Annotated in this window: 50 protein-coding genes (2 of these 50 only partly in view); 34 read left to right on the top strand and 16 right to left on the bottom strand. The window is 62.5% G+C overall.

Annotated features, from left to right (window positions below):
- On the top strand, positions 1-137 hold the final stretch of the coding sequence (locus ACZ5WW_RS22690; protein ID WP_377163196.1) for an SMP-30/gluconolactonase/LRE family protein. 1,615 nt of this gene lie to the left of the window's left edge; 137 of the gene's 1,752 nt are visible here — the last part of the coding sequence; the start codon falls outside the window, past its left edge; the stop codon is at positions 135-137.
- A gap of 273 nt (positions 138-410) precedes the next feature.
- Here ACZ5WW_RS22690 and ACZ5WW_RS22685 read toward each other — a convergent pair whose 3' ends face one another.
- The gene (locus ACZ5WW_RS22685) at positions 411-1,565 is read right to left on the bottom strand and encodes a 3-dehydroquinate synthase (RefSeq protein WP_377163194.1); all 1,155 of its coding nucleotides are present in this window, start codon (positions 1,563-1,565) and stop codon (positions 411-413) included.
- 302 nt (positions 1,566-1,867) lie between these two features.
- On the opposite strand from ACZ5WW_RS22685, the gene ACZ5WW_RS22680 reads away from it, so the two are divergent.
- From ACZ5WW_RS22680 to ACZ5WW_RS22655, 6 genes are all read left to right on the top strand, one after another.
- Positions 1,868-3,331 carry a sensor histidine kinase gene (locus tag ACZ5WW_RS22680; RefSeq protein ID WP_377163192.1) on the top strand — a complete coding sequence of 488 codons (1,464 nt, stop codon included), beginning with the start codon at positions 1,868-1,870 and terminating at the stop codon, positions 3,329-3,331.
- Positions 3,328-4,014: a response regulator gene (locus ACZ5WW_RS22675; protein ID WP_377163190.1), complete on the top strand. Its 687-nt coding sequence runs from the start codon at positions 3,328-3,330 to the stop codon at positions 4,012-4,014. Before ACZ5WW_RS22680 ends, ACZ5WW_RS22675 begins: the two co-directional genes overlap by 4 nt.
- 1,124 nt (positions 4,015-5,138) lie before the next feature.
- Complete coding sequence (locus tag ACZ5WW_RS22670) at positions 5,139-5,369, top strand: hypothetical protein (RefSeq protein ID WP_377163188.1); 231 nt, start codon at positions 5,139-5,141, stop codon at positions 5,367-5,369.
- A 43-nt stretch (positions 5,370-5,412) separates the two neighbouring features.
- Complete coding sequence (locus tag ACZ5WW_RS22665; protein ID WP_377163186.1) at positions 5,413-5,877, top strand: response regulator; 465 nt, start codon at positions 5,413-5,415, stop codon at positions 5,875-5,877.
- 897 nt (positions 5,878-6,774) lie between these two features.
- Entirely contained in the window at positions 6,775-8,841 is a 2,067-nt protein-coding gene (locus ACZ5WW_RS22660; RefSeq protein WP_377163184.1) for an ABC transporter ATP-binding protein, read from the top strand.
- A 14-nt stretch (positions 8,842-8,855) separates the two neighbouring features.
- Positions 8,856-9,614: a tetratricopeptide repeat protein gene (locus ACZ5WW_RS22655; RefSeq protein ID WP_377163182.1), complete on the top strand. Its 759-nt coding sequence runs from the start codon at positions 8,856-8,858 to the stop codon at positions 9,612-9,614.
- A gap of 172 nt (positions 9,615-9,786) precedes the next feature.
- Here the strand turns inward: ACZ5WW_RS22655 and ACZ5WW_RS22650 are convergent, their stop codons facing one another.
- The 4 genes from ACZ5WW_RS22650 to zwf all read right to left on the bottom strand — a co-directional run bounded on the left by ACZ5WW_RS22650 (position 9,787) and on the right by zwf (position 14,483).
- Entirely contained in the window at positions 9,787-10,518 is a 732-nt protein-coding gene (locus ACZ5WW_RS22650; RefSeq protein ID WP_377163180.1) for a transposase, read from the bottom strand.
- A gap of 215 nt (positions 10,519-10,733) precedes the next feature.
- The gene (locus tag ACZ5WW_RS22645; RefSeq protein WP_377163178.1) at positions 10,734-11,663 is read right to left on the bottom strand and encodes a UbiA family prenyltransferase; all 930 of its coding nucleotides are present in this window, start codon (positions 11,661-11,663) and stop codon (positions 10,734-10,736) included.
- Between the two features lie 252 nt (positions 11,664-11,915).
- On the bottom strand, positions 11,916-12,923 hold the full coding sequence (locus ACZ5WW_RS22640) for a glucose-6-phosphate dehydrogenase assembly protein OpcA (protein WP_377163176.1): 1,008 nt from the start codon (positions 12,921-12,923) through the stop codon (positions 11,916-11,918).
- 18 nt (positions 12,924-12,941) lie between these two features.
- Positions 12,942-14,483, bottom strand: a complete 1,542-nt coding sequence (gene zwf, locus ACZ5WW_RS22635; RefSeq protein WP_377163174.1) for a glucose-6-phosphate dehydrogenase — start codon at positions 14,481-14,483, stop codon at positions 12,942-12,944.
- Between the two features lie 256 nt (positions 14,484-14,739).
- On the opposite strand from zwf, the gene ACZ5WW_RS22630 reads away from it, so the two are divergent.
- From ACZ5WW_RS22630 to msrB, 3 genes are all read left to right on the top strand, one after another.
- Complete coding sequence (locus tag ACZ5WW_RS22630; RefSeq protein WP_184340005.1) at positions 14,740-15,420, top strand: RNA polymerase sigma factor; 681 nt, start codon at positions 14,740-14,742, stop codon at positions 15,418-15,420.
- A 62-nt stretch (positions 15,421-15,482) separates the two neighbouring features.
- Positions 15,483-18,017: a protein kinase domain-containing protein gene (locus tag ACZ5WW_RS22625; protein WP_377163171.1), complete on the top strand. Its 2,535-nt coding sequence runs from the start codon at positions 15,483-15,485 to the stop codon at positions 18,015-18,017.
- Positions 18,018-18,086: 69 nt separating this feature from the next.
- Complete coding sequence (gene msrB / locus ACZ5WW_RS22620; protein WP_377163169.1) at positions 18,087-18,680, top strand: peptide-methionine (R)-S-oxide reductase MsrB; 594 nt, start codon at positions 18,087-18,089, stop codon at positions 18,678-18,680.
- A 239-nt stretch (positions 18,681-18,919) separates the two neighbouring features.
- On the opposite strand, the gene ACZ5WW_RS22615 is transcribed toward msrB, so the two are convergent.
- Positions 18,920-19,447 (bottom strand): hypothetical protein, encoded by a 528-nt coding sequence (locus tag ACZ5WW_RS22615; protein WP_377163167.1) that lies wholly within the window; start codon positions 19,445-19,447, stop codon positions 18,920-18,922.
- A gap of 86 nt (positions 19,448-19,533) precedes the next feature.
- Here ACZ5WW_RS22615 and ACZ5WW_RS22610 point away from each other — a divergent pair, with 86 nt between their 5' ends.
- From ACZ5WW_RS22610 to ACZ5WW_RS22585, 6 genes are all read left to right on the top strand, one after another.
- A complete protein-coding gene (locus ACZ5WW_RS22610; protein WP_377163165.1) occupies positions 19,534-20,223 on the top strand; it encodes an RNA polymerase sigma factor in 690 nt (229 codons plus the stop codon).
- A 189-nt stretch (positions 20,224-20,412) separates the two neighbouring features.
- Positions 20,413-20,784, top strand: coding sequence for a four helix bundle protein (locus ACZ5WW_RS22605; protein WP_377163163.1), 372 nt, complete (start codon positions 20,413-20,415; stop codon positions 20,782-20,784).
- Positions 20,785-20,924: 140 nt separating this feature from the next.
- Positions 20,925-24,407 (top strand): PVC-type heme-binding CxxCH protein, encoded by a 3,483-nt coding sequence (locus ACZ5WW_RS22600; RefSeq protein WP_377163161.1) that lies wholly within the window; start codon positions 20,925-20,927, stop codon positions 24,405-24,407.
- Positions 24,408-24,720: 313 nt separating this feature from the next.
- Entirely contained in the window at positions 24,721-25,641 is a 921-nt protein-coding gene (locus ACZ5WW_RS22595) for an alpha/beta hydrolase (protein ID WP_377163159.1), read from the top strand.
- Between the two features lie 35 nt (positions 25,642-25,676).
- Positions 25,677-26,810 (top strand): aminotransferase class V-fold PLP-dependent enzyme, encoded by a 1,134-nt coding sequence (locus ACZ5WW_RS22590; protein ID WP_377163157.1) that lies wholly within the window; start codon positions 25,677-25,679, stop codon positions 26,808-26,810.
- Between the two features lie 120 nt (positions 26,811-26,930).
- A complete protein-coding gene (locus tag ACZ5WW_RS22585) occupies positions 26,931-29,522 on the top strand; it encodes a VWA domain-containing protein (RefSeq protein WP_377163155.1) in 2,592 nt (863 codons plus the stop codon).
- A 251-nt stretch (positions 29,523-29,773) separates the two neighbouring features.
- On the opposite strand, the gene ACZ5WW_RS22580 is transcribed toward ACZ5WW_RS22585, so the two are convergent.
- The 3 genes from ACZ5WW_RS22580 to gpmI are packed head-to-tail and all read right to left on the bottom strand — an operon-like array spanning position 29,774 to position 32,043.
- Positions 29,774-30,091 (bottom strand): low molecular weight protein tyrosine phosphatase family protein, encoded by a 318-nt coding sequence (locus ACZ5WW_RS22580; protein WP_377163153.1) that lies wholly within the window; start codon positions 30,089-30,091, stop codon positions 29,774-29,776.
- Positions 30,091-30,483, bottom strand: a complete 393-nt coding sequence (locus ACZ5WW_RS22575; protein WP_377163151.1) for a hypothetical protein — start codon at positions 30,481-30,483, stop codon at positions 30,091-30,093. Before ACZ5WW_RS22575 ends, ACZ5WW_RS22580 begins: the two co-directional genes overlap by 1 nt.
- 9 nt (positions 30,484-30,492) lie before the next feature.
- A complete protein-coding gene (gene gpmI, locus ACZ5WW_RS22570; RefSeq protein WP_377163149.1) occupies positions 30,493-32,043 on the bottom strand; it encodes a 2,3-bisphosphoglycerate-independent phosphoglycerate mutase in 1,551 nt (516 codons plus the stop codon).
- 211 nt (positions 32,044-32,254) lie between these two features.
- Between gpmI and ACZ5WW_RS22565 the strand changes: the two genes are divergently transcribed.
- On the top strand, positions 32,255-33,700 hold the full coding sequence (locus tag ACZ5WW_RS22565; RefSeq protein ID WP_377163147.1) for an N-acetylmuramoyl-L-alanine amidase: 1,446 nt from the start codon (positions 32,255-32,257) through the stop codon (positions 33,698-33,700).
- Between the two features lie 185 nt (positions 33,701-33,885).
- Here the strand turns inward: ACZ5WW_RS22565 and ACZ5WW_RS22560 are convergent, their stop codons facing one another.
- Positions 33,886-34,437, bottom strand: a complete 552-nt coding sequence (locus tag ACZ5WW_RS22560) for a D-glycero-alpha-D-manno-heptose-1,7-bisphosphate 7-phosphatase (RefSeq protein ID WP_377163145.1) — start codon at positions 34,435-34,437, stop codon at positions 33,886-33,888.
- Between the two features lie 68 nt (positions 34,438-34,505).
- Positions 34,506-35,570 carry a bifunctional diaminohydroxyphosphoribosylaminopyrimidine deaminase/5-amino-6-(5-phosphoribosylamino)uracil reductase RibD gene (ribD, locus tag ACZ5WW_RS22555; protein WP_377163143.1) on the bottom strand — a complete coding sequence of 355 codons (1,065 nt, stop codon included), beginning with the start codon at positions 35,568-35,570 and terminating at the stop codon, positions 34,506-34,508.
- 133 nt (positions 35,571-35,703) lie between these two features.
- On the opposite strand from ribD, the gene ACZ5WW_RS22550 reads away from it, so the two are divergent.
- The 3 genes from ACZ5WW_RS22550 (at position 35,704) to ACZ5WW_RS22540 (ending at position 38,459) form a co-directional block, all read left to right on the top strand.
- Positions 35,704-36,699 (top strand): type II secretion system F family protein, encoded by a 996-nt coding sequence (locus ACZ5WW_RS22550; protein ID WP_377163141.1) that lies wholly within the window; start codon positions 35,704-35,706, stop codon positions 36,697-36,699.
- A 134-nt stretch (positions 36,700-36,833) separates the two neighbouring features.
- Positions 36,834-37,946, top strand: coding sequence for a recombinase RecA (gene recA / locus ACZ5WW_RS22545; RefSeq protein ID WP_377163139.1), 1,113 nt, complete (start codon positions 36,834-36,836; stop codon positions 37,944-37,946).
- Between the two features lie 111 nt (positions 37,947-38,057).
- Positions 38,058-38,459, top strand: coding sequence for a hypothetical protein (locus ACZ5WW_RS22540; RefSeq protein ID WP_377163137.1), 402 nt, complete (start codon positions 38,058-38,060; stop codon positions 38,457-38,459).
- A 145-nt stretch (positions 38,460-38,604) separates the two neighbouring features.
- Here ACZ5WW_RS22540 and ACZ5WW_RS22535 read toward each other — a convergent pair whose 3' ends face one another.
- Complete coding sequence (locus ACZ5WW_RS22535; protein ID WP_377163135.1) at positions 38,605-39,882, bottom strand: PQQ-binding-like beta-propeller repeat protein; 1,278 nt, start codon at positions 39,880-39,882, stop codon at positions 38,605-38,607.
- A gap of 104 nt (positions 39,883-39,986) precedes the next feature.
- Between ACZ5WW_RS22535 and ACZ5WW_RS22530 the strand changes: the two genes are divergently transcribed.
- Positions 39,987-40,208 (top strand): hypothetical protein, encoded by a 222-nt coding sequence (locus ACZ5WW_RS22530; RefSeq protein ID WP_377163134.1) that lies wholly within the window; start codon positions 39,987-39,989, stop codon positions 40,206-40,208.
- A 477-nt stretch (positions 40,209-40,685) separates the two neighbouring features.
- On the opposite strand, the gene ACZ5WW_RS22525 is transcribed toward ACZ5WW_RS22530, so the two are convergent.
- Complete coding sequence (locus tag ACZ5WW_RS22525) at positions 40,686-42,728, bottom strand: carbon starvation CstA family protein (protein WP_377163132.1); 2,043 nt, start codon at positions 42,726-42,728, stop codon at positions 40,686-40,688.
- Between the two features lie 112 nt (positions 42,729-42,840).
- Positions 42,841-43,785, bottom strand: a complete 945-nt coding sequence (locus tag ACZ5WW_RS22520; RefSeq protein ID WP_377163130.1) for a ThuA domain-containing protein — start codon at positions 43,783-43,785, stop codon at positions 42,841-42,843.
- Between the two features lie 113 nt (positions 43,786-43,898).
- Between ACZ5WW_RS22520 and ACZ5WW_RS22515 the strand changes: the two genes are divergently transcribed.
- The 7 genes from ACZ5WW_RS22515 (at position 43,899) to ilvN (ending at position 48,819) form a co-directional block, all read left to right on the top strand.
- Positions 43,899-44,390, top strand: coding sequence for a peptidoglycan endopeptidase (locus ACZ5WW_RS22515; RefSeq protein WP_377163128.1), 492 nt, complete (start codon positions 43,899-43,901; stop codon positions 44,388-44,390).
- The gene (locus ACZ5WW_RS22510; RefSeq protein WP_377163126.1) at positions 44,387-44,857 is read left to right on the top strand and encodes an RNA pyrophosphohydrolase; all 471 of its coding nucleotides are present in this window, start codon (positions 44,387-44,389) and stop codon (positions 44,855-44,857) included. The genes ACZ5WW_RS22515 and ACZ5WW_RS22510 overlap by 4 nt, the downstream gene beginning before the upstream one ends.
- Before the next feature lie 94 nt (positions 44,858-44,951).
- Complete coding sequence (locus ACZ5WW_RS22505) at positions 44,952-45,194, top strand: hypothetical protein (RefSeq protein WP_377163124.1); 243 nt, start codon at positions 44,952-44,954, stop codon at positions 45,192-45,194.
- Between the two features lie 26 nt (positions 45,195-45,220).
- A complete protein-coding gene (locus ACZ5WW_RS22500; RefSeq protein WP_377163122.1) occupies positions 45,221-45,388 on the top strand; it encodes a hypothetical protein in 168 nt (55 codons plus the stop codon).
- A gap of 294 nt (positions 45,389-45,682) precedes the next feature.
- Positions 45,683-47,410 (top strand): biosynthetic-type acetolactate synthase large subunit, encoded by a 1,728-nt coding sequence (gene ilvB / locus ACZ5WW_RS22495; RefSeq protein ID WP_377163120.1) that lies wholly within the window; start codon positions 45,683-45,685, stop codon positions 47,408-47,410.
- Positions 47,411-47,452: 42 nt separating this feature from the next.
- Entirely contained in the window at positions 47,453-48,277 is an 825-nt protein-coding gene (locus ACZ5WW_RS22490) for a DNA-methyltransferase (RefSeq protein ID WP_377163118.1), read from the top strand.
- Positions 48,274-48,819 (top strand): acetolactate synthase small subunit, encoded by a 546-nt coding sequence (gene ilvN, locus ACZ5WW_RS22485; protein WP_377163116.1) that lies wholly within the window; start codon positions 48,274-48,276, stop codon positions 48,817-48,819. Before ACZ5WW_RS22490 ends, ilvN begins: the two co-directional genes overlap by 4 nt.
- Before the next feature lie 230 nt (positions 48,820-49,049).
- Here the strand turns inward: ilvN and ACZ5WW_RS22480 are convergent, their stop codons facing one another.
- Complete coding sequence (locus ACZ5WW_RS22480) at positions 49,050-49,619, bottom strand: hypothetical protein (RefSeq protein WP_377163114.1); 570 nt, start codon at positions 49,617-49,619, stop codon at positions 49,050-49,052.
- 206 nt (positions 49,620-49,825) lie between these two features.
- On the opposite strand from ACZ5WW_RS22480, the gene ACZ5WW_RS22475 reads away from it, so the two are divergent.
- The 6 genes from ACZ5WW_RS22475 to ACZ5WW_RS22450 all read left to right on the top strand — a co-directional run bounded on the left by ACZ5WW_RS22475 (position 49,826) and on the right by ACZ5WW_RS22450 (position 57,094).
- Positions 49,826-51,130, top strand: coding sequence for a glycosyltransferase family 4 protein (locus ACZ5WW_RS22475; RefSeq protein WP_377163112.1), 1,305 nt, complete (start codon positions 49,826-49,828; stop codon positions 51,128-51,130).
- Positions 51,131-51,164: 34 nt separating this feature from the next.
- Complete coding sequence (locus ACZ5WW_RS22470) at positions 51,165-51,578, top strand: Minf_1886 family protein (RefSeq protein ID WP_377163110.1); 414 nt, start codon at positions 51,165-51,167, stop codon at positions 51,576-51,578.
- Positions 51,575-54,142, top strand: a complete 2,568-nt coding sequence (locus tag ACZ5WW_RS22465; protein WP_377163108.1) for a M16 family metallopeptidase — start codon at positions 51,575-51,577, stop codon at positions 54,140-54,142. Before ACZ5WW_RS22470 ends, ACZ5WW_RS22465 begins: the two co-directional genes overlap by 4 nt.
- Positions 54,143-54,273: 131 nt before the next feature.
- Positions 54,274-54,705 (top strand): hypothetical protein, encoded by a 432-nt coding sequence (locus ACZ5WW_RS22460; RefSeq protein ID WP_377163106.1) that lies wholly within the window; start codon positions 54,274-54,276, stop codon positions 54,703-54,705.
- Between the two features lie 631 nt (positions 54,706-55,336).
- Positions 55,337-56,323, top strand: coding sequence for an acyltransferase family protein (locus ACZ5WW_RS22455; RefSeq protein ID WP_377163104.1), 987 nt, complete (start codon positions 55,337-55,339; stop codon positions 56,321-56,323).
- A gap of 183 nt (positions 56,324-56,506) precedes the next feature.
- Entirely contained in the window at positions 56,507-57,094 is a 588-nt protein-coding gene (locus ACZ5WW_RS22450; protein WP_377163102.1) for a peptidylprolyl isomerase, read from the top strand.
- A gap of 69 nt (positions 57,095-57,163) precedes the next feature.
- Here the strand turns inward: ACZ5WW_RS22450 and ACZ5WW_RS22445 are convergent, their stop codons facing one another.
- Positions 57,164-57,180: the end of a PIG-L deacetylase family protein gene (locus tag ACZ5WW_RS22445; RefSeq protein ID WP_377163100.1), read on the bottom strand. Its footprint extends 832 nt past the window's final position; 17 of the gene's 849 nt are visible here — the last part of the coding sequence; the start codon falls outside the window, past its right edge; the stop codon is at positions 57,164-57,166.

Here is a 57,180-nt window from a genome sequence, read left to right as displayed (position 1 = left end):
CCAACGTGGTCTTTGGCGGAGCGAACTTCGACGAGCTCTACGCCTGCAACGGCGACAAGGTCTTCAAACGCAAGACGCAGGTGAAGGGCGTACGCTCTACGGACGCCACGATCAAGCCGGAGAAGCCGAGGCTGTAGGCTGGCAGTAGCGCGGGCATCGCCCATTCTACTACGGACGCCTGGGGTAGCGCGGGCAATCCTGCCCGCAGTGAGCGCCTTCTTCACGGGCAGGATTGCCCGTGCTACTTCGCGTGCGAATGGCTGGCCGTAGTGCGGACGCTTGGGCAGGTTGCGTGGGCACTGATCGACAGGCAGGAACCGGAGCGCAGCGGGTCGAAGACCGCCGAAGGCAAATAGCCAGCCGCAGGCTGCCCGCAGGGCGAACGCAGTGAGGCAATGCCTGTCGTACCTTTACGCAGCGCGCTTCTGCAGCTCCACCACGGCGTTGAGGATCTTCACGCGGTTCATTTCGTGGACTTCCAGCTTGGTGCCGATCTCGGGGACGAGGGTCACGGTGAGTTCGCCGCCGAGGTGTTCGCGGAATTCTTCGAGGCCTTCGAGGATGGCGGGCTCGCCGGAGCGGCCGGTGTTCATCAAATAAGGGGAGGTGGTGGCGAAGCCGATGCGCTCGATGAGGCTGAGCACGCGCTCGCAGGTGGCTTCATCCAGGATGCCCTGCATGCGGGAGTACACGAGGTCCACGGCCATGCCGATGGCGACGGCTTCGCCATGGGCCACGGTGAATTTGGAGATCTGCTCGAGCTTGTGCGCGGCCCAATGACCAAAGTCCAGCGGGCGGGCGGAGCCGAGCTCAAAGGGATCGCCGCCGGTGGCGATGTGCTCCACGTGCAGCTCGGCGCTGCGCTGGATGACCTGCTCCAGCGCCTCCTGCTTGAGGGCGGCGAGGTCTGGGGCCATGGCTTCGATCTGCTCGAAGAAGGCGCGATCACGGATGAGCGCGACCTTGATGGCTTCGATGATGCCGTTGCGCCGGCCGCGTGCGGGCAGGGACTCCAGGAAGGCGAAGTCGTTCACCACGGCGTAGGGCACGGCAAAGCTGCCGACCCAGTTCTTTTTGCCAAAGTAGTTCACGCCGTTTTTCACGCCCACGCCGCCGTCTCCCTGGCTGAGCGTGGTGGTGGGAAAGCGCACGTGGCGGATGCCCCGGTGCGCGGTGCTGGCGGCAAAGCACACGAGGTCCAGCGCGGCACCGCCGCCGATGACGAAGACGTAGCTGTGGCGGTCCAGCGCGGCTTCATTGATGGCGTCCCAGCAGCACTCCACCAGGCGAAAGTCGTTTTTGCAGGGCTCGCCGCCGGGGATGACGATGGGGTCGTCCACCAGGGTGAAGGTGTCCGCATACACGTGGCCGTAGGCCATGATGTCGTCGATGAGGTCGCGGTTCGCGGTGGCGACGGCTTCGTCCACAAACACGAGCACGCGGGGCAGCTTGTGCGGCGGATCGAGGCGGAGGAGATCGCGGATGGCGTGGTTCCGGGGCGCAAAGACTTCTCTCGTGAACAAGATGCGATGCGTGTGCTCTAGCCTGATTTTTTTCTCCAGCATTAACGGGGGGACGGGGGGCGTATTCTTTGCCTCCGACCGGGGTTGAGGTCAAAGGGAAAGGGGAGTACGGCGGCGGAATGCGGTTTCTTCCCCCGCAGCCCCCATTCCGGCCAAGAATGGCGCATTTTTGCCCAACCCCGGCGGGGTGCAGCCCCCCTGTACGGGCACCAGCGGAAAATAGCCTGCTGGGGTGATTGAGAAGGGCACCCCCGGAGGGGCAACATGCGTGCGGCCATGAACTCCCCCCCACCGCCCCCGCCTCTGCGCCAGCGCCAGGACAACCCCCAACGTGGCTGCATGTGATGGATGCCGCCCCGCCGCCCAGCCTGCCCGGCGCCCGAGATGCGTGGACGCCCCACGCCACCGCCACCGCCGCCGTGGCCTTCCCCCCGCCGCTGCGCTTTCTGATCCCCGCCCTGCTGCTGGTGCTGGGGCTGGTGTCTGCCCTGCTGGACTATGAGCTGGACCTGGCCAACGACATGGCGCGCAATTTCAGTGACGTGACCTCCCAGGCGGAGGCGGCCGGCGCGCGCCTCACGCCGGTGGCGCAGCAGCACCTCCAGCAGGGGGAGATCAAGGCGCTGAGCGAGAGCCTCTCTGACTGGAAGCACGACCCCTGGCTGCGCGTGGCTGCCGTGGTGGACGAGTCTGGCAAGATCCTGGCCAGCTCCACGGCGCAGTGGGAGGGCGTGTCTGCGGAGGAGACGCCCGCCGCCAGCGCCTGGAAACGTGCCCGGGAAAAGGCGGGCAAGACCCTGGAGTCCGCCACGCTGGACGGCGGGGACTTCATCGTGCTGGCGGCCTTCCCCATCGAGCTCGCCACCCGGGGCAAGCACTGGCTGCTGCTGGTGTATGACCGCGCCGATGCCGTGGCGCATGCGCATGAGGACGCGCGCACGCGCATGGCGTGGTCCGCCTCCGTCATCGCCCTCATGTGCCTCTGCCTCTGGGCCACGCTGCACTTTGGGGTGGCGCGGCGGCTGGAGCGGCTGGCGCGCTCTGTGCGCGAGTTTGGCGAGGGGCGCAGCATCAGCATCGAGCCCGTGCATGGCGGGGACGAGGTGCATGAGCTCTCCCAGGCTTTCATCAAGATGACCCAGCGCCTGGCAGACCGCGAGCGCGAGCGGGTGGAGCTGGAGCGCGCGGTGATCGACTCCGCCGAAAACGAGCGCCGCAGGATCGGGCACGAGCTGCACGACGGCATCGGCCAGCAGCTCACGGCGGTGATGATGGCGATGAACGGCCTGCATGAGGAGCTGCAGGCCAAGTCCCCTGCCCTGGCGGAGCACGCCCAGCATGCCAGCCAGAGCCTGCGCGAGACGCTGGCGGAGGTGCGCGGGCTCTCCCACGGGCTGGCGCCGGTGCCGCTGTGGGAGCAGGGGCTGGAGCACGCGCTGCAGGCGCTGGCAGACGTGACCACGCGCAGCTCCGGTGTGCGCTGTGTGTTTGAGTGCCCGGAGCCCGTCGCGGAGATCAGCGAGGCGGTGGCGTGCAATCTTTACCGGATCGCGCAGGAGGCGGTGAACAACGCGCTGAAGCACGCCGACTCCGCCGAGATCCGCATCGGCCTGGAGCGCCGTGAGGGCTGCCTGGTGCTGGAGATCGACGACGACGGCTGCGGCCTCCCGGAAGCGCCCTCCGAAGGCGGCGGCATCGGCTTCCGCATCATGCAGCACCGCACGGAGATGATGGGCGGCAAGATGGAGCACGGCACTCCCCCCGCAGGCGGCACGCGCATCGCAGTACACATTCCCCACACCCCATGACAACCACCGACACCCCCACCCAAACCTACCGCCTCGTGCTCGTGGACGACCACCCGGCCGTGATCAATGGCTACCGTTTCCTGCTGCAGGCCTACCCGCACTTTGAGATCTGCGGCACGGCGGCCAATGAGGCGGAGGCGCTCGCGCTCGTCACGAATGAGAAGCCGGACGTGCTCATCACCGACCTCAACATGCCCGGGCGCGGCGGGCTGGAGCTGATCAAGGACCTCGCGGCGCTGCATCCCGGGCTCAAGATCATCGTCAGCTCCATGCATGATGAGATGCTCTGCGCCGCGCGCGCGCTGCGTGCCGGAGCCAGCGGCTACGTGGGCAAGGACAGCCCCGGCAATGCGCTGCTGGACGCCATCCACAAGGTGCTGGACGGCGGCGTGTACGTGAGCGAGCGCCTGGCCGCGCACCTCGCTGCGTCCTTTGCCACGCCACGGCCACGCGGCTCCAGCGAGTCTCCGCTGACGAAGCTGAGCGACCGCGAGTTTCAGGTGTTTGAGCTCTTTGGCCAGGGGCAGACGGCCAAGGAGATCGCCGCGCAGCTGCACCTGAGCCCCAAGACCGTCTCCGTGCACCGCGACCACATCAAGGAGAAGATGGGCTTTGTGACGAGCGCGGAAATGATCCGCCAGGCCGTGCGCTGGGTGGAGACGCAGCGGGACGTGCTGAAGTGAAGCGGCGCAGATGCCGCGCAGTGGGAGCCGGAGCGCCGTGCCCGTAGGATGGGTGTGGCGCAAGCCCGCCCGTCCATCAGCGTGTGGCAAACGCAATGGTTTGCGAACGTCCGCACAGCGCATGGGCAGGAAGCCAGGAAGCTAGGACGCCAGGGCGTGCCGCAGCCAGTGGGGCGCAATACCACGCACAGCTGAAAACGGGGCTCAGGGGTGAAAGCCAGCATTCCATGCGGCCAGCCAGCGCTCCGGAGGAGTGGGATCGTCCCGATCCCACACGTTCCCGCATCGCCCAGCGCCCTCGCAGATCCACGAACACGCTGCAGGTGCGGGGATCAAGATGATCCCCCTCCGTCGCTGCGGCGAAGGCTCCGGAGGAGTGGGATCGTCCCGATCCCACACGCTCCCGCATCCCCCCTGCGCCCTCGCAGATCCACGAACACGCTGCAGGTGGGGGGATCAAGATGATCCCCCTCCGTCGCTGCGGCGAAGCCTCCGGCGGAGTGGGATCGTCCCGATCCCACACGCTCCCGCATCCCCCCTGCGCCCTCGCAGATCCACGAACACGCTGCAGGTGGGGGGATCAAGATGATCCCCCTCCGTCGCTGCGGCGAAGCCTCCGGCGGAGTGGGATCGTCCCGATCCCACACGTTCCCGCATCGCCCTGCGCCCTCGCACATCCACGAACACGCTGCAGGTGGGGGGATCAAGATGATCCCCCTCCGTCGGATCGTGCCTCCACCTTCAGACCCGTTTTCATCGCATCATGGTATAAGGGCACCCTCGCAGTCGGGCGGTTTGGCGGAGAGCGCGGTGGAGGATGAACACGCCCCTGACGCCAAACACACCCAACCTACGGCCGGAGCGCCGCGCAGCGTTTTATTTGCGTGCCATAAAGTGCTACTCCATACCATACCGAAGTTTTTTCACGGACGCGGCACGGCGTGCGCCAGCCCTCTGTGCCCCGCGAGCTTCACTCCCGCCCGGCGCCACAGGCAGCCTCAGACGGCGCTACAGGGCTAGGCCCGTGGCCTAAGCGCAAACGGCGCCAGCGACGATGGCCGGATGTCTGGCCACCCGCATGGTGGGCGTGTTGTCCCTCCAACCAACCGGCACATTCAGCAACCATGAAATCGTCGTCGTACTTCCCCCCCCAGAGCTGGGCTCCAGGCTGCACCGCCGCCCACGCGAGTTTTTCGGATCTCCGCCTGCACCTTGAGGACACGGCGAATCCCTTTGATGAGATGCTCCGCGGCACGCCGCAGCCACCGGAGCCAGCGGCGGACTGCTTTCACCCGCCTGTCAAAGCGAAGGTTTTGTTCCAATTCTTTGATGGCCTGCCCATGGCAGAGTCGTGAGACTTCAGACGCGCGCCACCCCCAACCCCCAACGCCGCCTGAAATGAAAAAACCAGACCGAATCGTCATCGTGGACAGCAATCCGGCCAGCGCTGCGGACCTGCGCGCTGAGCTGGCAGACCAGCCAGACCTGACCCTGGCAGCAGCCGTGACCTGCGCCTCCTGCTCCTTTGCCGCCATCACCGCCCAGAGGCCGGACCTCGTCCTCATCAGCCTGAGCATGCCGGGGCACCGGGTGCTGCAGCTGGTGAAAGACCTCCAGGTGCTGCATGCGGGCCTGAAGTTTCTCATCGTCTCCAGCCAGGACGCAGGGCTGGAAACCGGCCAGGTGCTGCGGGCGGGCGCCCACGGCTGCGTGCTGGAAAGCAGCAGCCCCGCCGCCAAGCTGGACGCCGTGCGCCAGGTGCTGGCCGGCGGCCACTGCTTTCACCCCCAGCCGAGGCCCGGCCTCACGGCAGGCACCAGGTGGTCTCCCGTGGACTGGGTGGCCGCCTCGGCAGCGCTGTGAGGCCACCCATCCGGCAGCGCGCCGGGTGTAGGTTGGGTGTGTTTGGCGAATGCAGCGCCCTCTCCCGCATTCAAGCCCCCTCCGCCAAACCTCCCGACTGCGAGGACGTTCGCACGCCATTGCGTTTGCCGTGCGCTGATGGGCGTTCGCATGCCTTTGTGCGTCGCCACATGCTGAGGGACGGGCGGGCTTTCGCCACACCCATGCTACGATGGGGCAGGCGCTCAGGCCGTAGGTTGGGTGTGTTTGGCGAGTGGTACTTTCCGATGCTCCACCGCCCCCTCCGCCAAACCGCCCGACTGCGAGGGCGTTCGCAGGCCATTGCGTTTGCCGTGCGCTGAGGGACGTTCGCATGCCTTTGTGCGTCGCCACATGCTGAGGGACGGGCGGGCTTTCGCCACACCCATGCTACGATGGGGCAGGCGCTCAGGCCGTAGGTTGGGTGTGTTTGGCGAGTGGTACTTTCCGATGCTCCACCGCGCTCTCCGCCAAACCGCCCGACTGCGAGGGCGTTCGCAGGCCATTGCGTTTGCCGTGCGCTGAGGGACGTTCGCATGCCTTTGTGCGTCGCCACACGCTGTGGGACGGTCGGGCTTACGCCACACCCATCCTACGATGGGGCAGGCGCTCAGGCCGTAGGTTGGGTGTGTTTGGCGAGTGGTACTTTCCGATGCTCCACCGCGCTCTCCGCCAAACCGCCCGACTGCGAGGACGTTCGCAGGCCATTGCGTTTGCCGTGCGCTGAGGGACGTTCGCATGCCTTTGTGCGTCGCCACACGCTGAGGGACGGGCGGGCTTGCGCCACGCCCATCCTGCATTTTCATGCCCGTGTTTTCAGTTGCCGGTGCGGAATACTGGTTGCGCAGACGGGCCGCTCTTCATTGTATCTCCGTGTCCATGAAGAAGGATGTCCTGCAGCACCTCTGGAGACTCGTCTCGCCTCACCGTGGCAGGCTTCTGGTCGTCGCCTTCATCACCCTGCTGAGCACCGGCGCCGCCCTGGTGGAGCCCCTGATCTACCGCGAGGCCATCAACGACATCGCCGGGCTCTTCGTCAAACACGCCAATGACAAGGCCAGGGCAGCCGCAGGCGAGGAGCTGGAGACCAGCGACAGCCCGGTGGAGGATTTCCTGCGGCAGAAGATCCGCTCCGCGCAGCACCCGGACACCCACCACCTGCCGCCCCCCACCAAAAAGACGCACGAGAAAAAGCCCCACACCCAGGAGCACGTGGCGGAGCGCACCCCGGGAGAGGCCATCCACACGCTGCTCTACGCAGTGCTGCTCATGCTGGGTGTGAATGTGCTCAGCTACATCCTCTGGCTGTATGCCGAAAACAAAAAGGCGCAGCTCGACTGCGACATCGAGCAGGAGTTCATCCAGGGCGCCTTTGCCCATGTGCTGCGGCTGCCGCTGGGCTTTTTCGGCAAGCGTGCCCCGGCGGCCATCGCCAAGCAGATCGACCAGAGCGAGGAGGTGAGCGCCATCGTGGGCGCGTTTTCGCAGCAGATCCTGCCGGAGGTCATCAGCCTCGTCGGCATCATGGCCATCATGTTTTATCAGAACACCACGCTGGCCCTCATCTCGGTGTCGCTGATCCCCGTTTACCTCGTCATCGCCTGGCGCTCCTCCCAGAAGCTCGAGACCGGCCTCAACACCTACTACGAGCGCTGGGAGGATGTGAGCGCCCGCATCAACACCGCGCTCGAAGGCATCAAGACCGTGAAGCTCAGCGGCGCGGAGGCACGGGAGGTGGAGGAGTACCGCCGCATCTCCAGCGGCGCGTATGACAACTACGTGGAGCGCACGAAGCTCTCCAACAAGTTTGGTTTCTGGGAGGGCGTGCTCAGCCATGTGGCCACGGCCATGGTGCTCGGCTGCGGCGGCTACCTCGCGCTCATCCACAAGCTCACGCCGGGAGATGTGGTCATGTTCGTCGCCTACCTGGACCGCCTGTATTCGCCCATCGACGAGCTTTGCAGCCTGTGGGTGAACACCCAGCAGCACATCGCCTCCATCTCACGCGCCTTCCGCCTGCTGGAAAACAAGACCGGCGAAAAGGCCGGCAAGCCGCTGCTCATTGAGAATGGCAGGGTGGAGTTCAAGGACGTGAGCTTTGCCTACGTGGAGGACCACCAGGTGCTGCAGTCGCTCTGCATGACCTTTGAGCCCGGAAAGATCACCGCCATCGTGGGCGGCAGCGGCGCGGGCAAGACCACGGCGGTGGACCTGCTGCTCAAGCTGTATGAGCCGCAGCAGGGGGAGATCCTCATCGACGGCCAGCCTCTCAGCGCCCTGGACCCCTCCAGCCTGCGCAGCCACATCGGCATGGTGGCGGCAGACGGCGCCATCTTTCGCGGCACGCTCGCCTACAACCTGCGCTACAAAAAGCCGGACGTCACCGACGCCGAGATCATGAAGGCCGTGGAGCAGACCGGCCTGAAGAACCTGGTGGAGCGCCTGCCCAAGGGGCTGCAGACGCAGATCGGCCAGAACGGCATGGGCCTCAGCGTGGGCGAGCGCCAGCGCGTGCAGATCGCCCGCGTGCTGCTCAGCCGCCCGAAAATCCTCGTGCTCGACGAAGCCACCGCCAACCTGGACTACAACACCGAGGCCGAGGTGCGCCACGCCATCCACCAGCTGCGCAGCACCTGCACCATCATCATCATCGCCCACCGCTTCAGCATGGTGCATGACGCGGACCACGTGTACGTGCTCGGCGGCGGCGGCATCCTGGAGCAGGGCACGCCCCAGGCCCTGACCGAAGCCGGCGGCTGGTTTGCCGCCTTTGCCCACGCCGTGGAAGAAGAAGAAGAAGAAGAAGAAGAAGAAGAGTCTGAGGAAGAGGAGGAGGAGGAAGAAGCCGAAGAGAGCGAAGAGGAATCTGACGAGGAGGAAAGCGAGGAAGAAGAAGCCGAAGAGGACGTTGAAGAAGAAGCTGAGGAGGAAAAATCCAAAGACTGAAGGAGGCTCACCCCATGTCAGACCACCCTGTTTCCCTGAGCAAAAAAGCCTGGCCCTACGTCGCCACACTGAGCAGCGCCTCCGTCATGCTCCTGGCGTTTTTCATTCCCTCCATCCAGGACCAGTGGGACCGCTACCAGTCGCGCAAGGTGATCGGCCAGTACGTCGCACTCGGAGACGACTTCATGGATGAGGAGCGCTATGACATGGCCGAGAAAGCCTACGAGAAAGCGTTTGAGCTCTCCACACAGACACGCCTCGAGATCGAGATGAAGCGGCTCAAGGCGCGCGTGCACCGCATGAGCATGCTCGTCGAGTGGGGAGGCAAGCCGCCGGAAGATCTGGAGGACGTGGATTTCCAGCTCCTGCTGCACCTGCAAAAAGGAAAGGAGAACGCCAGGGAGCGCACCTACACGCTGAACAGCTACGCCTCCTACCTCGCGGGCTCCAAGAAACTGAAGGAAGCCGAAGCCGCTCTCACAGAAGCCCTGAGTCTGGAGCCGGACAGCTCCATGCTGCACCTCAACCTCGGCAATCTGCAGGATCAGGTGGGCCGAAAAGACGACGCGCTGAAGTCCTACCTCAAAGCCCTCGCGCTGGACCCCGGCAGCCTCAACGCCCTCTACAACCTGGGGCTGCTGTACGTCGAACTCGGCCGAAACGAAGACGCCAAAAAAGCCTTTGAAGCCGCGCTGAAACTCGCGCCTGACGACGCCGACACGCAGAAGCAGCTCCGGCAGGTGATGAAGAAGATGGGGGAGGCAGTGCCGTGATACCTCCTGCAATGGAGCAGGCGCTCAGGCCGTAGGTTGGGTGTGTTTGGCGAATGCAGCGCCCTCTCCCGCACTCAAGCCCCCTCCGCCAAACCGCCCGACTGCGAGGGCGTTCGCACGCCATTGCGTTTGCCGCACGCTGATGGACGGGCGGGCTGTCGCCACACCCATCCTACAACAACTTGTTCGCTTCCCGAATGGACTCGCAGAACCAAACGGATGCTTCGTTCGCCTGCAGTCTGGCTTTCAGCGGATTTTTAGCAATGTAACGCACCGTGGTCTGGTAATGCTCTGCATCACGGATGATGCGATCAAAGCTTTCATTTTGCCAGAACGGCCCCGTCCTGCCAAGGCTGCGCTGAATGCGCAGGGCAGTGAACCATTTCCAGGAACTACACACATCCTCCATTCGATACTCGCCAAGCATGCGACACAAAGCATGAACATGAGTGGGCATCACAGCATAGGCCAGCATTTCGCAGCGCTGACCTTCAAAGTAATGCAGAGCGTCAATCACCACCTGGCGATGAGAGGCTTCACGCAGCAGGCATTCTCCGTGTCCTTCGTCGAGGAGCACCTCCAGTTTGAGGAGCCGCGCGCGTTGGAATTCCTGCCAATCTGCCTGAATGGAAGCCGGCACAGAATTGGCATGCGCAGCTATTCTTTGCCGCCACGTTTCGTCTTCACGCTGCATTTCTGAGAGGATGACCTGAGGGATTGAGTCAGCGAGTCGGAAGGTGACAAAATAGGCTGCACCGGGCAGCCTCCAATGAGGGAGATGCCGCGCGTAGGACGTAAAATCGTCACACGGCATGGAACTGCCGGGATCAAAGCCTGAGAAATCTCGTGGCAAAGGAATCACTGAGGGAATGGACCATGGCATGGCCAAAAATTGCGTTTTCATTCACGAACGCAAGCCGCTCCGGCCGTAGGTTGGGTGTGTTTGGCGAATGCAGCGCCCTCTCCCGCACTCAAGCCCCCTCCGCCAAACCGCCCGACTGCGAGGGCGTTCGCACGCCATTGCGTTTGCCGTACGCTGATGGACGGGCGGGCTGTCGCCACACCCATCCTACGATCCTATGCGTTGCCCGCAGGATCAGGAAGTAGAGACGCCCCCCGTCACGTCGCCGCCACCCAGCGCTGCCAGAGGCGCAGCAGCGGCGTGAGCACCACAAAGCCCAGCGCCAGCAGAGGCGAGACGTTTGCAATCGCCAGCGCGTCCACCACGACGATGCCCGCGAGCAGCCAGCCCACGGCCTTGCCAATCGCGGGGCCGCCTTTGCGCATCGTGTGCGTGGCATACGCCACCAGCAGGGCAAACACGCCCAGAACACCCACCTGCACCGGGCTGCCACCCGCCGCAGAAAACCGCATGGCACACACGACCGCCGGTGTGTAGAGCAGCGCAAAGGCCAGCAGAGCCGCAGGCACGGGCATGGCGTCGTCCTTGTGCTCCAGCCTGGCCGCCACGGTGATGCCCACGATGTAGCAGCCCAGGGCGATGGCAAAGGGCATGGCCAGCATGGCCCCCGCGGAAAGGAAGCCGGTCTCGTAGTGCCACTGCGCTCCGAAAAAGGAGACCGCCCCCTTCTGGCTCACCACCTGCAGCGGAGCCACGGTGGACGCCGCGACCAGGTAGAGCAGCAGACGGCATGCCCCCATGACGACGACCGAGCCCGCCCAGCGCTTGTGGTACAGATCATAAAACACCACCGCCCCCAGCAGCAGCCCCACAAGCTGCGGATTGGCCCCATAGCCCAGCGCGATGACGCCTCCCGCAAACAGCATGCCGCAGCTCACCACCCACGCACTGCGCAGGCTCACCTTGCCGCTGGGGATGGGCCGCTCCGGCCTGTGCTCCGCGTCAAATTTGGCATCTGCCGCATCATTCAAAATCATGCCGCCCGTGTAGATCAGCGAACCGGCCACCAGCATCCACACCAAACGCAGATCCGTAAGCTCCCCGCGCGCCAGCAGCCATGCAGCAGTGACATTGGTCCAGACAGTCGGGAGATTGGAAATACGAGCGAGATGAAGCCAGGGGCGCATGCCTCCAGTCTTCCGACACTCAAGGCCGGTGTCGAACGGTTATTTCACAGAGCGAATTTGTGGCAGGATTGTCTTCGTGAGAGCATCCTGCGCAGTTCGCAGGATGGGTGTGGCGACAGCCCGCCCGTCCATCAGCGTGCGGCAAACGCAACGGCGTGCGAACACCCTCGCAGTCGGGCGGTTTGGCGAAGAGGCCTGCGCGTGATTGCGAGATCACCGGAAAGCCTGGCGGGCTGTGCGGAGTGCGTTTCGTTACTTCAGCATGCTCCGCACAAACGGCAGCATGGAGGAGTACAGCGTGCTGCCATGAAAGCGGGAGAGCAGCTCGCTCACGAGATCGGCGTCCGTGTCCACGTCTGCGGGCAGCAGGTCTTCGCGGCTGTGGTCGCCGCAGGTCAGGCTCACACGCACAAAGCAGGACTCGCAGTCGCGCCGCACCTCTCCGCGTATCCCCCCGCCCTCCAGCACCAGCTCCTGCAGCGCAGGGCCGCTTTCCTTCTCGGTGAGCTGCACGCTCAGCTCCGCCTTCAGCCGCTGGTTGATCCATGCGGCGAGCAGCAGCGCCGTGGTGCGCTGGCCTTTCTGGTGCGTGATGCGGATGGTCTCCAGCTTGGAGAGATTCTGGCAGGTGGGCGCATCCTGAAAGCAGGCCGCCAGCGCCGTGCGCATGAAGTGGGAGCGCGTCCACGCCAGGTCACGCACATTGAAGCCGCCCGTCTCGGCATTCAGCGCCGCCAGCAGCACGTCAAACTGCGGGCCGGGGTCCGCCCAGCGCGAGCTGTCGATGATGAGGGTGTCGATGCGGCTGTAGAGCCGCTCTTCGAAATGCTTGGACAGCTCCGCCTGCCACCAGACGACGAGCGGCAGATCGGAGTCCAGGTGGGCAAAGACGATGTTCTGCACCTGCGCGGCATCTCCGCCCTCCAGCAGAAAGCTGATCTGCTCGCTGCACACCACCTGCTTTCCCTGGTAGGGGCGGCACAGCGCCTGGATCCACGCCCGGGCACGCGGCTGCGCACCGGGCAGGGCCAGGATGAGCAGCGCGCGGCAGGCATGCTGCGCCGCCACGTCATCCAGCAGCTCGTTGTCCGCCATGAGCTGGCAGCTGTCCTCGGTGTAGATCGCCAGATTGATGAGCGACGCACGCGTCTTGGCCTCATCCCCTTCCCACAGTTTTTTCAAGGCGCGGTCAATGCCCGCGATGGGCGTTTCGAGCCCCAGGCGGTCGAGGTCAGAGTCGTTGAGAGTGGTTGCAGGCATGGTTGGTTTCCTTTCCTCTTACAGCAGCCGCCACTCGCGCCCGTCCGCACGCAGCAGGTCGTCCGCTTCCTTCGGCCCCCAGCTTCCGGCGGGGTATTCGTGCATGGGCGGCGGCGTGTCGGATTTGTGCCAGGCTTTCTCGATTTCATCGATGAACTTCCAGGCGTTTTCCACTTCGTCACGCCGGGCAAAGAGCGTGGCGTCTCCCGCCATGGCGTCCAGCAGCAGGCGCTCGTAGGCCTCCGGGCTGGCCTTGCCAAAGCTCGATGAGTAACGGAAGTCCATCTTCACCTGCTGGATGCTCATGGCCTGCCCCGGCTGCTTGCAGAGGATGCGCAGCGCGATGCCTTCGTCCGGCTGAATGCGGATGACGAGGGTGTTCTCGCTGTTCTTCAGCATCGCGGAGGTGGCAAAGGGCACCTGCGGCGGCTTCTTGAAATGCACGCTGATCTCCGTGGCCTTCTTCGGCAGCTGCTTGCCCACACGAATGTAAAAGGGCACCCCCTGCCAGCGCCAGGTGTCGATCATGAGGCGCAGCGCCACATACGGCTCCGTCTGGGACTCAGGATTCACCCGGTCCTCCTGCCGGTAGCCCACGCGTGGCACACCGTCTACGCTGCCAGCGGTGTATTGCGCACGGATGACGTTTTTGCCCACGGCCTCCGGCCCCACCAGCGGGCGCAGCGCGCGGATCACCTTCACCTTTTCATCGCGCACACTGTCCGCGCTGAGGTCTGTCGGCGGCTCCATGGCCACCAGCGTGAGGAGCTGGAAGAGGTGGTTCTGCACCATGTCGCGCAGCGCGCCGGCGGTGTCGTAGTAGCCGCCGCGTCCGCCCTCCATGCCCAGGTTTTCCGCGCAGGTGATCTGCACGTGGTCGATGTAGCGGCTGTTCCAGTTCGGCTCAAAAATGGAGTTGGCAAAGCGCAGCACCATGATGTTTTGCGCGGTCTCCTTGCCCAGATAGTGGTCGATGCGGTAGGTGTCCTTTTCCGCGAAGGTGGCGGCGACCACCGAGTTCAGGCCCTGCGCCGTGGCGAGGTCTTTGCCAAAGGGCTTCTCGCACACCACACGCGCCCACTTGCCCTTTGCCCCCTGGTTCAGCCCGGCGGCACGGATCATTTCCAGGATGGGCTTGAAGGCCTCCGGCGCGGAGGCCAGATAGAAGAGGCGGTTGGCAGGCGTGCCGCGCTCCGCATCAAACTGGTCCAGCAGTTTCGCCAGCGACTTGTAGCCTTCGAGGTCTTCGAACTCGCTGCGGTGGTAATGGATGCACTGGGAAAAGCTCTTCCACAGCTCGTCATTGTGCCCCTGGCGGCTGTTCTTGCGGTTCCCCTCCTCCAGCTCCGCGCGGAAGACCTCGTCCGTCTTGTCACGCCGGGCAAAGCCCACCACCTTGAACTGCGGCGGCAGGTCGCCCGCAGCGGCGATGTTGTAGATGGCGGGGATCAGCTTGCGGTGGGTGAGATCGCCGGTGGCACCAAAGATGACCACGGAGCAGGGTTCCGCACGGTGGCGGGAGAGCAGAGTCTCTTGAAAGGGATTATCCAGTTCGGGCATGGCTTTAAAGCATGGACTACGCCACAAACGCGGCGCAGGACTGCCAGACTAACCCACCCCCCTGTGATGGCAACTGACGATGCCGCCGCCCGGCACCCAAATGGATGAAATCACTTCATGGATGCCATGAATCAGCCCAAGTGCCGGATATGGGGGTACCCCGCTAAAAAACGGCATCTCTTTCGCCAATTTTCTCTACGTATGTTGAGCCTCAAAGGTTTGACAGCACGTCTCAACCGCTGACAGTCACAGGGCAATGAGCAAACCGGCACCAGAACCAGACATTCCGATTCCGGAGGACGTCAAAAAAGACAAAGGCTTGTGGGAGAAAACCCGCAAAAGCCTCATCGAGCGTCTCAACAACTGGGAGGATCAGAAGACCTGGAACGAGTTTTACCAGACTTACTGGCGCCTCATCTTCAGCGTCGGCACCAAGGCCGGCCTGACCCGTGAGGAGGCATTCGACGTGGTGCAGGAAACGGTCATCGCCATCGCACGCCAGGTGCAGAAAGGCCAGTACGACCCACGTGCCGGCTCCTTCAAGGCCTGGCTGCTGCAGATGACGCGCTGGCGCATCCTCGACGTCTTCCGCGCCCGCAAGCGCCAGCCCTCCCTCGCCGACCAGGGCAATGCCGACACCGAGGACACCAGCGGCCAGGTCATCGACCGCCTCTCCCAGGACAAGGACAACCTGCTCGAAAACATCTGGGACCGCGAGTGGCGGGACAACATCACCGCCGCCGCTCTGGAACGTGTGAAAGCCAAGGTCTCCCCCCGGCAGTTTCAGATTTTCGACTGCTATGTGATGAAGGGCTGGGGGGTCAAGAAGACCTCCGAGGCCCTCGGAATCAACGCCGCACAGGTCTATCTGGCCAAGCACCGCGTCGGAGCCCTGGTAAAGAAAGAAGTGCAGGCGCTTGAGAATACGATGCTTTAGTGGGAGACTTCCGCGCGCTGGCTCGTGCGTGCCGGCAGCCACCGCCCTCCCACACCTGCTTCATGAGCGACTCCGCCGCCCAGCCTGCCGACCATACGCCTCCACACGGGAGTGCGCGTGAGGCAGACGCCCTGCACGCCGAACGTCATCCCCTCTACCAAGGCGATCCGGCAGACGGTCTCTCAGCGCAGGATGAAGCCGCACTCTCAGCCGATTCCTTTGAGCTGGAGCTGCCCGCACCGCCCATCGCCGTGCCGACCGCGCGCGACAAGGTCAAGAGCCGTGACAAAAACGGCCCGCCCTCCCACCGGGATGACATCGTCATCCCCGACTACACGCTGCTCAAGCGCATCGGCTCCGGCGCCTATGGCGAAGTCTGGCTGGCGCAGAGCGTCACCGGCGCGCTGCGTGCGGTCAAGATCGTCTGGCGTGAGGACTTTGAGCTCACCCGCACCTTCCACCGCGAGTTTCAGGGCATCCAGCAGTTTGAGCCCATCTCCCGCGGCCACCCCTGCCTCGTGCACATCCTGCACGTGGGCTGGAACGAGCCGCGCGGCTTTTACTACTGCGTCATGGAGCTGGCGGACGACGCCGAGGACGGCGCGCACATCAGCGATGTGAAGACCTACGTGCCGCGCACGCTCACCACGGACATGAAGCGCCACGGCAGGCTGGACCCCTTCTTCTGCCGGGACGCAGGCGTGTACATGGCCGATGCGCTGCACTACATGCACAACCACGGGCTCACGCACCGCGACATCAAGCCCTCCAACATCATCTTCGTCGGCGGCGTCTGCAAGCTGGCGGACATCGGGCTCGTGGCCGCGTTTGGAGAGCGCACCTTTGTGGGCACGGAGGGCTTTGTGCCCCCGGAAGGCCCCGGCACCCCGCAGGCAGACATCTACAGCCTGGGCAAGGTGCTCTATGAGATGAGCAGCGGCAAAGACCGCATGGAATTCCCCGAAGTCCCCGACAACCTCTCCGACGAGGAGTGGCCTTTCTGGGTGGACCTCAACCGCGTGATCTGCCAGGCCTGCGAGGCCGACCTGACCCGGCGCTTTGCCAATGCCTCCGATTTTGCCGAGGCGCTGCAGCAGGTCGGCGGCGTCAGGCCCGAGAGCTTTGTGCGCCGCTTCAGCCGTGCGGCCACCCTCACCACCCTGGCCTCCTTCCTCGTGGCGGGCAGCTGGGTCATGGGCAGGCACCAGCTGGAGTGGAGCTACGAAATCCCCGCGCCGGTGAAGCCCCTGCCCGTGCTGCCCGCACGCCCGCAGACACCCACCCCCGGCAAGCCGTGGCAAAACTGGCGCAAGCAATGGTTCACCTACAAGCAGGACCGCCACGTGGCCGACCTGCCGCTGGACGGAGACCTCTTTGGCAAATTCCTCGGAGACAGCCGCGCCGCCGCCTACGAGGTGGTCCCCAGCCTGCTCCCGGACAAGAGCGTGCTGCCCGCAGCCCTCATCGCCGCAGAGGACGCAGACGCCTTCTGCGCCTGGATGACCGCCGAGGACCGCCGCACCGGCCGCCTGGACCCTGACCACGAGTACGCCTGGCGCGCCATCAGCCTGCCCCCCACCTTCAGCACCTCCAAGCCCAAGCCCGGGCACAGCGCCATACGCTGTGAAATCGTCAGCGTGAAGTTCGGCAGCCTCAACATCGCCAGCACGCCCGCAGGCGCGGAGGTCCTGGACGGCGATCGCCTCATGGGCCGCACCCCGCTCTCCCTGCCCAAGGTGCGCGCAGACAGCTTCAGCTACGAGATCGTCCTCCCCGGTTACAAGCCTGAAACCGCCTCCGGCAAGCTCAAGCAGGGCCAGAGCATCAGCTTCAACCTGCGTCTCAAAGCCACCGGCTCCGTGGTGTTTGGCAAGGCCTGGCAAAACAGCCTCGGCATCAAATTCGTGCCCCTCGGCAAGGCCATGCTGGCCACCATTGAGACGCGCCGCAAAGACTTCGACGAATTTGCCAAGGCCACCAACCAGCCTCCGGTGGACGGCCGCGTGCTGAATGCAGACCCCGACCTGCCCGTCAGCATGGTGAACCGCTCCGAAGCCGAGCAGTTCTGCCGCTGGCTGACCGACCGCGAACGCGCCCAGGGCCTGCTGGAGCCGGACCAGGAGTACCGCCTGCCCAGCGATGACGAGTGGAGCATGGCCGCCTACCTTTCCCGTGAGATCGGCAGCACCCCGGCCGAGCGCAGCCTGCGCATCGAAGGCATCTACCCCTGGGGCTTCATCTGGCCGCCGCCCGCCAAGTCCGGCAACTTCCTCGACAAAAGCGCGGACAAAACCGGCAAGCAGGCCATCCCCAAATACGAAGACGGCTTTGCCGGCCCCGCCCCGGTGGGCTCCTTCCGCGCAGACGGCCGCGGCCTGCATGACCTCTCCGGCAATCTCTGGGAATGGGTCTCCGACTCCTGGAACGCCATGCCCGACCAGGGCGTGCTGCGCGGTGGTGCCTACACCACGGCAGAGCGCCAGGAGCTCCTGGCCTCCTACCGCCGCCACGCCACGGCCGCAGACCGTTACCCAGATGCAGGCTTCCGCCTCCTGCTCTGGAACATCGGCCAGATGGCCCGTGAGGATGAAGACTGATGCCGCAACTTTTGCGGGAATACGCAATCTTTGGCCGTCCTCTCACGTATCAGCAGCAACCCAACGCCCATGAAACTTCGTATCGCTCTCGTCCCCCTCCTCGCTGCCGCCTTCTTCATCGCCCAGGCCGAGGACAAACCCGCCGCCGATTCCAAGACCATGCCCAAGCCCGAAATCGTGAAGTCTGAAGACGACTGGAAAAAAATGCTCACACCCGAGCAGTTTCAGGTGACCCGCATGCGCGGCACCGAGCGCCCCAATGGCGCCATCTACCACGAGTTTGAGGCGCAGGGAGAGGGCACCTACTACTGCGTCTGCTGCGGCGCCGAGCTCTTCACCTCCAAGGAAAAATTTCACTCCGGCTGCGGCTGGCCCTCCTTTTACGACACCTCCAAGGCCAAGGGCGTGCTCGAAAAGGTGGACAACAGCCACGGCATGCACCGCGTCGAAACCGTCTGCAAACGCTGCGACGCCCACCTCGGCCACGTCTTTGAAGGCGAAGGCTTCAAAACCCCCACCGACCGCCGCTTCTGCATCAACGGCATCGCCCTGAAATTCGTCCCCAAAGGCGGCGAAGCCCCCAAGCTCCTCGAAGTGAACTCCGCCGCCGTGCAGGAGAAAAAAGGCGAAGTGGCCAAGGAAGGCGGCGTGGAGAAGAAGTAAGTACGACAGGCATTGCCTCGCTTTGCTCGCCCTACGGGCAGCCTGCGGCTGGCTACCTTCGCTGCGCTTCGGTTCCTGTCTGTCGGTCAGCGCTCCGCCTCTCCTCGATCACCACCAAGCCCCCACGCTCCGCCAGCCGAGTCTAACGCAGCCCGTCGCGCCTGAGGCGGGCTGGAGGAGGCAGAGCTTGCGTGAGCGCACATCGACAGGCAGGAGTGCCTGTCGTACTTCCGGCAGCCTCACATCTTCCCCGTCTTCACATACTCAATGATCTTGCGGTCATCGTCCCCGGCGGCCCAGGTCACGCGCAGGAAATCAGCCGGGTGCAGCTTGTGCTGCTCAAAGAAGGCACGGTCGCCACCGCAGCCATACATGGTGTCCGGGTCCATCTCCCCTTTCAGCTTGGCCCGGGCCTTCACCAGCAGGCGCGGCAGCCAGGGGATGCCATCCACCGCCGCAGGCTTGGGCGGCAGGTCGCCAGGAGGCACGGTCTTGCCGGTGCGCTGGCTCTTCTGCACCACGCGGAAGTAATCCCTGCGCACCGCCGCCACCAGCAGGCTCGTTTCCAAGGACGGCCCCTCCGCTCCGTAGCGGCAGTGGTCGTCCACAAAGTCAAAAAACTCCTGCGTCGTGTGGCCGATGCCATCCAGAAACGCCTTGTCGGCCTCCGTGAACCAGTTCACCGCCCGGGTGTCGCCACCCCGGTGCAGTTTGGCGCAGCGTTCGAAGAGTTCGCGAAAAGTCGTGTCCCAGGTCAGATCGTTCATAATGATCCTCTACGGATAACGACGACGCTTAGAGCGTCAAAAATATTCGCGCAACCATTCCGCCCCTCCGGTGGTTTACAGCACGCATGACCCTCGCTAGCATGGCGATCACACTGCCAGCCTACCTCATGCCCGAACCGGAACGGAACGCTCCCCACCACCCGCCGCAGGCAGCCGCCGACGGTGCGGAGGAGTCGTCCGACCAGGAAAGCGTACGCCTCATGCTCCGCGTGAAGGAGGGGGACGTGAAAGCCTTTGAGCGCCTCGTGGAGCTGCACCAGAACGCCGTCGTGGGCACCTGCGCCCGCATGCTCAACAACATCGACGACGCGCACGACATCGCCCAGCAGGTCTTTCTCCGCGTCTGGCGCAGCGCCCCGCGCTACGAGGTCACCGCCAAGTTCACCACCTGGCTCTTCACCATCACCCGCAACCTCGTCTTCAACGAAACCCGCCGCCGCTCCCGCCGCAAGGAGGTGAGCATCGAGCAGGAAAACGAGGACGATCCGCCCAAATACTTTGCCGACCACAGCACGCCCGGCGCCGACCACATCACCCAGCAGACGGAGCTGGAGCAGGCGCTGGACAAGGCCATCGCCGCGCTGCCGGAGAAGCAGCGCATCGCCGTCATCATGCGCCGCCACCAGGACCTGCCGTATGAGGACATTTGCAGTGTGCTGAAGATGTCTCTGCCTGCGGTGAAGAGCCTCCTCTTCCGCGCACGCACGGAGCTGCGAAAGCACCTCGCGGCGTATTTGGGGGAAGACGTGGAGTAAGCGCCTCAGTCACTTCTCAAATCAGCAATCGATTGCTCATCAATCGTCAATCACGCACGCCCAGGACACCCTGAGCCGGAAGATTGACGATTGTCGAACAATCGATTTTTGATTTCTGATTTCAGAGGCTCTCGTGTGCAAGTGCAGGCTCTGAGTCAACTCCCTGCCTTTCGCCAATCATCCACCTCTATGAGAGCACAAGCCAATGTCATCGAAGAACGCCTTGTGGACTTTGCCGTTCGCATCATCACCGTCGTGGAGGCACTGCCCGACACAAAGGCTGGGAAACACATTGCAGGACAGTTAATACGTTCCGGCACCTCACCCGCCCCCAACTACGGCGAAGCCCAAAGCGCAGAATCACGCGCTGACTTCCTCCACAAGATGAAAGTCTGCCTCAAGGAACTTCGCGAAACCCTCATCTGGCTCAAGATCATCCAGCGCAAGCCCCTCTGCTCCAAAGCACGCCTGGCTCCTATCCTTGCCGAATGCGACGAACTCATCAGCATCTTCGTCAAAAGCATTCAGACCGCCGAGCGCAACAAGAGCTCCGCCATCTGAACTTCACACTTCTAAAATCAAAAATCGATGGCTCGACAATCATCAATCCTCCGGCCTGTGAGCCATTGACGACGGCCGAGCCATCGTTTTTTGCTTCTTGAAGTTCCCCCCTGCCTCGGGCGTATTCTCCGTCCCACCGCATGAAACTCTTCCTGCTCGCCCTTTTCACGCCAGCGCTTCTCCTCGCCGCGCCGAAGCCGCTCTTCCAGTCCAAGCTCATCTCCAATGCCACGCCGAATCACAGCGTGGACATTGATGTCTCGCTGGAAGGGGCCAAGGAGATGTATCTCGTCGTCACCGATGGCGGCAACGGTTTCGCCGCCGACTGGGCGGACTGGGCCGAGCCACGCCTCATTCTCGCCGATGGCAGCGAGAAGAAACTCACCGAGGTGGAATGGAAAGCCGCGCAGAGCGGCTGGGGCAATGTGCGCGTGAATGCCAGTGCTGGCGGCAGCGAGCTGCGCAGCGCGGGCAAGGCCATCGACTACGGCATCGGCACACATGCGAACAGCGTCATCGCTTTCAACCTGCCCGCCGGAGCCAAACGCTTCAAGGCACGCGGCGCGCTGGATGAAGGCGGCACCAAGCAGGGCGGAGACAGCGTGGAGTTCCGCGTGTACACCGAAAACCCCGGCCCGATCGTCGCCAGCGACAACGCTTCTCACGATCCTGAAACCGCCGTCGATTCCCTCGATGTGCATCCCGAGCTCAAGGTGCAGCTCTTTGCCAGCGAGCCCATGATGGCCAGCCCCTCCAGCATCGACATCGACGCACGCGGCCGCGTGTGGGTCTGCGAGGTGGTGAACTACCGCAAGCACCTCGGCGAGCGCGCCGAGGGCGACCGCATCCTCATCCTCGAAGACACCGACGGCGACGCCAAGGCCGACAAGTCCACCGTCTTCCACCAAGGCCATGATGTGGACAGCGCCCACGGCATCTGCGTGCTCGGCAACAAAGCCCTCATCTCCTGTGGCGACGACGTCTTCTGGCTCATCGACGACAACGACGATGGTAAAGCCGACCGCAAGGAACTCATGTTCACCAAGATCGGCGGCGCGCAGCATGACCACGGCATCCACGCCTTCCACTTCGGTCCCGATGGCCGCCTCTACTTCAACTTTGGCAACGCCGGCAAGCAGCTCTGCGACAAAGACGGCAATCTCATCACCGACATCCACGGCATCAAATGCACCAACCAGAACAACCGCCCCTACCAGCAGGGCATGGTCTTCCGCTGCGAACTTGACGGCAGCAATGTCGAAGTCCTCGCCTGGAACTTCCGCAACAACTGGGAAGTCGCCGTCGATAGCTACGGCACGATGTGGCAGTCCGACAACGACGACGACGGCAACAAGGGCGTGCGCATCAACTACGTCATGGAGTTCGGCAACTACGGCTACTCCGACGAAATGACCGGCGCTGGCTGGCAGACCCCGCGCATCGGCTGGGAAAGCGAAATCCCCCTGCGCCACTGGCATCAAAACGATCCGGGCGTCATCCCCAACATGCTGCAAACCGGTGCCGGCAGCCCCACCGGCATGCAGGTGTATGAAGGCGATCTCCTCCCCAGCATCTTCCACGGCCAGCCCATCCATTGCGATGCCGGACCCAACGTCGTGCGTGCCTACATCACCCAGCCCGACGGCGCAGGCTACAAGGCCGAGATCGTCAACATCCTCGAAGGCACCAAGGACCGCTGGTTCCGTCCCAGCGACGTCGCCATCGCCCCCGATGGCTCCTTGATCGTTGCCGATTGGTACGATCCCGGCGTGGGTGGACATGGGATGGGAGACACGACGCGCGGGAGGTTGTTTCGCGTGACGACGAAGGCGGCTGAGAAGTATCAGACTCCGAGCTTCAAGCTTGATACAGTCGAGGGTGCCGTGGCTGCATTGAAGTCATCGAATGAAGATCAGCGGTATCTGGCCTGGCTGACACTCAACAAATTCGACTCCAAGGCCATCCCCGCCCTCAACAAACTTCTGGCTGACACCAAGGCGGAGCCGCAGCACCGCGCACGAGCCCTGTGGGCTCTGGCTCGCTTTTCCGAAGTCGAGGCCGCTGCCGAACCACCCAGCGACCTCAAATTCGCCCTTCCAGCCTACCTTCAATCCGCCCTCACCGACACCGATCCCAATCTCCGCATCACCGCCATCCGCGCCGCCCGCATGCTCTGGCAGCAGAAGCAGCCGGAGAGATTGCGCGATGATGTCGTCGCGAAGATCGTTGCAGACAAAGACGCTGCGGTGCGCCGTGAGGCAGCGCTTGCCATGCGTTTTGATGGTTCAGATCAGGCGAATGCTCTCTGGAAAGATCTCGCCCGCACAACAGACGATAAAGACCGCTGGGGCTTGGAAGCTTGGGGCATCGCTCAAGATCTTTATTCCGTTCAGCGCTGGGCGGCTCTCAAAAATAACCCCGATGTCAAAATCACTGACTTGGAGAACTGGCGCGGTGCCCTGCACAATCCTGGTCTGGCTCTATCAGCGGGTTTCCACAACGGCATGTCCAAAGACAAACTGAGCGGGCTCCGCTCCCTCCAGCTCCTCTCCCACCAGCACCCCAAAGAAGTCTCCGCCGCCGCCCTCACCATCTTCCTCAAGGCCGATGCAGACACCGCCCTCGCCTCCACCGCGCTGCTCGACCGCAACACCATCGCCTCCAATCCCGAGGCCAAAGCCCGTCTCGACTCCCTGCTGAAGCCCGTCATCGGCAAGCCGGAATTCATCTCCCTGGTGGAGCGCCTCAACCTCACCGGCTTCGAGAAGGAGCTGCTGGATTACATCGTCGCCAATCCGAATGCGCCGGAGTCGGTGAATGCGGCGCGGCTCATCGCGATGAACCGGGATGGCGCGCTGCGTTTCCTCAAGACCGCCGATCCTGCTGCGGCCAAGACACTCGTCACCGCCCTGGGACGCGTGAGCGACCGCGCCTCGGTGGCCGTTTTGAACCAGGCCTTCTGGCAGGAGAAAGACCTGAGCGTACGCCATGCCATCATCGACTCCCTTGCGCTCAGCGGCGAAGGCGGACGCAACATCCTGCGCTGGCACAGCGAGGGCAAACTGCCTGCCGAATTCAAAGACCAGGCCGCGCTGGCGCTCAGCCGCAGCACCGATGCCGGGCTGCGCAGCGAGGCCGCCACAGCTCTGCCACTCCCTGCCGCACAGGGTTTGGAAAACTTCCCCAAGCTGCCCGAACTCGTTAAGCTCAAAGGCGATGCCGCCAAGGGCCCGCAGATGTTCATGCAGGCCGGGTGCATCGCCTGCCACCGCGTCAAAGGCCAGTACATCGACTTCGGCCCCGACCTCTCGCAGATCGGTGCCAAGCTCTCCGCCGAAGGCCTCTTCACCGCCATCCTGTATCCCAGCGCCGCCATCGAGCACAGCTTCGTCGGTCAGCAGATCACCACCAAGGAAGGCCAGACCGTCACCGGCTATCCCATCAGCGAGACAGATGCAGAGCTGACCCTGCGCATCGCGGGCGGAGCTGCCACGCCGGTCAAGAAGACCAGCATCACCAAAAAGGAGGAACTGAAACTCTCCCTCATGCCGCCCGGCCTCGCCGGAGCCATCGGCCCCCAGGGGCTCGCTGATCTCGTGGCGTGGCTGCAGACGCTGAAGTAGGCACGACAGGCACTCCTGCCTGTCGATCAGCGCTCACGCAGGCTCTGCAGTCACCGAATCGAAAATCATCGTCTCCACTCCCTCAAGGCTCCGCCAGCAGGTCAGGACCACAAACCGGCACAACCCCGCAGCGACGGGTGTGCGGATGCACTCACCCTCACACCAGCCTGGGGAGGCGCGTGAGCATTGGTGTGTTTGCGGTGCCGCTGGCCGACAGACAGGAGAGCCGAGGCTTGGCGAGACAGGCGTAGCCAATCTGTCGTACTTCAAAGCCCTGAAACTTCTTCCCTCCCCCGCCGTTTCAGCCGCAACCATGCGCCTGCTCCTTCCACTCCTCCTCGCCATCGCCCTGCCGCTGCACGCCCAGAAGGCGGGCAAAAACAAGCCTCTCATCAAGCTGACCGATGCCGAAGTCACGACCAAGGACATCGTCTATAAAACCACGCCGCAGGGCGAGCTGAAGCTGCATGTCTTCTCCCCCAAAGGCGAGGTGCAGGCAGCAGTGCTGCGGCCCTGCGCGGTGTTTTTCTTCGGCGGCGGCTGGAAGAGCGGCTCGTATCTGCAATTTGTCCCGCAGGCGGAATACCTGGCCAGCCGTGGCATCGTGGCCATCAGCGCGGATTACCGCATTCTCAATGTCCACAAGACGACTCCCGACAAGGCGGTGGAAGATGCCAAAAGCGCCATCCGCTGGGTACGCGGCCATGCCACGGAGCTGGGCATCGATCCCGCCAAGATCATCGCGGGCGGCGGCTCCGCTGGCGGGCACCTCGCAGCCTGCACGGCGCTGGCCTTAGCCTACGATGCGGAGTCCGACGACAAAAGCATCTCCGCCAAGCCGAACGCCATGGTGCTGTTCAATCCGGCCATGAACATCGCCACCCTCTTCAAGCAGCGCACCACGGGCGAAGGCCCGATGACGTTGGAAATGGCGGAGGCCATCACGCCCAACAGCTTTGTCAGCAAGGAGACCCCGCCCGCCATCCTCTTCTTTGGCACGGCGGACAAGCTCAAGGAAGGCGGCGATGAGTATGTGAAGAAAGCCGCCGCACTGGGCCTGCGCGCCGAGATGTGGACGGCAGCGGACATGCCGCACGGCTTTTTCAACAAGGAGCCGTGGATTCAGGTGACGGCGAAGAAGATGGACGAATTCCTCACCTCCCTCGGCTACCTGGGTGGAGAGCCCACGATCAAACTGCCAGAAAACGCGCCCTCATTGAAGCACGAGAACTGATTAAAAAAACCGCGCGAGCAGCGTTTCTTCCACGCATGCTTACTGAATCTTCCCGCGCCGCCGATTTCCCCAGCCTCAAAGGCATCCATTACCTGAACACCGCCGCCGAGAGCATCCCGCCGCTCTGCGTGAATGAGGCCGTGGCGGAGTACATGCACCACAAGTCGCTCGGCATGCGCGGGCGCGATTTCCATTTCCCGCGTGTGGAGGACTGCCGCGAGATCACCGCCCGGCACCTCGGCCTCAGCACGGATGAAGTCTCCTTCTGCTCCTGCAGTTCCGAAGCCTACAACCTCCTCGCCAACGCGCTGCAGCTGACGCCGAAGGACGAAGTCATCGTCACGGATCTCGATTTTCCGGCGGGAGCCACGCCCTGGCTCACCGCGCCGGAGGCTTCACGCCCCGTCACACGCCTTTGGAAAAATCGTGAAGGTGCCTTGGACCTCACCGATCTCGCCGCGCTGCTCAATGACCACACCGCGCTCGTGCAGGTGAGCCTCGTCAGCTTCTACAACGGCCACCGCATCCCCTTCGCTCCGCTGCGCGACATGATCCGCAAGCTCGCGCCGCAGGCGGTCATCGCCGTCGATGTGACTCAGGCGCTGGGCCGTGTCGCACTCGACTGCCAGGACGCCGACATCATGATTTCCAGCACGCACAAATGGACCCTCGGCATCCATGGCGGCGGCGTCATCGGCATCCCGAAAAAATCCGCCGCACGCCTCACCACCAGCGCGGGCGGGTGGTACCACATCGCCAACGCCTTTGATGCCGATCGCTTTGAAAGCGCCCGCATCAAGCCCGGCGCGCTCAGCTTCTCCGTCGGCATGCCCAGCTTTGCCGCGCTGTATGCCTTGAATGCCTCGCTGCGCTATCTTGAGGCAGTCGGCATGGACAAGATCATCGCACATGCAGATCCGCTCGTCGCCCGCGTGCATGCGGGATTGAAGGAGCTGGGCCTCACCGCGCTCAGCGCCGCGCAGCCCGGCTGCTCCAGCGGCATCGTCGCCTTCAAGCACGAAAACACCGCCGCCATCAATGACGCCCTGCTGGCGCAAAACATCCACGTCATGCATCAGGTGGGGCGCATTCGCATTGCCGTGCATGGCTACACCACCGCCGAGGACATCGAGAAGCTCCTGGCCACGCTGCGCAGCGCCCTGAAGTAGCACGGGCAATCCTGCCCGTGAAGAAGGCGTTCAGCAGCGGGCAAAATTGCCCTCGCTACTGGGTGCCTTTTTTCGGGACACCTCTTGCCCTGCCCCGCCGCAAGCCTATCCTCCGAGACCTTGGACTGGGAATCGCCAAAACTCCTTCTGCTCATCCTGCCCGCAGTCGCTCTGCTGCTGTGGATCGAGTCGCGCTCATCGCACCCCATGTCCGGGCTGCGGAAGCGCCTGCTGCTGGTCACACGCGCTCTCGGCGTCATGCTCGCCATCGCCGCGCTCGCCGGACCGGCCCGTGTGACGCAGACAGGACGCAAGGCGCTCGGCATCATCGTCGATGCCAGCCAGAGCATGGGCCAGGAAGGCTTGAAAAAATCCCTCGATGAAGCCGCCCGCGTGCGTGCGGGGCTCGGCAGCGGGATTGATTCCTTTGTCGTCCAGCTCGGCTCCCAGCCCGAGCTCCTGCCTGAAGGCAGCACACCCGCCATGCAGGCCGCATGGCAAAAAGAAAACGGTGGCGACAGCCACTACGCCGCCGCCGTGGAATACGCGGAGGCTCTCTTCCCCCCCGGCGCCAGCCGCAACATCCTCATCATCGGCGACGGCCATGAAACGCGCGGCAGCCTGCTGGATGCGGCGCGCGAGGCTGCCGTGTCCGGCATCAAGCTGCACGCCCTGCCCGTGGCCGGGCCGCGGCGGCCAGACGCGCGCATGCTTTCCCTCACCCCGAACCGCACGCGCCTCTTTGAAGGCGCCAGCCTGAGCCTCAGGGCGGTCTTTGAGAGCACCATCGAAGGCACCGGCACCCTGAAGCTGTACGAAAACGGCATCGAGGTGGAAAAGCGCCCCGTCACGCTCAAGCCCGGCACCACGCAGGAGATCGTCTTCAATCGCACCCCGTCTACGCGCAACACCTTCCAGTACCGCGCCGTGCTCGAAGGCTTCCAGGGCGATACCTTGCCTGGCAATGACAGCGCGCTGGCCATCGTGGATGTGCGCGGACGGCTACGCCTGCTCTACGTCGAGTCAGACGCCTCAGAAGGCCGCTACCTCATGCAGGCCATGGAAAAGGAGGGCATCGAGCTGGACATGCGCCAGCCCGGCAATCTCGCCATCACCTTTGAAATGCTCGGCGGCTATGACGGAGTGATTCTCTCCGACGTGCCAGCGCACCAGCTCGGCGAGCCCCTCATGAATGCGCTGCGCGACTACGTGGACAAGCTCGGCGGCGGTTTGATCATGCTCGGCGGCCCGGGTTCCTTCGGTGTCGGTGGCTACTATCGCACCCCCATCGAGGAGGTGCTGCCCGTGCGGCTCAAGGCTCCGGACGAGGAGGAAAAGCAGAGCGCCGCCGTCGCCATCGTGCTGGACCGCTCAGGCTCCATGGCTGGTGAAAAGCTCGAAATGGCCAAAAGCGCCGCCATCGCCACGGCGGAGGTTCTTGGGCATAATGATTCTCTCGGGGTCTGGGCCTTTGACTCGGAGGCGCACGTCGTCGCGCCGATGACGCGGCTGACCTCTACCAACGCAGTCGCAGGGCAGATCGCCGCCATCGCCTCCGGTGGTGGCACCAATTTGCAGCCCGCCTTCCAGCTCGCACGCGAGGCCCTGCTGCGCGCCAAGGCGCGCGTAAAGCACATGATCATCCTGACCGACGGCCAGACCGCAGGTCTGGGCTACGAGCAGCTGGCCGCGCAGTGCCGCAATGAGGGGCTGACGATTTCCACGGTCGCCATCGGCGAAGGTTCGCATGTGGGCATGCTGCAGGCCGTGGCATCCAGCGGAGGCGGGCAGTCTTACTCCACGATGGATGCCGGCAGCATCACACGCATCTTCACCCAGGACACCCTCATGCACACCGGGCGCATGATTCGCGAAGAGCCCTTCGCCCCGGTGCTGAAGGAGAAAGCCCCGATCCTTGCGGGCTTTGAAAAATGGGACTCCCCTGATCTGCTCGGCTACGTGAAAACCACACGCCGCACCTCCGCGCAGGTGCCGCTGGTCACCGAGACAGGCGATCCCCTGCTGGCGCACTGGCGCTTCGGCCTTGGCAAGGCCACGGCATTTACTTCCGATGCCAAAAGCCGCTGGGCCTCGCTCTGGATCGCCCGCTGGCCCGGCTATGGCCGCTTCTGGTCCCAGGTGCTGCGCGAGACAGCCCGCGCACCGCAGGGCCGCCTGATGGACCTCTCCGCCCGCATGCTGGGGGATGATGCCCGCATCAGCGTCGATCTGCTCGCCGACGCCGGCACCCGCGCCAACAACGCCTCCATCTCCGCAGAGGTCTTCCACGTGGCGGCGGATGCCCTGGGCGCGCCGATGAAAGCCGTGCAAAAGCTCACGCTGCGGCAGGATGCCCCCGGCGCCTATGTGGCGGACTTCAAGCCCGCTCAGGCAGGCGTGTATCTCATCCGCGCGCAATACGGCGCCGAGATGATCACCACCGGCCTCATTCACAATCCCTCCACCGAAGCCAGCCTGGGCACCATCAACGAAGAGCTGCTAAAGGAGGCCGCACGCATCACCGGCGGCGACTACCTCGCCGATGCCCAAAGCCTGCCCAATCTGGAAACCACCAAGGCCGTGCAGTATGAGGAGCTCTGGCCAGACCTGCTCCTGCTCCTGCTGCTAGTCTTCCTCATCGACACCGGCATCCGCCGCTGGGAGCACGTAGTGGGCCTGTGGCAGCTGCTGCCGCAGAAGAAAGCGGCGTGATAACCATCCATTGTGCGACCGGATTCAAAAGCTCGGCAGGAGCGCGGAATTTATTCCGCAGCACTCCGCCGAAGCGGCAGGCTCTTAACCACACATCATTCCCTTCAAGCCGAGGATCACCTTGCCTGCGGCATGCAAGGTGCGACACGCGAGTTGGAACGGCGACTGTTGGAGGATGAGTGCGGAAGGGTGGATGCTTGCGGAGTGCTGCGGAATAAATTCCGCGCTCCTGGATGAATTTTTCGCGACCGTTACAGCAGCGGCTCCACCCGCTCACGGACCAGCCTCATCAGTTCCTCGTCCATGAAGGGATAATCATCCGGGATGTCCAGCACCTCGATGCGCAGATCCCGCACGGTCTCCGGAAACATCTCCCGCAGCCTCTGCTTGTGCTCATGCTCCATCACCAGCACCAGGTCCGCCCACAGCAGCAGCTTCTCCGAAACCCTGCAACGCGCAGAAGCACTGGTGCCGGCACTGCGCACCTCCACGCGCGGATCGTTTTGATACACCCTCTCCGCAGTCGGGCTGCGCCATTGGTTGCGGGAGCAGAGGAAGAGCAGGCGCATCAACGTTTTTCCGTCTCGTGATTCAAAATCCATTCGGCGAGTTTGCGAACATAACTTCTTGGATCCTTCGACAGCACCGTGGCCGCGCCGAAGAAACGCAGGGCATCGAGGTGCAGACCGAGTTTCAATTGGTCACGAAACTGCTCGCCGGCCGCTCCTTTTGCCAGCCTGTCCAGGATGCATGATGCAAGACGCTGCTGCTGGGCAACAGTTAGATCGCAATGCTTGAAGCGACGCGCCATCATGGCTCTCGCACGATTGTGCCAGAGACCTTGGGTTGTCGCCTCGAAATAGCACACACATGACTCAATGCCTGTCGCGTCCCCCTTCAAAAGCTGATCTGCCATTAGATGCAAATCAGCCTTCGTCAGAGACTCGAAGGAATTGGTCATGGGAACTCCTCACTTCTTCACCAGCAGGCTCTTCCCGGTCATCTCAGCCGAGGGCTTCACGCCCAGCATGTCGAGCAGGGTCGGGGCGATGTCGGCTAGCTTGCCGTTGGCGACGGTGTAGCTGTTCGCATCGGCGGCGACGTAGATGCCGTGGACGAGATTCGTGGTGTGTGCGGTGTTGGGGCTGCCATCCGGATTGCGCATGAGCTCACAGTTGCCGTGGTCGGCGGTGATGAAGAGCTTGCCGCCGAGTTCCAGCACCTTTTCCACGATCAGGCGCACGCCGAGGTCGATGGTTTCGCAGGCGTGGATGCCTGCCTCGACAATGCCCGTGTGGCCCACCATGTCGGGGTTGGCGTAGTTCATGATCACGAGGTCGTACTTCTCCAGACGGCGCAGCACTTCAAAGGTGAGGTCCGGCGCGCTCATCTGCGGCTTCTTGTCGTAGGTGGGCACTTCCTTCGGGCTGATCGCCAGATAGCGGTCTTCTCCCGGATTCGGCTCCTCCACGCCGCTGTTGAAGAAGAAGGTCACGTGCGGGTACTTCTCCGTCTCAGCAGCACGCAGCTGCTTCAGGCCTGCGGCAGCCACCACCTGGCCCAGGTTGTTGTTCAGGCTCTCGGTGCCAAAGATCACCTTGGCACCCAGCGCGGTGTAGTTGGCGTCGTACTCGGTCAGCGTGTAGTAGCCGGTCTTCGGAGTCACCTCACGGTCAAAGCCGTCAAAGCCGGACTTCAGGAAGGCATCGCTCAGCTGGCGGGCACGGTCAGCGCGGAAATTGAACCACAGGATCACATCGCCATCGCGGATGCGCTGCTCGTTGGCGCTGGAAAAGATCATGGGCTGCATGAACTCATCACCCCGCGGGTCTTTCGGATACGCGGCCTTCACGGCCTCGCTGGGCAGATCGCTGCGCACTTCACCGCGGCCGAGCACGATGGCGTCCCACGCCAGCTTGTTGCGCTCCCAGCGCTTGTCACGGTCCATGGCGTAGTAGCGGCCGATGACCGTAGCGATCTTCGCGCCGCTCGGGGCCAGGTCCTTTTCCAGCTTGGCCATGTAAGCGGCACCGCCGGTGGGGGAGGTGTCACGGCCGTCGGTGATGGCATGGACCATCAGGTCGCTCACGCCTGCGGCCTTGGCGGCATCGCAGAGCGCAGCTAGGTGGTCCTGGTGGGAATGTACACCGCCGTCGCTGATGAGGCCCAGGAAATGAAGGCGCTTGCCCTTGGCCTGCTCAAAGGCCTCCACCAGCACCGGCATCTTGGCCAGCTCGCCGTCGCGGATGCACTTGTTGATGCGGGTCAGGTCCTGGTACACCACACGGCCGGCGCCGAGGTTCAGGTGGCCCACTTCGCTGTTGCCCATCTGGCCGTCCGGCAGGCCCACATCCTCGCCGCTGGCGCTGACGGTGCCCATGGGGTAGGTGGCGTAAAGGTGGTCGTGGAAAGGGGTGCGGGCCAGCAGGGTGGCGTCTCCATTGGCTTCAGCCTGGGCTTTGCCGCCGGGGTTGATGCCCCAGCCGTCACGGATAATCAGAACAACAGGTTTTTTGGTCATAGGCTATGGCGTCAATGGGTCAGAGCGGCGGCTCCGTCAAGCTCGGGGTCAAGGCTGCACCGGCCGGGGAGGCTGGCCGCACATTTTGCCCCCCTGGCTGATTCCTGGCAAATCCTGCCCATCCCCTACCCTGCTTTTCAGATCGTTTGCGCTCCGGCCCGTCTCAGGGTATAAAGAGCCGCCTTTCTCCGATATTGACGTCATTCTCACCATGACCCCCGGACTGAATCCCACACTTCCCAAGGCCCTCCTCGCCACTCTCGCTTTCGCACTGGCCGCAGCGTCGTTCGGTGTGGCACGTGCTGATGACGAGAAGCCGGGCTTCTTCAAAAAGATCTTTGGCGGCGGGAGCAGCAAGAGCGACACCCCTGCTCCTGAGCCCGCACCCGAGCCTGAAAAAAAACCGGCCGTCAAGCCCAAGCCAGAGCCTGAAAAGACGGCCGCCAAAAAATCCTCCAGCGGCAAGCCGCCCCGCGTCATCATCACCACGACCGGTGGCAAGAAAGTGGAGATCGGCAAAAAATCCGCCCCTTCCAAGACCGTCGCTAAAACAGAGTCTCCCAAGACGGCACCCAAGCCCAAGGAGGAGCCCATCAAGGACGTCACAAAATCATCCTCTGCCAAGGACAACGAAGCCCCGATGAAGGGCGAGTTCAAAGAGGACGACGATGACGACAAGCCCTCCAGCTCAGATAAGTCCAAAACCGTCGAAGTCCTTCCAGCCAATGGCGGCTGGGAGATCGTCAAAATCGGCGGACGAGACTACGTGACGGCGGAAAGCATCCGCAACTTTTACAACCCTGTGTATGGCTTCACCACCTTCCGCACGCAGGGCACGCACTTCTGGCTCGGCTCCTCCAAGCTCATCCTGAAGGCGCAGATCGGCTCCCAGGAGATGCTGATCAACAACATCAAGTTCATCCTCAGCTTCCCCGTGCAGGAGTACAACGGCAAGGTGCTCTTCTCCCGGCTGGACCTTTGCAAGCTGATCGACCCCGTCCTCTACCCCAGCCACATCCAAAACGCCGAGTACTTCGACACCGTCGTCGTCGACGCGGGCCACGGCGGCCATGATGCCGGCGCACGCGGCATCTACGGCTACGAGAAAGACTTCGCCCTGAAGATGGCCATGGCCGTACGCACGGCGCTGATGCAGCGCGGCTTCAAGGTCATCCTCACCCGCTCGACGGACACTTTCATCACTCTGGGCGGACGTGTGGCCATCGCCAACCAGACGCCGAAAAGCATCTTTCTCAGCTTCCATTTCAACTCCGGCGGCGCTGCCGCCACGGGCATCGAAACCTGGGCGCTGACTCCCCAGAGCGCCGCAGCCACCATCAGCCGCGGCGGCGGTTACAACCTCAACGGTGTGACCGGCAACAAGCAGGACTCCGCCAACATCGCCCTCGCCACTGCCGTGCATGCCAGCGTCATCAGCCGCTTCAAGTTTGTGGACCGTGGCATCAAGCGTGCCCAGTGGAGCGTGCTCACCGGCTGCAAGCGCCCCGGCATCCTGTTTGAAGGCGGCTTCGTCACCAACGGTGCCGAATGCCAGCTCGTCGCCTCCGAAACCTACCGCCAGCAGGTCTCCAACGCCATCGGCGATGCCGTGCTGAACTACCGCAAGGCGCTCGAGTCTGCGATGGCCAAGCGGTGAGCCATAAGAACGTGAACCAGCTGCCAGCCCGCTCGGTTACCCACTTCAAAAATCAAAAATCGATTGCTCGACAATCGTCAATCCTCCGGCCCGAAACCCATCGTGGGCGTGCATGATTAACGATTGATGAAAAGTCGAGGCGTTGCGTGTCAAAGCATACCCTCCGGATATGGGCGATCCCCCGCTCACACCACCGGCAACATCTCCCGCAGCAGCGCTGCCAGCCCCGCCGTCTCCGCCAGCGTAAAATCCGCCGTCACCTTCGGCTCGTGGTGGCTCAAAATGCGGACCGTGCGTGGCACGCCGGCATTGATGGCCATCTGGATGTCGCGGTCATGGTCCCCCACCAGCCAGCTCCGCGTCAGATCGAGCCCGTGTTCATCACGCCCGCGGAAGATCATCTCCGCACTCGGCTTGCGGCAGGTGCAGTTGCCCGCCAGATGTGTGCAGGCGTAAATGCCATCCAGCGCCGCGCCATGCTGGGCCAGCTCGGCCTGCATGCGCGTGTGCAGGTCGTCGAGCGCCGCCTGCGTCATGAGCCCCTTGCCCACGCCCTGCTGGCTGGTGACCAGGATCGTCGCATACCCACGCGCACGGCACAGCGCCAGCGCCTCGATGATACCGGGTGCAAAGTGGAAATCCTCCCAGCGCAGCACGTAGCCGTCTCCGGGGGAGACATTGACAACACCATCGCGGTCAAAAAAAACGGCAGGACGAAGAGGTGGGACAGAGGGCATGAATGCGCACGGATAGCGGTGCCGCGCCGGGATGAAAACTGATCTTTGCAGCCACGGGCAGTGCTCTCTCACTCCTTCACCTTCTCCGGCCACACCGGGAAACCGTGGAAGCACACGTTGTCCCCCATGGGGCGGACGGTGACGTCTTTGAGTTCGATGGAGTCCGGCAGCGCCGGACCGTCAATGGAGGGGCGGCCTCCGCCGCAAAGGCGTGGAGCGATGTACCAATAGACCTCATCGACGAGCTTCTCACGAAACGCCTGGCCTAGCACGATGCCACCGCCCTCGATGAGCACGGAAAGCACGCCCTGCTTGCCCAGAATGGCCAGGGCTTCAGGCAGGTCCTTGCCATGCATGATCACAGTACGGTCCTTGAACTCATCCGTGAAGATTTGTGACTCCGGCGGAATCTCTCCCCTGCGGGTGAGCACCACACGCCAGGGCTGCTGCTTGCCGCTGCCGGCGCTGCCATCCCGCAGGGTGAGCTGGGGGTTGTCTTTGCGGACGGTCTCGGCACCCACCAGGATGGCGTCCACCCGCATGCGCAGCCTGCGGCCATGGGCGCGGGCGGCGTCATTGGTGATCAGTGAGCTCTCCCCCGCCGGGCGCGTGATGCGGCCGTCCAGACTCTGCCCGGCCTTGGCGATGACATACGGAATGCCGGTGGTGATCCATTTGGCAAAGGGGCGGATGATGGCGCGGCACTCTTCATCGAGCACTCCGGCGGTGACTTCGATGCCGGCGAGCATCAGAATGCTGCGGGCCTGCTCGCGATGGCTGGGATTGGGATCATGCGCACCGATGACCACGCGCTTGATGCCGGCAGACTTGATCGCCTCCGTGCAGGGCGGCGTGCGGCCGTGCGTGCAGCAGGGCTCCAGCGTGACGTAGATCGTGGCGCCGCGCAGCAGCTTGGGATGGTTTTTCTGCGCATCGCGAATGGCCTCCACCTCGGCGTGCGGCTCTCCCGCCTTGTGGTGGTAGCCGCGGCCGATGACCTTTTCCTGGGCGACGATGACCGCCCCCACGGGCGGATTGGGACTGGTGAGACCGACGCCAAGCTGGGCTTGGTCGAGCGCGAGGTGCATCCAGTGCTGGTCGGGGGTTTCTTTGTGGGCGATGGGAGGCGGCATGCGGAGCCCGCATGATAAGCGGTGAAACGGGCCTGAGAAGCAATAAGAGTGTCACACAATGGCGATGGTCCTGCAGCTCGGAGTTTTTTGTGCTCGCTGAGTCGGACCCGCTGGCGTTAGTTTCAAAACGCCGATGAAACTTTCCGAAAAAGCCCTGCTGTATCGTGAACTGGCCAAGCTTGTGGGGGCCAATTTTCATCTGGACCGCTCGCTGGAGCTGCTGCTGAAGCAGCAGCCCAGCCATGCGCGCCGCACCTGGCTGCAGGGCCTGCAGCTAGGCCTGAAGGAGGGCAAAGGCGTGGCCGCCTCCATCGCCGCACACTGCGGGGCGTTCTCAGACGCGCTGGAGTTTGCGCTGATCGACGCCGGGGAGCGCAGCGGCCGCCTGGGGGATGCCTTCAGCCATCTCTCCCGCTACTTTGAGGCCTGGCACGTGGCGGTGAAGCAGGCGCTCGGGGCGATGGTTTACCCTCTGGTGCTGGCCCATCTGGGCATCGTGCTGCCAGAGCTGCCCACCATCGTGACCTCGAGCATGGATGGCAAGCCCTACTCCCTGGCGGGAATTTTCACCCCTCTGGCCACCCTATGGCTGGTGCTGCTCTCCCTCTTTCTACTCTGGCGCTGGCTCTCACGGCTGGGGGCGCAGTCTGCGGCGGTGGATCTCTGGCTCGGCCGCCTGCCACTGATCGGGAGTGTGCGCCGGCACTGGGCGCTGGCACGCTTTTCGCAGGTGTTTCATGCCTGCCTGCTGGCCTCCATGCGGATAACAGAGACCATGCAGCTGGCGGGCAGCGCCTCCCACAGCGGCCTGCTGCGCCATGCAGCACGGGATGCCGCCCAGCGCATCGCCGCAGGAGAAACCATCTCGGGAGCCATGGCAGACGTGCACGGCTTCCCCGTGGTGTTTGTGCATGGCATTGCCACAGCGGAAGAGGCTGGCACCCTGGACCACGAAATGAACCGCTGGGCCGCAGCAGAGTCCATCGAAGCCGGAGACGCTGTGCAGCGTGCCGCACAATGGCTGCCCAAGATCGCCTATGGAGTCGTCGTCGTGTATGTGGTGTACCGCATCATCGGCATGATGTCGGGCTTTTACGGCGGCATGGCCAGGCAGATGGACGGCTTCTGAGGCAAACCGCAGCAGCGAGAAGCTTCTGGGAGCAAGTATTCGCCTCTTAAGGACGGAAAGTGCTTTACAGGCCGCCCGAAATGCGGTTTCTGTTCACCCGAACATCTTTTTATAACCACACACTACCTCTGATTATGGCCCGCGCACCCAAAGAATCCGCCGAAGCATCCGCCCCCAAGACCGACAAGCTTGCCGAGGCACGCGGCCGCAATCTCGACCTGGCCATCCAGCAGATTCAGAAAGACTATGGAGAGGGCGCCATCCTCCGCATGGGCGGCGAAGGCGTGAAATCTGACATCAGCGTCATTCCTACTGGCAATCTGCTCATCGATCAGGCGCTCGGCACCGGCGGCTTCCCCCGCGGCCGTATCGTGGAAGTGTACGGCCCGGAATCCTCCGGTAAAACCACCCTCACGCTCACCGTCATCGCCCAGGCGCAGAAGGCCGGTGGCTTGGCAGCCTTCATCGACGTGGAGCACGCCCTCGATCCCGCCTATGCCCGCCGCCTTGGCGTGAAGATGGACGAACTGCTTGTCTCCCAGCCCAGCTCCGGTGAAGAAGCCCTGCGCATCTGCGAAACGCTGGTGCGCTCCAATGCGCTCGACGTCATCGTCATCGACTCCGTGGCCGCCCTCGTCACCCGTCAGGAACTCGAAGGCGACATCGGCGACTCCACCGTGGGCGCCCAGGCCCGTCTGATGAGCGCCGCGCTGAGAAAGCTCACCGCCATCATCTCCAAGGCCCGCACCTGCTGCATCTTCACCAACCAGATCCGTGAAAAGATCGGCGTCATGTTTGGCAACCCCGAAACCACCCCTGGCGGCAAGGCCCTCAAGTTCTACGCCAGCGTGCGCGTGGACATCCGCCGCATCGGCGCCATCAAGACCACCGACGGCACCGTCACCGGCAACCGCACCAAGGTCAAAGTGGTGAAGAACAAGCTGGCCCCGCCCTACACCGAGGCCGAGTTCGACATCATGTACAATGAGGGCATCTCCAATGTGGGATCGCTGCTCGACCTCGCGATGGACTTCGAGATCCTGCAAAAACGCGGCTCCTGGATCAGCTACAAAGGCACCCAGCTCGCCCAGGGACGCGACGCCGCCAAGGAAGTCCTGCGCAGCGACGCCACCGTCTATGCCGAGATCGAGGCCGCCGTGAAGGCCAAGCAGGCCGAGAAAAACGAGGAAGCGGGCAGCCCCAAGGGCTCCAGCAAGTCCTCCGCCGCCTCCGGTGACGAAGAATAAGCCTGCCTGAGCGCGGGGCGTGCATGGCCCGCCCCGCCTCCCCTGCCCCACCTTCGCCGTTTGACTTTTCCCGCGCCGTGCGCCTCTTTTCGCGGTCATTCCGCGAACCGTATGGCTAAGCACAGCCAGCAAAAGCAGGATACCTCCGCAAACGAAGAGCCTTCGGTCTGCGGTGGCAGGCAGTCTGTTGTCGAGCTTTGTGAAATCACCACCTGCGGCCTCGTCTTCTGGTCGCGCCAGCGTTTCGACCTGGGGGCGGAAGTTCAGGTGCGCATCCAACGCACCGCGCTGACGCCTTCGATGCTCGCCATGACCACCACGAATTCAAAGTGGGTCATGCTCAAAGGCCTTGTGGTGGCCAGCACTCCCCAGCGGCGGGCGGACGGCTCCATCGGCTTCAAGATCTCCCTGCTCGTGTTGCAGGCAGCGGACGACATCCCTCCCCAGGTGCGCTCCACGATGTGCTGGTTTGCACCGCCGCTCCAGGGCCTCCAGCGCTTTGGTCTCAACTGAAACACGATGGGCTCGCATGCCTGCCGGGGTCAGCAGAGGCCAAAAAAATACGCCCTGGGTTCTGCACCCAGGGCGCTTCGGTGGCGTTTGATCACGAAACGACAGCCGCAGCTGAAGGCATCAAACGCGTGACATCTGCATGCCGTTACTTTTTCACCCGGTAGAGATTGCCCTCCGTACGGATGAGCAAATCTGAGCCGATGACTGCATAGGAGGCGAGGCTGCGCTCACCGAGGTCGTTTTGAGCGAGGACGCTGAAGGTCTTGCCGGGCTTGACGACGACACCGAGTCCTTTTTCGTCCTGAAGGTAGAGCTTGCCATCGGCGGCGAGGATGGAGGCGGAGATGGGGCCGGTGCAGCGTTCGGAGTAGTGGACACTACCGGTTTTGGCGTCGGCGCAGGTGAGGATTCCGTTGTCTGCGACGAAGTAGAGCTCATCGCCCACGACCGCCATGCTGGGATTGTGAGGAGCGGCTTTGTCGATGGTCCAGGCGAGGTGGCTTGCGGTGACATCGCCTTTGGAGGAGGCGTCCACCTTGATGGCGTAGAGCACGGGTTTGTCGTAGCCGCTGGAGAGGTAGATCATGCCGTGGGCGTAGATGGGGCGTGGCACGACGGAGTAGCCCTGGTCGTAGTTGAAGTGCCAGATTTCGGTGCCGGTCTTGGGATCGAGCGCGTTCACCACGCCGCTGCCGGGGGTGATGAGTTGCTTCTGCCCGGCCACGTCGATGAGGAGCGGGGTGCAGAAGGAGAATTTCTTTTTGGCCTCGGACTGGCGGGCAAAGGTCCAACGGGCTTTGCCGGTGGCTTTGTCGAGCGCGATGACCTTGGGCTCGGTTTCGGCGTCGGCATTGAAGATGAGAAGGTCCTCAAACAGCACGGGGCTGCTGCCATTGCCATGCACGGGGGAGTAGGCGTACTCCTGCGTGGCCCACACGGTCTTGCCGTTGGCGGCGTCCAGACAGGCGGTGCCGAGGTGGCCGAAGTGGACGTAGAGCTTGCCGTCCTCAAAAACGGGCGTGGGGCTGGCGTGGCTGTTTTTGCGGTGGGCGCGCGGGGCGGTGGCGGTAAAGAGCTCCACGTCCCAGACGGTTTTGCCAGTGGTGGCATCGAGTGCCATGGCGTGCAAAGAACGGTTCGCCTTGGGGTCCTCGACACCGCCGACGGGCAGGGCGGAGGTGAGAAAGATGCGATCGCCAATCACCACGGGTGATGACCAGCCAATACCTGCGACGGGTGCTTTCCACACAATATTGGAGGTGGGGCTCCAGGTAAGCGGGAGATGGGTGGCGGCGGAGTGCCCCTGAGCGCCCGCTCCGCGGAATTCGGGCCAGTTTTGAGCCGTGGGGGCGGTTGGAGCGGCGGATGAAGTGACAGCCAGCGCAAGACCAGCGGCGGAGAGAAGAGCGTTTTTGGAAATCATGTGGCGCTTCATACGAAGGCAGAAGCGCCTGACGATCAAAAAACGCGCGGTTTGAGATTTCGGCGAAGTTTGACATCGAACGGATGGTCCTAAACAGTAACGCCATGGAAGTCACACTCACCGACCCCATTGAAGCCTTCATTCAGCGTCAAGTGGCGCAAGGTTACAAAGACGCGGACGAAGTCACGCGTCAGGCGTTTCTGCGCTGGATGAATGAGGCGAGTGATACACCGCCGCACATCCAGACGCGGCTCGATGTGGCGGCCGCAGGGCGCTTCATCCCGGAGGATCGCTCTAACATCCAACGCATCATCGCCGCTGCCTGATGTCGTTCGACACGGGGCAATAAGAACGTGCAGAATGGCACAATGAAATTATCTGCCACAGACGTCAGAATTGATCACCTTTATCTTGGTCCGGGAAAAGGAGGACGGCTTGTCGTGACGCATCTGCCGTCAGGCTTGTACGTCACGGAAGACATCCCTATGACAAAGTCGGCGCTTTCCATTCAACGCAGGCTCATGTCGGCGCTGAAGATGAAGATTCTTGAAGAGGGTCAGAACTAAAAGATGTGACCACCTGACGAAGCGAACACTCTCTGCAATCATGGCAGATGCTTCAGCGCTCACGCGAGCGCGGAGCGTCGTGGAGTGCGGCGGCAAGCTTGGGCGCAACACCGCTTTCGCAGGCTGCACGGCAAGGTGAGGACGACGGGCGTTCGACACCTCGCGAAAACGGTGTCGTCGAAGCAGGCTTGCACCTTGCCTCAATGCCACCGCCCTTCACGAGGCTGGCGCGCCTAATTACGCCCCCTCCGGCAGCGCCACGTAGGGCTCCTCATTGAGCACGACTTTCTTGGAGCCGCTGAGGAGCTTGATCCATTCGAGGAGGCAGCCGATGAAGATGATGGCGACGGCGAGGAGGAAGAAGGCGGTGACGGCGGTGTCCACGTTGAAGTTGAACTGCTGCGCGGCCCAGGTTTTCATCTCCACAGGGGTGCCGCCTTTGGCGAGCTTTTCACCGTACATTTTGGCACCGGCGATGAAGCCCATGCGCGGATCTTTGTCGAAGAGCTTGATGTAGCCGGCGGCGAAGGTGGCGCTCATGAGGAAGATGAGCGGGATGACGGTGACGAGGAGGTAGCGGGCCTTGCCCATCTTGATGAGGATGGTGGTGCCGAGGCAGAAGGCGATGACAGCGAGGAGCTGATTCGCGATGCCGAACAGAGGCCAGAGGGTGTTGATGCCGCCGAGGGGATCGACGACGCCCTGATAGAGGAAGTAACCCCAGGCGGCGACGAGCATGGCGCTGGCGAAGACGTTGGCGGGGAGGCTGCGGGTGTTGCCCAGCGGCTTCCAGATGCCGCCCAGGAAGTCCTGCAGGATGAAGCGGCCCACGCGTGTGCCGGCATCGATGGTGGTGAGGATGAACAGCGCCTCAAACATGATGGCGAAGTGATACCAGAAGGACATCCACGCAGGGCCAAAGGCGCGGGCAAACATCTGCGCCATGCCGACGGCAAAGGTGGGGGCTCCACCGACGCGGCCAAACATGGTTTTTTCGCCAATGTCGGCGGCCAGTTTGTCCATGCCTGCGACGGTGACGGGGAATCCGGCATTGGAGATGACGCCGACAACTTCCGTGGGAGCCATGGTCTTGTTGATGCCGGCATTGATGGCGAAGTATTCGCCGGGCTGGAGTGCACACGCGGCAACGAGAGCCATGAGGGCGACGAGCATCTCGGTGATCATCGCGCCGTAGGCCACGCTGCGGATGTCAGCCTCGTTGTCGAGCAGCTTGGGGGTGGTGCCAGAGGAGATGAGGGCGTGGAAGCCGGAGATGGCTCCGCAGGCGATGGTGATGAAGACGAAGGGGAAGACGCTGCCGAGGAAGACGAGGCCGGTGCCATCGACGAACTTCGTGAGTTTGGGCATCTGCAAATCGGGCGCGACCCAGATGACCACGACAGCGAGGACGGCCACGGTGCCGATCTTCATGAAGGTGCTCAGATAGTCGCGCGGGGCGAGGAGCATCCACACCGGCAGCACGGAGGCGGCGAAGCCGTAGATCATGATGGACCACGCGATGGTCTCGCCCTTGTAGTCAAAGAAGTGCTCAATGCCCCAGGCTTTGAGATTGCTGCCCGCCCAGACGCTGACGAGCAGGCCGACGATGCCAAAGATGGTGACGCCGCGCACGCTGACGCCAAAGATCGTGTGACCAAAGCCCATGATGAAGGCCAGCGGAATGGTCATAACGATGGTGAACAGGCCCCAGGGGCTCTCGGCGAGGGCCTTGACCACCACGAGGCCGAGCACGGCGAGCAGGATGGTCATGATGGCAAGGACGGAGATCATGGCGACGAGGCCGACCACAGGATTGACCTCTTCCTTGAGCATCTGGCCCACGGATTTGCCGCCGCGGCGGATGGAGGCAAACATCACAATCGCATCATGCACGCCGCCGCCGAGGGTGGCACCGATCAAGATCCACAGCATGCCTGGCAGGTAGCCAAACTGCGCTGCAAGCACGGGGCCCACGAGCGGTCCTGGACCGGCAATGGCGGCGAAGTGGTGGCCGAAAACGACCCACTTGTTCGTCGGTACGAAATCCTTGCCGTCCTTGTGAGTCACCGAGGGCGGGGCGCGGTGGGCATCGAGCACTAGCACCTTGGTGATGAGCCACTTGCTGTAAAAGCGATAGGCGACCGCGAAGGAGCACAAGCCCGCCACCACGAGCCACAGGGCATTGATGGTTTCACCTTTGTGCAGTGCGGAGAAGGCGACAGCACCGGCTCCGAGGAGGGAGATGGCGATCCAGATGAGGACTTGAAGAGGCTTGGGCATGGTGGTGGTGAAAGTAGTCCAGTTGCGCCGCAACTGGATTTGGACAGGAAATTAACAGTGGAAGGGAGGGACTAAACGAACTCAACGAGGCTCCAGTTGCGGCGCAACTGGACTACTTGGCAGGAGCAGCCTCAGTCTTCGCAGGCTTGGGCGGGGGCGGAGCGACGTAGGGCGGATTGGTCATCGCACCAGGGGCGGTTTCGGCGAGGTTGGGATACACATCGGCCTGGACATCGCCGAGCGCCCACTTGACGCCGCCGATGAGGATTTCCTGGAAGGTGGGGTTGGTCCAGACGTCTTCACGGTGGCCCATGGCGGTGTACCACACGCGGCCGTTGCCTTCCTTGCGCGCCCAGGTGCTGGGGTAGGCAGGGCGCTCGTATTCCTTGCCCTCCATGGCGGGTGCGTCGATCACGCTGAGCACGTGGATGTCTGGCGTGAAGTCCTTGAGCGAATACCACTCCTCCATGAAGCCGTAGGTGGCGCCCACTTTTTCAAAGCCGGGGAACTTGGGGTCCGTGACGGTGTTCTTGGCGTCCTGCTGCTTGCCGTGCTTGATGAACTCGGCGCCGAGGAAGCGCACGTAGGCGTCCGCCTTGTCGCCATGGTTCAGGTAGCGCTCGGGGCCTTTCTGCGATTCGTTGTCCGTGTGGAAGGTGTCGCTGGCGGAATGCGTGCCGATGAAGCCCTTGCCGCTTTTGACATAATCAAAGAGCGCCTGCTTGCCCTCCATCGTCATGGGCGGCTGCTTGTCGGTGCCTTCGCTGCAAAGATCGCCGGTGGTGTAGAAAAACACAGCGTCAAACTGCGCCAGATAGTCCCTGCTGAACTTGGAGCCGTCCTTGGAAAACTCGAACTCCCAGCCGTTTTTTTCACCCAGCTCCAGCAGCACCTTTTCGGCATGGCTTGGCTGGCCGTTTTTCCAGGAGATGACACTGTGCTCAAAGCCGCTGGACTTGGTGAAAAAGAGAATCTTGTGCTTGGGGGCAGGCGCAGAAAAGGCCACGACGCAGGCGGCGGAGGCCAGCATCAGAGGGGCGGCAAGTTTTTTGATCATGAGGGGCGGATTGTGGCGGGTTTTTGAAAACAAGGCAAGGCGGTGTTGCGTGCCTTGTCATTTCAGCCGGGCCGAATACGATGGCACGGATGATGCGCTTTCTTTCACTTTTCATGTCCCTTTCATTTTGCGTGCTGCTCTGCCAGTGCGGCTCCAGCGCGGGAGCCCGCTGGGAGTATAAGTTTGCCCCGGGCAAGACAGCCGTCATCATCGGCGGCAGGGCCGTGCCGCCTGCCAATGCCCCTCCGGAAGTGCTGCGCGCCATCTCCGCCGGAAACCGCATCTGCACCAAGCCCTACCGCCGAGGCGGCGGACATGCCCGCTTTGAAGACAGCGCCTATGACTGCTCCGGCACCACCTCCTACGTGCTGCATGCAGCTGGCAAGCTGAGTGCGCCTACGGTTTCCGGAGCCTTCCGCAGCTACGGCAGCAGCGGCCACGGCAGGTGGATCACCGTCTATGCACGCAAAGGGCACGTCTTCCTGGAGGTGGCCGGCCTGCGGCTGGACACAGGCTACAGCGATGCGGACAGCGACGGCCCGCGCTGGAGCAGCCGTTCCCGCCCCACCAAAGGCTATACCATGCGCCACCCCTCAGGCCTATGATCCCTGCCGAAGCCATCGTTTACCGCCCGAACGTCGCCGCCATCTTGCAGCGCGAGGACGGCTGCATTTTTGTGGCGGAGCGCATCAACATCAAAAATGCCTGGCAGTTTCCCCAAGGAGGCATCGATGAAGGTGAGGACGCCGAGACCGCCCTCTTTCGCGAGTTGGAGGAAGAGATTGGCGTGAAGCGTGAACAGTTGCAGATTTTGCAGCGGCGGGACGGTTACCGTTATGCATTTGCAAAAGGACGCCTCAAATACGGATTTTATGGCGGCCAGGAGCAGGCCTACTTCCTGTGCCGCTTTACCGGCACGGACGCCGATTTCAACCTGGACGCCACACACCGCGAGTTTGCCACCTTCAAATGGATCAAGCCGTCGGAGTTTCAGATGGACTGGGTACCCAAGTTCAAACGCCGCGTTTACCGCCAGGTGCTGCAGGACTTCTTTGGTGTCGAGCTGGCCTGAGAGCACCGTGGCTCATGGATAACCGCCCCCTCATTGTAATGGAAGCCTGCACCGCAGTGGGCAGACTCCCCGGCAACCAACCTCCGCGCGCCCCATGCTTGAAGAACTCATCGCAAACCTCATCGTCCAGGCGGTGCGCATTGGGGACGGCATTGTGGGACTGCTTGGGCTGACGCAGGCAGGGGCGCAGACGCTGAGGGAAAACTCGCTCGTAGGAGAGTCACCGTTGGAAACTGAGTCGCGCCGATGGTGGGACCGTCTCGACAGCCGCTGGTTCTGGCTCAGCCTGCTCCTCCTGGCTTGCGCGGCAGCTCTGGGGTGGAGCACCGTCTTTTAACAAGACGCCCCCCCCAACTGACCGCCATGCCTGTGATCTTCAAGCTGCTGCTCAAGTACCTCTTGAGTGCGTGGAACACCGAAAAGTCCATGCTCGGCGAGTCCCGCTTTGACCGCGAATCCCGCCGCTACACGGTCATTGGCATCCTCATCCTGCTTTTGCTGGCAGTCGCTGGTGCTCTCTTCCGGAGCTAGCAAAAGGCGTTAGCAAAATCTGGAAACCTGCCAGCAGAGGCCGCGCCCCCTTTTTTCTCTTTGCTCGCCAGGTCCCAGCATCCGGCTGACAAATCAGCCCGCCTCAGCACAAAAAGACACTTTTTCACACCAGAAGCTCAGAACAATGCTGAATTCGACCCAAAAACATCAATTTTCAAACCGCCAATCCATCAAAAACATCACATTCGATCCAAAAATCACACTTTTCGATTGTGATTTTCCTTTTTAAGCCCATTTTACCCCTCGAAATCGCAATTTTTACCCAAACCCTTTATGAGCCAGCAAAAAATGGACGGCGCACAGGCGCTGATTAAAACCCTCGCCGATCTCGGCATCGAGTATGTCTTCGGTTATTCCGGCGGTGCCGCCATCCCGATCTTTGACGCCCTGCAGACCGTGAAGACGGACATGAAGTTCGTCTTGGTCCGCCACGAGCAGGGTGCCGTTCACATGGCCGACGGTTACGCCCGCGCCACCGGCAAGCCAGCCGTCGTTCTCGTCACCTCAGGCCCCGGCGCTGGCAACACCATCACCGGCCTCATGACCGCGCAGATGGACAGCGTCCCGATGATCGTCCTCTGCGGCCAGACCGTCAGCTGGATGCTGGGCAAGGACGCCTTCCAGGAGGCGGACATCTTCAACATCACCTGCCCGGTCGTTAAGCACAACTACCTGGTCAAGAACACGAACGCGCTGCCCCGCATCGCCCGTGAGGCCTACCACATCGCCACCACAGGCCGCCCCGGTCCGGTCCTCATCGACATCCCCAAGGACATCTCCCAGGGCGCCTTCACCGGCACCTTTGACGAGCCGATGGACCTGCCCGGCTACCACCCCGAGGAGAACTTCAAGATCGACCAGGCCGGCATCAAGGAAGCCGCGAGCCTGATCGCCGCTGCCAAGCGCCCCGTCATCCTGGCCGGCCAGGGTGCCATGATCGCCCGTGCGGACAAGGAGCTGCTCATGCTGGCCGAGACCCTCGGCTGCCCGGTGACCACCACGCTGCTGGGCAAGGGCGTCTTCCCCGAGACGCACCCGCTCTCCCTCGGCATGCTCGGCATGCACGGCACCGCCTATGCGAACAAGGCCATGATCGAGGCCGACCTCATCTTCAATGTCGGCTCCCGCTTTGACGACCGCATCATCGGCAAGGCCGCCATGTTTGGCCGCAACGCCAAGCTCATCCACATCGACATCGACGCCGCCGAGCACCACAAGATGATCAAGGTGGACGTCGCCATCAAGGGAGATGCCAAGGCCGCGCTGAGCGACCTGCTGCCCCTTGTGGAAAAACTGCCCACCGAAGACTGGCTGGCCCATCTGGACGGCTACAAAAAGAAGTACCCCCTCGGCTACAAGAAGCAGGGCGGCCTGCGCATGCAGCAGGTCATCGACGAGCTCTACAACCTCACCAAGGGCAAGGCCATCGTCTCAACGGACGTGGGCCAGCACCAGATGTGGGCCGCGCAGTTCTACAAGAACGACAGCAGCTACCACTGGCTGAGCTCCGGCGGTGCCGGCACCATGGGCTTCGGCTTCCCGGCCGCCATCGGCGCGCAGCTCGCCTGCCCGGACAAGACGGTCGTCTCCATCTCCGGAGACGGCGGCTTCCAGATGACCCTGTTTGAGCTGGCCACCGCCGCCATCCACAAGCTTCCCATCAAGATCCTCATCCTGAACAACAGCTACCTCGGCATGGTCCGCCAGTGGCAGGAGCTCTTCTTTGAAAACCGCGAGAGCGGCGTCGATCTCATCGGCAACCCCGACTTCGTGAAGCTCGGTGAAGCCTACGGCATCAAAGGCTGGCACATCCGCCGCCCCGCTGATGTGGAGCGCGTCTTGCAGCAGGCCCTCGACTACAACGACGGCCCCTGCATCATCGAAGCCGAGTGCATCAAGACCGAAAACGTCTTCCCGATGATCCCCGCCGGTGCCGCCCTCGAAGACATGCTCATCGAAGCGCCCAAGCAGAAGATGGAGAAGCCCACCGGGTCCACGTAATGAAGGGAGCGCGGACACTCCTGTCCGCCTCTCATCTGGTCGATGAAAACCAACCGCGTCATCCACGGCGATGCCCTCACGGAACTCCAAAAGCTCCCCGCAGGCGTCGTTCAGGCCATCATCGCCGATCCACCTTATTTCAACGTCCTCGAAGATGAAGCCTGGGACACGCAATGGAAAACAGCCGCCGACTACCTCGCCTGGTGCGATGGGTGGGTGGCCGAGTCCATGCGCGTCCTGCGCGATGACGGCCTGGCCTTCATCTTCGGCCAGCTAGGCAAGCGCGAGCACACCTTCCTCCACCTCATGTCCCGTCTCAGTCAGCAGCACCAGTTTCACGATCTCATCATCTGGGATCGTGCCGTGGGCTATGACGAGCGTCGGGACAGCTTCACCCCGCAGTACGAGATGGTCCTCGTTCTGCGCAAAGGAGACAGCGTGAAGTTCAACAAGGACACCGTACGCATCCCCTACGACGCCACCACCATCGAGGCTTACATGAAGGACAACCGCTACAAGGACAAGGAAGCCCGTCGCAAGCACCTGGAGAAAGGCAAGTATGCCACCAACATCCTCCGCGTGCCCAGCCTGAAGGGCATCTCCAAGGAGAAGTGCGGCCATCCCTCGCAGAAGCCGCTCGCCCTTATCGAAAAACTCATCGCCTGCTCCACGGACGCCGGAGACCTTGTCCTCGATCCCTTCCTCGGCTCCGGCACCACCGCCGCCGCCGCAAAGAAACTGAAGCGCAAGTGGCTCGGCATCGAAAAAGATTCCAGCTACATCAAGATCGCCAGGAAGCGCCTCCTCAGCATCACAGCGCCCTCTTCCAAATCATCAATCAAAAATCGTAAATCATCAATCCCATGAGCGACCGCATCCCCGCCACCACCGACAAGAAGCCTGCGCCGCAGGCTGACATCATCAACATCCACACGCTGAGCGTCATGGTGAACAACCAGCCCGGCGTCCTCGGCCGCATCTGCGCCGTCTTCAGCCGCCGCGGCTTCAACATCGAGTCCCTCGTCGTCTCCCAGACACGCGACCCGCGCTTCAGCCGCATGACCATCGGCGTCAGCGGTCATCCCGAAGGCCTCACCCAGATCATCCTGCAGGTGAACAAGCTCATCGACGTCATCCACTGCGTGGAGCACACGGACCGCGACGCCGTTTCCAAGGAGCTGGTGCTCATCAAGGTGGCCGCCAGCGCCACCGAGCGCACCGAGATCCTGCAGATCATCGAGCACTACAATGGCAAGACTGTGGACCTCCAGGAAGACAGCCTCATCGCCCTCATCAGCGGCAACACCGACAAGCTGGACGCCGCGCTGCGCCTGCTGAACAAGTTTGAGATCGTGGAAACCGTGCGCACCGGCAAGGTTGTCATGGCCCGCGGCCTGACCGAGACCTGATCCGCTGCGCGGGAATGACGAAGCCCGAATGTCCGAAAGGCGTTCGGGCTTTTTCGTGGATGCGGGCGGGAAAAAGCGCCAGCACTTGTGGAGTGCGGTGACAGAGACGCAGGCGTTCATCTCCGCCGGTCCAAAAGCGGCGTCGCGTCAAGGCCCGCCACCCGCATAGATTTGCTGCGGGCGTAGTTTCATCTTGTTGCAGAGAGAAAACGATCTGGAAAAAGGGACGCCTAGTCAGCCAAGTTATGTCGCATTTTCATCTTCGCTTCCCGCTCCATTTTTGCCTCCATATCAGCAAGCTCACTGTAACGGTTTGGACCAAGCAATTGGGTGAGCTGCTGGCCGGCCAGTTCATTTTCGACGATTTGATTCATCTTTGCCTCGGCATGTCTGTTTTTGTTTTCGTAATCTTTGAAAAAAGCCACGCTCGCATCGGCTTCTGCGAGAAAGCGTTGCCTGATGATTTCCAATGCACTAGATGCAGTCCGATCGTCGATCTGCCATTTGTCGAACAAGCGAACATATTGAGGCTTTCTGCTGTTAAAAGCGCCCTCATAAACTGATCGGGAAAAATTCTTATTTGCCTTTGCGGCAGCTTTCTTGCGAGCTTGTTCAAGCCGGACATCAATATCGTCAGTCACCTCTTTAAGTTGAATCTCCGCAGGCAATTGTTCGGCTGATCCAATGGTCTGGGAACTCTTTTGTTTTTGAAGAGGCGCTTGCCCGCCCCATTGAAAATGGTGCCCCATGAGAGCGAAGACAGCAATGCAGAGAGCTGTGATTAAAAATTTGGATTTCATTTCGGTGAGAAATTTTCAGCCCTTATTTTCCTAGGTGTATGATTTCAATAACCTTCGGTCAATATTTTATACGCCCAGTCTTCCTGCCGCCCCCCCTTTGCCACTGTTGCCGGGCACGATTGATAAATCTCGATGATGTCAGGTGCGGATACGTAGTCTTTGCTTTATAGACAAAGCCCCCCAATCGCCAACCTTAACATCCCCCGATGCGCATCCTCCACCTGACCCCCGGCACCGGGAACTTCCACTGCGGCTCCTGCCTGCGCGACCACGCGCTGATCAAGGCCTTGCGAGTGCGCGGCCATGACGCGCTGATGGCGCCGCTATACCTGCCGCTGGTCACGGACCGCGAATTTGGCGCGCAGGAGCTGCCGGTGCAGATCGGCGGCATCTCGCTCTTTTTGCAGCAGAAGTTCACCTGGTTTCACAAGCTGCCAAAGTTCGTCCACACCTGGATCAACAAGCCGGACCGCCTGCGCTTGGCCTCCAGGCGCATGGGCATGACGAGCCCCCGGGTTCTGGGCGAAATGGCGCTGGGAGCCCTGCTCGGCACCGAAGGCCGCCAGTGGGGCGAGTGGCACAAGCTGCTCGACTGGATCCGCAACCACGGGAAGTTTGACGTCGTCTCCCTCTCCAACAGCCTGCTCACCGGCCTGGCGCCCGCGATTGAAAAAGAGCTGGGCCTGCCTGTCGTCTGCTCCCTGCAGGGGGAGGACAGCTTTCTGGACACCCTGCCGGAGCCCTACCGTACCCAATGCTGGGAGGCCATGCAGCGCAACGCACGAAGCATCCGCCGCTTCATCGCCCCCAGCCAGTTCTACGCCAGCCACATGCGCGAGCGCCTGAATGCCGCCGAAGGACAGATCAAAGTGATGCCGAACGGCATCGACACCACCGCCTTCACCACCTCTTCCCCGGACCCGAACTGGCCCACCATCGGCTACTTTGCCCGCATGATCCATGGCAAGGGCCTCACCACCTTGGTGGATGCCTACATCGATCTGGCAAAACGTGGCAGCGTGCCGCGGGTGAAGCTGCGCATCGGCGGTGCGAAGACGCCCATCGACGAGAAATACGTCGCGGAACTGCAGCGCAAGATCAAGGCCGCAGGGCTGGAAAAACGCGTGGAGTGGCTGCCAAACGTCAGCTTCAAGGACAAGGTGCATTTCTTCCACGACCTCACCGTCTTCAGCGTGCCCGCCACCTACGGCGAAGCCTTCGGCCTCTACGTGATCGAGGCCGTCTCCAGCGGCGTGCCGGTGGTGCAGCCGGACCATGGAGCCTTCCCCGAGCTCATCGCCGCCACGGAGGGCGGCATGCTCTGCAAGCCGGACGACGCCAAAGCGCTGGCAGACGCCCTCGAAGCCCTGCTCAACGACGGCGAACTGCGCGAAAAATTCTCCAGAAACGGCATCAACAAAGTCCGCCAGGAATTCAGCGCCACCCGCATGGCGGAGCGTTTTGAAGCCATCCTGCAGGAAGCCGCCGCCCCGGAGCAAGCCCTGCATTGACCCTGCGCATCTCCCGTCCATTATCCGCCCGCCCATGACTTCCATCAGCTTTGGCGAGGCCGTCCGGCGCTCGTTTCAAAAAGACCCCCGCTACCAGCCAGCCGCCTATGAGCTGGTGCGTGACGCCCTGCACATAGCGGCCAAAAAGTTCCGCGACGAAAACGCGGAGGACCAGCACGTCAGCGGCCAGGAGCTGCTCGCTGGCTTCCTCGACCACGTGCTTTCCGAGTACGGCCCCATGTCCATGATCATTCTGGACCAGTGGGGCCTTCGGCGCGGCGAGGACGTGGGCAACATCGTCTACAACCTGATCGACTGCGGCTACTTCGGCAAAAACGACGGAGACAGCATCGAAGACTTCGCCGGCGGCTACGACTTCGAGCTCGCCTTCACCACCCCTTTCCTCCCAGCCTCTCTGCGTGAAGAGCGCGAGAAAAAATCCTCATGAAAAAAGTTTTGTCCCGTGCTGCGCCCGCCAAGCCAGGCGCACTTGAAGTCCCCACCCTGGATGCCAGCGTCACCACCCTGCCCAACGGCCTCGAAGTCATCGTACGTGAAGACCACGCCCACCCGCTCGTCAGCGTGCAGGTGTGGATCAAGGCCGGCAGCATGCATGAGGAGCAGCACACCGGGGCGGGCATCGCCCACTGCGTGGAGCACATGCTTTTCAAAGGCACCGAAAAGCGCGACCCGGCGCAGATCTCCCAGGGCATCCAGGCGCTGGGCGGCTACGTCAACGCCTACACCTCCTTCAACCGCACCGTGTACTGGATCGACGGGCTGGCCGAGCACGCCAAGGGCTACCTCGACATCCTCGCAGACATGATCCGGCATTCGAAATTCGACGCGGACGAGCTCATGCGTGAAAAGGAGGTCATCCGCCGTGAGATGGCCATGGACAATGACGACCCCGGCAGCGCCATCCAGCACCTGATGCAGGCCACCGCCTTCCGCCAGCACCCGCTGCGCCACCCCATCATCGGCCACCGCGAGGTGTTTGACCAGATCTCCCGCGCAGATGTGTACGGCTTTGTGCAGCGGCACTACGTGCCGAACAACGCCTTTATCGTCATCGCCGGAGACGTCGAGACCTCCGCCATTCTCGAAACCGTGCGCAGCCACTTCGGCGACTGGCAGCGCCGCGCCTTTGACCCCGTACAACTGCCCTCGGAGCCGCCGCAGCACGGCAGCCGTGCCGCCGCCAAGAACTTCGCCACTGAGCTCACCCGCATCGCACTAGGCTGGCAGATCCCCGGGGAGAATCATGCGGACAAGCCCGCGCTGGATGTGCTGGCCTTCCTGCTGGGCTCCGGCCGCAGCTCCCGCCTTTACCAGGAGCTGCGGGAAAAGCGCAGCCTCGCACACTACATCTGGGCCGGTGCCTGGTGCGCACCGGAGGTGGGCCTCTTCAACATTGAGGCCGAGTGCAATCCCGCCGATGCCGACAAGCTCAAAAAGGGCATGATCGAAGTCGTCGCTGCCATGCAAAAAACAGGCCCCGGCCGCGCCGAGCTGGAGAAAGCCGTGCGCGCCACGCTTAGCAGCCAGCTGCGCACGCTCAGCAGCGTCAAAGGCCAGGCTGGCAGCCTCGGCAACGGCTGGCTGCTCACCGGCTCCCTGGACTACCAGCGCCAGTTCCTCAAGGCCATCTCCGCCCTCACGCCAGATGTCATCCGCGACGCCGCACGCCGCTACCTCAAGCCCGAGGCGATGAGCACCGTCGTCGTGGGAGAGGACGTCGAGACTGCCCCGAAGACCAAAGCCACCGCCGACTCCGCACGGCCAGAGGTGCAGCGCTTCAAGCTCAAAAACGGCCTCATCCTCCTCGTGGGGGAAAATCCGCGCCTTCCTCTCGTCAGTGTACGCACGAATTTCCTCGCCGGCGTTCTTGCAGAGACAGATCTCTCCGCAGGCGTCACGCAGATCTCCGCCCAGATGCTGCTCAAGGGCACCAAAAAGCGCGCTGCTGCGGAGATCGCCTCCGAGCTGGAAAACCGTGGCGGCAGCCTCATGTGCTCTGCGGACGCGCACCGCTACATGATCGGCGCCGATGTCATGCGTGGAGACGAGACCGACGCGCTCGACCTCGTTGCTGATCTCATCCTCAATCCCACGCTGCCCCAGGCTCAGCTGGCAGAGGTGAAAAAGCGCCAGATCGCCCACATCCTCGAAGAAAAAGAAGACCCGCTCACCGTCGCCATGCGCAAGGCACGGCGGGAGATCTTTGCCGGGCAGCCTTTCCATCGCACCGCCCTGGGCACCGAAGAGAGCGTGACCGCCCTGAAACTGGCAGACTGCCGCGCCATGCTGCATGCCAGCTTTGCGACCGGCAACGGCGTCATCTCCGTCTTTGGAGACGTGAAGGCCGCCGAGGTGAAAAAGCAGGTGGAGAAAGCCTTTGCCAAACTCCCGCGCGGCAACCGCCAGATCGCGCTGGGCCGTGAATACCACGCCAGCGCCAGGCCCGCCGCATGGACAGAGCATCTCGACAAAGAGCAGGCTGTCATCGTCGTGGGCTTCCGCACCGTCGGGCTGGAAGACCGCGACGTCCACGCCCTCAATCTCATCGATGAAGCCTGCAGCGACATGGGCAGCCGCCTGTTCAACCGCATCCGCGAAGAACTGGGCCTGGCTTATTATGTGGGCGCACAAAACTTCGCCGCCATGGGCGCGGGAGCCTTCTACTTCTACGTCGGCACCGACCCCAAAAAGGTCAAGCTCGCGGAGAAGGAGCTCATGGCCCAGATCAACGATCTCGCAGCCAACGGCCTCCATACCGATGAAATCGACCGCGCACGCGTGACGTGGCGCTCCTCCTGGCTGCGCGCGCAGCAGGGCAATGGCAGCATGGCCGACGTGTGCGCCTGGAATGAGATCAACGGCCTTGGCTGGGATCACTTCCAGAAGCTCCCGGGCATCATGACAGACATCAGCTCCAAGGAGATCCAGCGCGTGGCCGCCAAGTACTTCGGAGAGAAGAAGGCCTTCATCGTCCGCGTCCTGCCGAAGTAGCCCCAAGGAGCGGGGGACTCCTTCACCCCCCGTCCTCCGCCCGTTTCGGCTCAGCGTCCCAGCCTGCCTCACCACATCCGAACCACGGATTTCTCGTGGCAGTCAGCCTGCACACTCGCCAAGCCGTCCCCATGATTCCTTCCTCCTCCTCAGAAAACACCCAGGCAGAACTCAACGCCCTGCGCTCCGAAATCAGGCAATGGACCTTCGGCATCCGCTGCGTGTTCGCAGCGTTCAACTTGCTGCCTCTTTATTACTGCACCCGGGGCCTGCTGGCCGCGCCCGCGTTCAAAAGCATCTTTGAAGACATGCTCGGCTCACAGGACAAGCTGCCCAGTATGACACGCTTTGTCGTCTCATGGTCTCACGGCTTGCTCGCAGCCGTTTGGCTGCTGGCCGTCCTTGCCATCGTTCTGATCTTCCGTGCCTCCCGCGCACGCACGGTGTGGATCACCACCGTGCTGCTGTCAGTGTTCCTCCTCATGACCGGCCATCTCGTCATCGCCACACTCTTTGAGCCCCTCGGCGCCGTAATCCAAAATCTCTCCGGCGGCGGCATGTAGTGCCGGCTGATAAAAAAATCGCCGCGCACGTCGATTTTCCAAATTTCCTACCCACACTTGGCCCAGCGCCTGCTTTATCAATCACTCGGTTGGGGCGCAAGCTTCACAAACATTTCTCAGGTTCGCCTGAGGAAACACACAACGAGCTGGGGAGTCGCTTCATGGTTGGGACTCCTTGGTCACCTAAAGGCCCGGAAGGATTTTGGTTGGGTCCTTCCGGGCCGAGTTGTTTTCAGACACCGGCATTCCACCCCTCCTGCCTTCATGTGGCCCCCCGGTCTCGAAAAATTCACGCTTAGACAGCATTTTTCCAAACCTTCTTGGCCCGGTGGCTGCTCTATCAAGGACGCAGATGGGGCGCAAGCCTCTCAAACATTTCTCGGGTTCGCCTGAGGAAACACACAACGAGCTGGGGAGTCGCTTCATGGTTGGGACTCCTTGGTCACCTAAAGGCCCGGGAGAATTTTGGTTGGGTTCTCCCGGGCCAAGTTGTTTTAAGGCGGCCGCAAGATGCGGAAAAGCTTGCCCTCCCCTTTGCTGCCCGGCACTCATCACTCAGCAGGCTTGCCGCAGGAAAGCCCCTTGCTTTATGGCTTTCGTTTGCCATTCAAAGCTGTTTTGTGATTCCCGCGTGCCTTCCTTTACATCCATCCATTTTTCTGGGTCGTCATGGGCTTTGCTCGGGCTGATGCGGTTTCTGCTCGCCCTGATCGTTTTCTCGACCCACTTGCAGTGGGCCACCGATCTAAGGTTTCCTTTTTTGCAAATAAACGAGCTCCACGGGCAGTCAGCGGTGTTTGGCTTTTTTCTAATCTCAGGAGTGTCCGTCGCACACTCCTACGAGAAACGCCCGACCGGCTACTATGCGAGAAGGTTTCTCCGGATTTACCCGCTCTACATTGTTGCCGTGGTGTTTGCTCAGTCGCTGGTGCTGCTCGTCGGCAGCCAGGCGGTCCTGGCCAATTGGGAGATCCCCGCCACTGGCTGGAAAACCGCAGTGGCCAACATGCTGATGCTCCAAGGGTTTGCCGCCACGTCAGTCACATACAATCTGCCGCTTTGGAGCCTGAGCCTTGAGGCATTTTATTACCTGCTGACCCCGCTTCTTTTTCGTGTTCATTCCTCTGTCATTCTGTGTTCCGTTGCGTGTTCAATGGTGCTCTTTTGTTTTCCGCAAAACTTCCTCTTAGGGTATGGCGCACTGAAATATGCCTGGCCCTGGCTTGCCGGTTTTCTGCTGGCAAAGAACAAAAGCAAGACCTGGACCGCGTGCCTTTGCGCATTGGGATGCGTGCTGATTTATTTCTCTCAGAATCAGACCTGGGGATGCGTGACCTTTGCGGCAACTGCGGCGGCAGTGCTCACGGCTTCGCATGTCCACCTGCCCCGGCCCGTGCAAACGGCATTCAACTATCTGGGCGAGATTTCATATCCCTTTTACCTGTTTCATGCACCGTTGCTCATCCTGTGCTACATGAAATTGGGAGTGCGTGACGCCTCTGTGTTTTTCATCCTCATCCTGCTTTCAACTGCCGCATTGGACTGGCTTTTTGACAAAAAATTAAAGTCTTTGCTTTGGGAGCCCCTGGTCAAAAAAATCATCGGCATGCACCGCTGATGGTCGTTTTTCCCGGCCAAATCCACGGCATGAACACAACAAAGGAGCAGCAGGCGCGGGGCCCGTTGCATTCCGCTTGGGTTACCTCGGTCTTTTTTTGCAAAATCCGCCTCCGCCTGTTTGATTTTGATCATTGCAAATCAAGGAGGCCCGTGGCTCATTGATAGTCCTTACCAACCCACTATGAAATCAATCGCACCGACTCTTGCCGCTCTCGTCATGACGTTTGCCGGTCTGACCGGAACAACCCAAGCCCAAACCGTGAGTGACGCCAAACCCGTAAAAGTCGTGATGGAAACCAGCAAAGGTACCATCGAACTCGAACTCGACGCCGCCAAGGCCCCGATTTCAGTCGCCAATTTTGTCAGCTATGTGAAGAAGGGCTTTTACGACGGCCTCATCTTTCACCGCGTGATCCCTGACTTCATGGTGCAGGGTGGCGGCTTCACCCCGGACATGCAGCAGAAGGAGCCGGACGCCCAGATCGAAAACGAAGCCAAGAACGGCCTCAAAAACGTCAAGGGCTCCATCGCCATGGCCCGCACGCCCAACCCCCACAGCGCCAGCTCACAGTTCTTCATCAACCTCAAGGACAACAGCTTCCTCGACTACCCAGGGCAGGACGGCTGGGGCTACTGCGTGTTTGGCAAGGTGACCAAGGGCCAGGAAGTCGTCGATGCCATGGCTGCCGTGGCCACCGGCCGCAAAGGCCAGCACAGTGATGTGCCTGTGGAGCCGATCGTCATCAAGAGCGCAAAGCTCGCGGAATAATCTCCGCCACGGCTTCGCCTTTCAGATTCCAATGCCAGCCGGGAAACCGGCTGGCATTTTTCTTTTGGCTCACATGAACTTCTTCA

The organism is Prosthecobacter fluviatilis, assembly GCF_055388355.1.
The sequence above is the reverse complement of the archived record's forward strand: the minus strand, read 5'-3'. Positions and strand labels throughout refer to the sequence as shown.

Coding starts and splice junctions, on each gene's coding strand:
- ACZ5WW_RS22685 (WP_377163194.1), bottom strand. CDS start 1,565: ATGCTGGAGAAAAAAATCAGGCTAGAGCACACGCATCGCATCTTGTTC.
- ACZ5WW_RS22680 (WP_377163192.1), top strand. CDS start 1,868: ATGGATGCCGCCCCGCCGCCCAGCCTGCCCGGCGCCCGAGATGCGTGG.
- ACZ5WW_RS22675 (WP_377163190.1), top strand. CDS start 3,328: ATGACAACCACCGACACCCCCACCCAAACCTACCGCCTCGTGCTCGTG.
- ACZ5WW_RS22670 (WP_377163188.1), top strand. CDS start 5,139: ATGAAATCGTCGTCGTACTTCCCCCCCCAGAGCTGGGCTCCAGGCTGC.
- ACZ5WW_RS22665 (WP_377163186.1), top strand. CDS start 5,413: ATGAAAAAACCAGACCGAATCGTCATCGTGGACAGCAATCCGGCCAGC.
- ACZ5WW_RS22660 (WP_377163184.1), top strand. CDS start 6,775: ATGAAGAAGGATGTCCTGCAGCACCTCTGGAGACTCGTCTCGCCTCAC.
- ACZ5WW_RS22655 (WP_377163182.1), top strand. CDS start 8,856: ATGTCAGACCACCCTGTTTCCCTGAGCAAAAAAGCCTGGCCCTACGTC.
- ACZ5WW_RS22650 (WP_377163180.1), bottom strand. CDS start 10,518: ATGAAAACGCAATTTTTGGCCATGCCATGGTCCATTCCCTCAGTGATT.
- ACZ5WW_RS22645 (WP_377163178.1), bottom strand. CDS start 11,663: ATGCGCCCCTGGCTTCATCTCGCTCGTATTTCCAATCTCCCGACTGTC.
- ACZ5WW_RS22640 (WP_377163176.1), bottom strand. CDS start 12,923: ATGCCTGCAACCACTCTCAACGACTCTGACCTCGACCGCCTGGGGCTC.
- zwf (WP_377163174.1), bottom strand. CDS start 14,483: ATGCCCGAACTGGATAATCCCTTTCAAGAGACTCTGCTCTCCCGCCAC.
- ACZ5WW_RS22630 (WP_184340005.1), top strand. CDS start 14,740: ATGAGCAAACCGGCACCAGAACCAGACATTCCGATTCCGGAGGACGTC.
- ACZ5WW_RS22625 (WP_377163171.1), top strand. CDS start 15,483: ATGAGCGACTCCGCCGCCCAGCCTGCCGACCATACGCCTCCACACGGG.
- msrB (WP_377163169.1), top strand. CDS start 18,087: ATGAAACTTCGTATCGCTCTCGTCCCCCTCCTCGCTGCCGCCTTCTTC.
- ACZ5WW_RS22615 (WP_377163167.1), bottom strand. CDS start 19,447: ATGAACGATCTGACCTGGGACACGACTTTTCGCGAACTCTTCGAACGC.
- ACZ5WW_RS22610 (WP_377163165.1), top strand. CDS start 19,534: ATGACCCTCGCTAGCATGGCGATCACACTGCCAGCCTACCTCATGCCC.
- ACZ5WW_RS22605 (WP_377163163.1), top strand. CDS start 20,413: ATGAGAGCACAAGCCAATGTCATCGAAGAACGCCTTGTGGACTTTGCC.
- ACZ5WW_RS22600 (WP_377163161.1), top strand. CDS start 20,925: ATGAAACTCTTCCTGCTCGCCCTTTTCACGCCAGCGCTTCTCCTCGCC.
- ACZ5WW_RS22595 (WP_377163159.1), top strand. CDS start 24,721: ATGCGCCTGCTCCTTCCACTCCTCCTCGCCATCGCCCTGCCGCTGCAC.
- ACZ5WW_RS22590 (WP_377163157.1), top strand. CDS start 25,677: ATGCTTACTGAATCTTCCCGCGCCGCCGATTTCCCCAGCCTCAAAGGC.
- ACZ5WW_RS22580 (WP_377163153.1), bottom strand. CDS start 30,091: ATGCGCCTGCTCTTCCTCTGCTCCCGCAACCAATGGCGCAGCCCGACT.
- ACZ5WW_RS22575 (WP_377163151.1), bottom strand. CDS start 30,483: ATGACCAATTCCTTCGAGTCTCTGACGAAGGCTGATTTGCATCTAATG.
- gpmI (WP_377163149.1), bottom strand. CDS start 32,043: ATGACCAAAAAACCTGTTGTTCTGATTATCCGTGACGGCTGGGGCATC.
- ACZ5WW_RS22565 (WP_377163147.1), top strand. CDS start 32,255: ATGACCCCCGGACTGAATCCCACACTTCCCAAGGCCCTCCTCGCCACT.
- ACZ5WW_RS22560 (WP_377163145.1), bottom strand. CDS start 34,437: ATGCCCTCTGTCCCACCTCTTCGTCCTGCCGTTTTTTTTGACCGCGAT.
- ribD (WP_377163143.1), bottom strand. CDS start 35,570: ATGCCGCCTCCCATCGCCCACAAAGAAACCCCCGACCAGCACTGGATG.
- ACZ5WW_RS22550 (WP_377163141.1), top strand. CDS start 35,704: ATGAAACTTTCCGAAAAAGCCCTGCTGTATCGTGAACTGGCCAAGCTT.
- recA (WP_377163139.1), top strand. CDS start 36,834: ATGGCCCGCGCACCCAAAGAATCCGCCGAAGCATCCGCCCCCAAGACC.
- ACZ5WW_RS22540 (WP_377163137.1), top strand. CDS start 38,058: ATGGCTAAGCACAGCCAGCAAAAGCAGGATACCTCCGCAAACGAAGAG.
- ACZ5WW_RS22535 (WP_377163135.1), bottom strand. CDS start 39,882: ATGATTTCCAAAAACGCTCTTCTCTCCGCCGCTGGTCTTGCGCTGGCT.
- ACZ5WW_RS22530 (WP_377163134.1), top strand. CDS start 39,987: ATGGAAGTCACACTCACCGACCCCATTGAAGCCTTCATTCAGCGTCAA.
- ACZ5WW_RS22525 (WP_377163132.1), bottom strand. CDS start 42,728: ATGCCCAAGCCTCTTCAAGTCCTCATCTGGATCGCCATCTCCCTCCTC.
- ACZ5WW_RS22520 (WP_377163130.1), bottom strand. CDS start 43,785: ATGATCAAAAAACTTGCCGCCCCTCTGATGCTGGCCTCCGCCGCCTGC.
- ACZ5WW_RS22515 (WP_377163128.1), top strand. CDS start 43,899: ATGTCCCTTTCATTTTGCGTGCTGCTCTGCCAGTGCGGCTCCAGCGCG.
- ACZ5WW_RS22510 (WP_377163126.1), top strand. CDS start 44,387: ATGATCCCTGCCGAAGCCATCGTTTACCGCCCGAACGTCGCCGCCATC.
- ACZ5WW_RS22505 (WP_377163124.1), top strand. CDS start 44,952: ATGCTTGAAGAACTCATCGCAAACCTCATCGTCCAGGCGGTGCGCATT.
- ACZ5WW_RS22500 (WP_377163122.1), top strand. CDS start 45,221: ATGCCTGTGATCTTCAAGCTGCTGCTCAAGTACCTCTTGAGTGCGTGG.
- ilvB (WP_377163120.1), top strand. CDS start 45,683: ATGAGCCAGCAAAAAATGGACGGCGCACAGGCGCTGATTAAAACCCTC.
- ACZ5WW_RS22490 (WP_377163118.1), top strand. CDS start 47,453: ATGAAAACCAACCGCGTCATCCACGGCGATGCCCTCACGGAACTCCAA.
- ilvN (WP_377163116.1), top strand. CDS start 48,274: ATGAGCGACCGCATCCCCGCCACCACCGACAAGAAGCCTGCGCCGCAG.
- ACZ5WW_RS22480 (WP_377163114.1), bottom strand. CDS start 49,619: ATGAAATCCAAATTTTTAATCACAGCTCTCTGCATTGCTGTCTTCGCT.
- ACZ5WW_RS22475 (WP_377163112.1), top strand. CDS start 49,826: ATGCGCATCCTCCACCTGACCCCCGGCACCGGGAACTTCCACTGCGGC.
- ACZ5WW_RS22470 (WP_377163110.1), top strand. CDS start 51,165: ATGACTTCCATCAGCTTTGGCGAGGCCGTCCGGCGCTCGTTTCAAAAA.
- ACZ5WW_RS22465 (WP_377163108.1), top strand. CDS start 51,575: ATGAAAAAAGTTTTGTCCCGTGCTGCGCCCGCCAAGCCAGGCGCACTT.
- ACZ5WW_RS22460 (WP_377163106.1), top strand. CDS start 54,274: ATGATTCCTTCCTCCTCCTCAGAAAACACCCAGGCAGAACTCAACGCC.
- ACZ5WW_RS22450 (WP_377163102.1), top strand. CDS start 56,507: ATGAAATCAATCGCACCGACTCTTGCCGCTCTCGTCATGACGTTTGCC.